The organism is Variovorax sp. GW531-E2, from assembly GCF_059423125.1.
Window position 1 is genome coordinate 1 of the sequence record NZ_JBWKXQ010000032.1, and the last position, 53,742, is coordinate 53,742.

Genomic DNA, 53,742 nt, shown 5'->3' on the forward strand with positions numbered 1-53,742 from the left:
CCACCACCCCCTCCGCCGCCGCAACCTGACAACCCCAGCAGCAGGGCGCAGCCCGCTGTGAACATGAGCCGGCGAAGAATCCCTCTTGTCTGCATGTGACGTTCCTTGTTGTGATGACCGTGGTGGCGGAAGCCGGGGCGATCTTAGGGGCGATGGGGTGCGGCTGTCGCGGCCGTTTTCTGCATGAACACGCTCAACGGATCGTCCGGATAGTCGCCGAAGCGCTCGCGCCGCGCATACCCCGCGCGTGCATAGAAGGCCAGCGCCTCGGGCTGGCTCACGCCTGTCTCCAGCCGGAACATCGCGCATCCGCGCGCCGTCGCTTCGGCTTCGAGAAAGCCCAGCACCTTGGCCGCCACGCCTTGTCCGCGGTTCTGCGGGCGCACGTACATGCGCTTGAGTTCGCCATAGCCGGGGTTCATGACGACCGCGCCGCAGCCGATCGCCGTGCCGGCCGCGTCGCGCGCGACGGCGAACAGCACATGCGCCGCCGACAGCGCGTCGATGTCGATGCCGTAATGGCTCTCGGGTGGGTACAGCGGCTTCTGGTACGCGTCGAGGTCGTCGATGAGCTGGATGACGTCGGGCTGGTTCGGGTTTTCGATCGAGATCTGCATCGGTCGATCGTAGCGAGCCGAAGCACCGCAAAGCCCGACGCGCGACGGGGTTCTGCGCGGCGGCCAACAATGGCCGCGTCATTCATCTGGTTCGTCTGTTCGTTCGATTCAAGGAGTAGAACTTTGGAATACCGTCATCTGGGCAAATCAGGCCTCAAGGTCCCCGTGTTGAGCTTCGGCACCGGCACCTTCGGTGGCAAGGGCGAGTTTTTCAGCGCGTGGGGCAGCACCGACGTGGCCGAGGCGCGCACGCTCATCGACATCTGCATGGACGCTGGCGTGAACATGTTCGACAGCGCCGACATCTACTCGGGCGGCGCCGCCGAATCGGTGCTCGGCGAAGCGATCAAGGGCCGGCCGCGCGACCGGCTGCTGATCTCGACCAAGGCCACCTTCCGCAGCGGCGAGGGGCCGAACGACGTGGGCTCGTCGCGCCATCACCTCGTGCAGGCGGTCGATGCGTCGCTGAAGCGGCTGGGCACCGACTACATCGACCTGTTCCAGCTGCACGGTTTCGACGCCAGCACGCCGGTGGAAGAAACGCTGTCCACGCTCGACGACCTCGTGCGCGCGGGCAAGCTGCGCTATGTGGGCGCGTCGAACTTCTCGGGCTGGCACCTCATGAAGTCGCTGGCGGTGTCGGAGCAGCGCGGCTATGCGCGCTACGTGGCGCACCAGGCGTACTACTCGCTGGTGGGCCGCGAGTACGAGTGGGAGCTGATGCCGCTGGCGCAAGACCAGGGCGTGGGCGCGGTGGTCTGGAGCCCGCTGGGCTGGGGCCGGCTCACGGGCAAGATCCGCCGCGGCCAGCCGTTGCCGGCCAACAGCCGCCTGCACGTGACGGCCGACATGGGCCCGCCCGTGCCCGACGAGCTGCTGTATCGCGTGGTCGAGGCATTGGAAAAAGTCGGCGCCGAGGTCGGCAAGACGGTGCCGCAGGTTGCCCTCAACTGGCTGCTGCAACGCCCGACAGTGTCCAGCGTGGTGGTCGGCGCGCGCGACGAGGCGCAGCTGCGCCAGAACCTCGGCGCGGTGGGCTGGAACCTCACGCCGGCGCAGGTGGCCGAGCTCGACGCGGCCAGCGCGACCACACGCACCTACCCGTACTGGCACCAGCAGGGCTTCAAGGAGCGCAACCCGAACCCCGTCTGACCGGGTTCAGTCGGGTGTCAGCCCCAGCACCCACTGCTTGAACTGCTCCAGCGCCCCGGAGGCCGGCCGGCCTTCGGGGTACGCGAAGTAGTAGCCCTGGTGCACGTCCAGGTGCCGGTCCACCGGGATCACGAGTTCGCCGGTGCGCAGCTCCTGCTCGACCAGGATGCGCGGCGCCAGCCCCACGCCCATGCCCGCCGCCGCGGCGGCCACCACCATGGTGAACAGCTCGTAGCGCGGCCCGCGCGAGGCATGCACCGTGTACTCCCATTCCTGCTGCGCGTACCAGTCGCGCCAGGCGTGGGCGCGCGTGCTCAGGTGCACGTGGCGGCAGCGTTCGAAGCCGGCCTCGTCCCACCGGGCGTGCGCGTCGCGGAACGCGGGGCTGCAGATGGGCACCATCTCGCCTTCGGAAAAGATCAGCCCGCCGCGCGTGTTCGGCCAGAACTGGTCGCCGAAGTAGATCGCCGCGTCGTACGCGTTTTCCTGGAACGAGAAGGGCTGCGAGCGCGCCGACAGGTTCACCGTGATGTTCGGGTGCAGCCGGCTGAAGTCGGGCAACCGCGGAATGAGCCATTGCGTGGCGAAGGTCGGCACCACGGCCAGTTCGAGCACGAAGCCCATCTCGTGGCCGGCGCTGATCTCCAGCGTGTCGCGGCGGATCTGGTCGAGGTGGCGGCGGATGCGTGCGGCGTACTCGCGGCCCACGTCGGTGAGCGTGAGCCGCTTGCGCACGCGCGAGAACAGCGGCACGCCCAGGCGCTGCTCCAGCATCGCCACCTGGCGCCCGACCGCGCTTTGCGTGAGCGCCAGCTCGGTCGCCGCGCGGGTGAAGCTCCCCAGGCGCGCCGAGGCCTCGAAGGCCTGCAGCGCGCCGAGGTTGGGAATGTCTTTTCTCATCGCGCTATTCTGGCGGGAGCTTGCGCGGCCCGGGCAACGGCCCGGGCCCGCACACCGAAGACACGGAAAGGCATCACATGCGGCGTGTGGCGATCATCGGCGGCGGGGCCATCGGCTCGGCCATCGCGTACTTCCTGGGCGCCGACCCGGCGGGCGAGGCCTTCGACATCACGGTGGTGGAGCGCGACTTCTCGTACCGGCAGGCCTCGTCGGCGCTGTCGGCCAGCTCGATCCGGCAGCAGTTTTCCACCGCCATCAACATCGAGATGTCGCTCTATGGCATCGAGTTTTTTCGCGCGCTGGGCGAAACGCTGCGCGTGGGCGACGACGTGCCGGACATTGGACTGGTCGAGCCGGGCTACCTGTACCTGGCCTCGCCGGCGGGTGTCGAGGTGCTGCGCGAAAACCACGCGATGCAGAAGGCGCATGCGGTGGACGTGGCGCTGCTGACGCCCGAGGAACTGAAGGCGCGCTTCCCGTGGATCTCGATCGAGGGCATCGAACTCGCATCCCTCGGCCTTTCGGGCGAGGGCTGGTACGACGGCTACAGCCTGCTGCAGGCTTTTCGCAAGAAGGCGGTGTCGCAAGGCGTGCACTATGTGCAGGCGCAGGCGACGGGTCTGCAGCGCGAGGGCCGCCGCATCACCGGCGTGCAGATCGATGGCGGCGACACGCTGCAGGCGGACATCGTCGTCAACGCGGCGGGCGCGTGGGCGGCGCCGGTCGCGCAGTGGGCCGGCATCGCGCTGCCCGTGCACGGGCGACGGCGCAGCGTGTTCAGCTTTTCATGCCCGAGCACCTTGCCCGGTTGCCCGCTGGTCATCGACACCTCCGGCATCTGGCTGCGGCCCGAAGGCCGCCAGTTCATCTGCGGCTTTGCGCCGCCCGAAGACCGGGACCCCGACGACGCGCCGCTCGAAGTCGACCACGAGGCCTTCGAGAATTTCATCTGGCCGGTGCTGGCCGAACGCATCCCGGCCTTCGAAGCCGTCCGCATGACGGGCGCCTGGGCCGGCTACTACGAGATGAACGTGTTCGACCACAACGCGATCCTCGGCCAGCATCCCGACTGCGACAACCTCTACTTCGCGAACGGCTTCTCGGGCCACGGGCTGCAGCAGTGCCCGGCGGCGGGGCGCGGCATCGCGGAGCTGATCCGCTTCGGCGGCTACCGCAGCCTCGACCTGTCGCCGCTGTCGTTCGCACGCATCCTCGAGAACCGGCCGCTGCTTGAGAAGAACGTGATCTAGTCGGCGACCTGCCCAAGGTCTGTGGCGGACTCACGCGTCACGTCACCTCGACGCTGATCATCGCCGGCCCGGGTCGTTGAGAGGAGGGCGACGAAAAGCAGATGGCGCAAGCACATCACGTCAGCGCGAACTCGGAGCCATTCGAGGCCACCATGACGCTGGGCGTGGTGTCGGAAATCTCGATGGGCACACCCATGTGGTTTGTCGGGTCGATGCGCGTCGTGACCATTTGACGCAGCTGCACCCAGTCTCGCAAGTACTGCCTGTGCAGCACGGTGCTCAAGATGAACTTTTCCGGGTAGGCCCGCGCTGTACTGAGGTGGTCCGAGAACATCTCAGTCATCTTCATGTAGAGGAACATCGGCTTGTCGGTCATTGCAAATCTCCTTCAGGCCGATGTGCTGTAGATCGGCTCGCCGGTTTTCGGTTTGGTGACCGTCCAGCGCTTGTGGGGATCAGCGTAAACGGCTGCGGATCGAGCCGCTCAGGCCGGCGGGTGTCAGCTTCCTGTCCATGCACTTTTCGACGATCGCCGACTGCACTGTCTCGTGGATGCAGGCCAGATTCGATGACGTCTTGTAGCAGGGCCGCCCATCGGCGCATGCCTTGTCGAAACCTGAGAGCGCCTGCTGCATGCTGTCGACGGGACTCTTCGTGTACTGCATCATGTTGGTGACGGCGGTGAAGGAGCCAAAACCTCCACCCGTTGTATCCATGACGTAGTAGCTCTTGCCATTCCAAGAGTTGCTGCCGCTCAGTGCCAGTGCGATGGACGGGCCATAAGCCCCCGGTCGTTCCTTCGCCGAATAGTCGCAGCCCAGGCCGCGAGGGTCTTCCTGCCGGCAACCGGAAAAAGCCCCCTCGATGGCCGCAGCCGGAGTCTTGGCGCAAGCGGCGCCCCAGACGTGGCCGTCGTTGGTGACCACGGCGCCCCAGGCCGGGCCGATGCATTCACGGCCTGCCACAAGCTGGAAGGTAGCGGGGGCCTGCAACTTGACGTTTGCCCACGCGGTTTGCACACGAGCCACGGCTTCTTGTCCGCTGAGGGCTGAAACCATGAGGGGAGCCGACCGCTCGCCCGAGTCGCTTCGAACGACGAAATAAATATTGCCGGGCTCCATGTCCGAAGGCCAGATGGGGCGCAGGCCTGTGCCGGTACTTGCCGCTGGGTTCGCGGTCTTGCGGCTGCTTCCGCCGCTATCAGGAGGCGTGGAATTTGCGCCCGATGCGCCAGCCACTTGGCGAGCCGCCGTGGATGGCAGTGGTGCCCCTGCTTGCGAGATGCCTGCGAGCGTCGGGAGTCGATCGGCTAGGCTCTGGTTCTGCGTGATCACCTTTTCGATCACGTCGAGCGACAGTGCCGGTCCCATGGACTTGATCGCCTGAAGTTCCGCCAGCAACTCGGCTGTGGTGAGCTTGTTGGTGAAGTCCATTGCCCCATTGGGACGCTGTTTCGCCCATTGCTCAGGCGGTGTACGAGCGCGATAGGTATGGGTTTTCGTCGTGCCCATGAACCTGTAGGCGCCTTTGCTGGTGTTGGTGACGATGAGATAGCTCATCGCGTGCGCCACCTCGTTGGATCCCACGTCTGTGGGGGAGATGGCGATGAACGACGCCAGTTTGCGGCCGTTCGTCACCTGCGGGACCAGAAGCTTTCTACCCCGTTTTCCCCAGTGTTCGGCGTCATAGATCACGACGGTCTGGGTTACGTCGTCGATAGAGCACTCGCCCGACCGCTTCGAGGACTCTGAATTCTCGACGAGGTCCACCGTGCAGTTGACGGCATGCACAGGGGCCACACAGCCGAGCATCGCTGCGAAAAGAAGGGCGCGTACTGATCGCATGGTGCATTCGCTATTCATGGTGTTTCCTCAACATGCAGCATTCGAATCTAGTCGCTCGATTTGTGAACCAGATACCGTATTTGTGGGAGTCCACCGAAACCGGTGGCTCGTTTCGCCTGCGGGGCGGCATGTGGCTCGGCACCTCTGGGCGTTCGAGGTCAAAGACCGCACTGGCTAGCTTCGCTGCGCCTGCAGCAAGTGCTGCTCCCCCGGCTTGATGTCTCCCACCGGCGACAACAGCGCCGGGTCGAAGGCGGCAAGCGCGCGGCCTTCCTTCAACCGCTTCGGCCAGTCGGGGTTCGACAGCGCGCCGCGTCCCAGCGCCACGAAGTCGGCGCCGTCCGCGAGCGCTGCTTCGGCGCGCCCCGGGTCGTGCAGGCTGCCGTTGGCGACGATCGCAAGCCCGGGCGCGTGGCGGCGCGCGAGCTGCAGCAGGCTCGGCCCCGCATCGCCGAAGGCCGGGCGCCAGGCCTCGAACTCGGTGACGTGCAGGTAGTCGATGCCGCTGTGCGCCAGCGCCCCGAACACCGTCGCCGCGCCGGCTTCGGCTTCCGGCCACTTGTGGCCGAAGTCGTTGACCTTGCCTTGCGAGATGCGTACGCCGACCGGCGCCGATGCGCCCAGCATCTGCCGCACGGCACGCACCACCTCGGCCGTCAGCTGCACGCGCTGCGCGAGGGCGCCGCCCCAGCGGTCGGTGCGCGTGTTGGTGTGGCCGCTCAGGAACTGGTCGAGCAGGTAGCCGTTCGCGCCGTGGATCTCCACGCCGTCGAAGCCCGCCACTTCCATGGCCAGCAGCGCGGCCCGGGCGAAGCCGCGAAGGGCTTCGGCAATGTCGGCGTCGGTCATCGCACGCGGTACCGGGTACTCGCCTTCGCCGCGGTAGGCCGTCATCTGCGTGCCCAGCGGGCGAACGGCCGACGGCCCCGCCGTGTGGTCGCGAAAGCGGTTGAACTGCGACAGCGCGCCCGCATGCATGAGCTGCGCGATGGCGCGCCCGCCCGCGTCCTGGATCGCCTTCACGACCGGGCGCCATGCGCGGGCCTGTTCGCCATCGCTCAGGCCGGGCTGGCGGGCATAGCCTTGCGCGTACGCCGTGTCGGTGTAGATGCCTTCGGTGATGACGAGCCCGAAGCCGCCCCGTGCAAAGCGCTCGTAGTAGCGGGCCATGGTGCCGTTGGCGTGGCCTTCGGGCGAGGCGCTGACGCGCGTCATCGGCGCCACGGCGAGCCGGTTGGGCAGCTGCAGGCCGTGCAGCGTCGCCGGCGCGAGCAGCGGCGTGCTCATCGCGCGTCTCCGGGCGCGACGGCGATGGCCTCGATCTCGATCATCGCGTCGGGCGAGTACAGGCCCGAGACCTCGACGATGGTGTCGGCCGGGTAGGGCGCCGAGAACCACTGGCGGCGCAACTCGACGATCTTCGGAAAGTTCGTCATGGAGGTCAGGAAGATCGTCACCTTGACCACGCTGCCCAGGGTTGTGCCGGCGGCCCGCAGCACGCGGTCCAGGTTCTTGAAGGCTTGCTCGGCCTGGCGGTCGAAGTCGCCCTTGCCGACGATCTCGCCGTCGTCGCCGATCGCGGCCTGGCCGGACACGAACACGAGGTTGCCGAGCTGGATGGCCTGCGACAGCAGGAAGGGCGCGTAGGGGTCGGGTTGCGTGTGGATCTGCTTGGGTTGGAGTTGCATGACAGGTGCCTTTGATGGTGAATTTCAGATCAGCCGTGGAAGTTATTTCTTCCTGCGACCCCTAAAATTTAGGGGCGAAGAGGGCGCCCGACAAAGGCTGATTTTTCAGCCGATGGATGAGTTGAGCTAATCTGTCTGCATGCGAAGACTTCCTCCCCTGGGCGCATTGCGTGTGTTCGAGGCCGCGGCCCGCCGGCTGAGCTTCAAGGCCGCCGCCGACGAACTGCACGTCACGCCCACCGCCGTCAGCCACCAGATCAAGCAGCTCGAGGAAACGCTCGAGGTGCGCCTGTTCGAACGCGGCACGCGGCAGGTGCACCTGACGGCCGCCGGCCACCAGCTGTTTCCCGCGCTGCGCGACGGCTTCGACAGCTTCGAGCGCGCCGTCGACGGCGTGCGCCGGTTGAAGGGCACGCGCATTGCCACGCTGTCGTCCACGGTCGGGTTCATGGCCCGGCGGCTGGCGCCGCGCGCGGGCACCTTCCGCGACCTGCACCCCGAATGGACGCTGCGGCTGGACGCCACCAACCAGATCGTCGACCTCGACACCGAGGCCGACGCGGCCATTCGCTACGGCAACGGCCGCTACGCCGACCTGGTCGTCGAGCCGCTGTTCCAGGACCACTACGCGCCGGTCTGCAGCCCCGCGCTGGCGGTCGCGGCGCGGCAAGACCTGACGGCCGTCTCGCTGATCCATTTCGAATGGGGGCGTGCGGGGCGCGACGAAACGCTGGCGCCCGTGTGGCGCACCTGGCTCGCGCGCGCGGGCCGCACCGACGTCGATGCGCAGGCCGGCCTGTCGTTCACCGAAGAGATCCACGCAGTGCAGGCCACGGTCGCGGGGCAGGGAGTCGGCCTGCTGAGCCTGGCGCTCGTGGCCGACGAGCTGGCGTCGGGCCTCTTGGTGCAGCCCTTCGAGTTGTCGGTGGAGAGCTACCGCTACGACCTGGTCTACAGCCCGCGCGCCGCCACCCGGCCCGCCACGGCCGTGCTGCGCGACTGGGTTCACCGCGAGTTCGGCGGCGGCGAAAAGAAGGCATAGTGGCATGCATGAATGCCCAGACCCTGTACGCGCAAAAGCGCGTTTCCGCCGCCGATGCCGTGCGCCAGGTGCGCAACGGCGACATGATCATCGTGCCCACGGGCGTCGGCGAGCCGCCCTCGCTGCTCACGGCGCTGTCCGAGCAGCGCCGCGACTTCCGCGACGTGAAGGTGGCGCAGATCCTGGCGATGCGCAAGTACGCCTACATCGACCCCGAGACGGTCGATCACGTGCGCCACGTCGCGCTGTTCTTCGGCGGCGCCACGCGCGCCGGCGGGCAGGCGGGCTGGATCGACTTCATTCCGAACTACTTCTCCGAGATCCCGGCGCAGATCGAGCGCGGGCAGATCGCGGCCGACGTGGTGTTCAGCATGGCTTCGCCGATGGACGCGCACGGCTACTTCGCGCTGAGCCTGGGCCCCGACTACACGATGGCCGCCGTGGCGAAGGCCCGCGCGGTCGTGCTCGAGGTGAACCCCAACGTGCCCTACGCACATGGCAACTGCCACGTGCACATCTCGCAGGTGGCGGCATTGGTGGAAAGCAGCGAGCCCGTGATGGAAGTCGGCTTGCCCAAGATCGGCCCGGTGCAGGAAGCCATCGGCAAGCACGTGGCCGACCTGATCGACGACGGCGCCACCTTGCAGATCGGCTACGGCGGCATTCCCGATGCGGTGGTGATGCAGCTCACGGGCAAGCGCGACCTGGGCATCCACACCGAGATGATCGGCGACGGCATCCTCACGCTGGTGGAAAGCGGCGCGGTCACCAACCGCCGCAAGAACTACCTGCCGGGCAAGTCGGTCGCGACCTTCGCGCTGGGCTCCAGCAAGCTGTACCGCTTCATGGACCGCAACCCGGGGCTGGAGATGCACCCGGTGAACTTCACCAACGATCCGGCGCTGGCGGGGCTGAACGACAACCTCATCGCCATCAACGCCACCATGCAGATCGACCTGCTGGGCCAGTGCGGTTCCGAGAGCCTGGGCCACGCGCCGTACTCGGGCACGGGCGGGCAGTCGGACTTCGTGCGCGCGGCCAACCGCTCGCGCGGCGGCAAGGCGTTCATCGTGCTGCCTTCGACGGCCAAGGACGACACCATCTCGCGCATCGTGCCCTCGCTGTCGCCGGGCACGCACGTGAGCACGAGCAAGAACGACATCAACTACGTCGTCACCGAGCATGGCGTGGCGCAGCTGCGCGGCAAGTCGGCCAAGCAGCGCGCGCAGGAGCTGATCGCGATTGCGCACCCGAACTTCCGGGCGGAGCTGACGGAGCAGGCGAAGCAGGCCAAACTGCTGTGAGTTTTGCAGGGCGCAGGGCGTGACTTAGGGCACTCCTGCGCGGCCCGGGCGACGGCTACATTCGCTGCGATGAGCACCTCCTTGCGACATCTTTTCCTGCTGGGCGCGGCCTGCGTGCTGTCCGGCCAGGCGTTCGCTTGCAGCGGACCGGGCCAGCCGGGATGCCCGCCACCGAACGCGCCGGGCTGGCCCCACAACAGCCGGCCGCCACCCCGGGACACCGTGCCTGTGATGCCCGGCGGCACGGGCCGCTACAGCGACCCCGACGAGTACCTGGCGCCGCCGCCGCCCGACCCCACCTTCTCGTACAAGTGGGGCGCGTACGTCATCGACAAGTCGAAGGGCGCCTTCGGCGGGGTCGACAACCGGGCGACCCAGGCTGACGCAGAGAACAACGCCATCGCCCAGTGCGTAGGCAACGGCGGCACCGCCACCGGCTGCCGAAGCATGACGCTGACCTGGCAGGAAGGCTGCGGCGTGGTCGTGATGGGCCGCAACGTGCTGTCGATGAAAGCCAACAAGCTGCAAAGCGCGGCGCAGGCGGAAGCGATGGCGGAGTGCTCCGCGCATGCGAAGGACTGCAAGGTCGTTACCGCGCGCTGCAACGCGCTGGTCGTCAATCGCTGATCAGCTGGCCTTGGTCGCGCGCACCAGCGATGGCGTGGCCTTGTAGCTCTCGGGGAACAGCTTCTTCAGGTCGTCGATCTTCGGCAGATCGTGGATCGCGATGTAGGGCTGGTTCGGGTGCAGCGTGAGGTAGTCCTGGTGGTAGTCCTCTGCCGCATAGAAGGGCTTGGACACCTCGACCGTGGTCGCCAGCGGCTTGTTGCCGAAGGTCTTGGCCTGGTTCAACTGGGCGATGTAGGCGGTGGCGATGCAGGCCTGTTCGGCGTTTTCGGCGAACACGGTGGAGCGGTACTGCGGGCCGGTGTCGGGGCCCTGGCGGTTGAGTTGGGTCGGGTCGTGCGCCACCGAGAAGTAGATCTGCAGCAGCTTGCCGTAGCTGACCTTGCGCGGGTCGTAGCTGATGCGCACGGCTTCGGCATGGCCGGTGCGGCCCGAGCCGACCTCGTTGTAGCGTGCGGTGCGGGCCTCGCCGCCCGCGTAGCCAGAGAGCGCATTGCTCACGCCTTCGACGCGCTGGAACACGCCCTGCACGCCCCAGAAGCAGCCGCCTGCGAACACGGCGGTGGCGGTGGTGGCGCCTGCGGGTGCGGTGAGGTCGACCGTGGGCGCGGGCACGCGGCGCGCGGTCTCGGCGAAGGAGGGGGCCGCGTGCCAGGCGAAGGCGGCGGCGGCGAGCGCGCCGGCGGCGATGGCGAAGGATTTCATGGCGGTCTTTCGTAGGGAGCGCAGGAAAGGGACAGTGATCCCGATCCCGCCGGCCGTCAATGGCGGCGGGGCCGGGCAGACGGCGGCTTACTTCTTCATCTCGTCCTTGCCCATCGCGTCCTTCTTCATTTCGTCTTTGCCCATGGCATCTTTCTTCATGCCATCTTTGGCCATGCCGTCCTTCTTCATGGCGTCCTTGCCCATGGCGTCTTTCTTCATCCCGTCCTTGGCCATGCTGTCCTTCTTCATGCCGTCCTTGGCCATGTCGTCCGCGGCCAAGGCCGAGGCGCCGGCGAAGGCCATGCAGGTGGCGAGGAGGGTGGCGGTGAGCTTGTTCATGTCGGTCTTCCTGAGTTGAGGTTGGGTCTTGTTGTCGAGATCGGCCTGGTTCCCTGTCGGAATTCGGCCTCGCGCTTTCTTCGGCAGTCGAGCGGCTGTGGCAGCCCCTCAGCTCCCTCCGAACCAGTTGTAGCCCTGGTCTTCCCAGTAGCCACCGGGATAGGTGTTGGTCACGTACATCGCCTGGATGTGCTTGGGGTTCTTGTAGCCAAGCTTGGTCGGCATGCGCAGCTTCATCGGGAAGCCGTACTTCGGCGGCAGCGGCTGGCCGTCGTAGCTCAGCGTCAGCAGGGTCTGCGGGTGCAGCGCGGTCGGCATGTCGATGCTGGTGTGGTAGTCGTCCGCGCACTGGAAGCCGACGTACTTCGCGCTCAGGTCCGCGCCGATGTGACGCAGGAAATCGGCAAAGCGCACGCCGCCCCATTTGCCGATGGCGCTCCAGCCTTCGACGCAGATGTGGCGCGTGATCTGGTCCTGCTGCGGCAGGGCGCGCAGCTCGGCGAGCGTCCAGCGGCGCTTGTCGGCGACCATGCCGCTCACTTCGAGGCGGTAGGTGGCTTCGTCGACCTCGCGGACCTCGTCCTCGCCGTAGTAGGCGTTGAACGGGAAGGGGCGCGTGATCTCGGCTTCGGTGTAGGTCGGCGCCAGCCGCGTCGGGCTGAAGAGCCAGCCCTGCACCTCGTCGTTGAAGCGCGAGACCTTCGAGAGCGCCGCTTCCACGTGGCTGTCGTCGCTGATGCTGCAGCCGGTGAGCATCGACAGGCCGCCCAGCGTCAGCGAACGGCGCAGGAACAGGCGGCGCGAGGGGGCGTCGAGTTGGCGCTCGATGAGGGCGCGGGCTTCGCGCACCACGGCGTCGCCGTCGACACCGACCAGGGGAGGGCGTTTGAAAAAGAGGCTCATGGGGTGTGGGGCGCGCGACCGCGCAGCATGGTGAGCAGGGTGCGGGGCACGAGCGCCACCATCACGAGGTGCACGGCAACGAAAGCCACCAGGGCGGCCATCGCCACGAAGTGGACGCGGCGCGCGGCTTCGTAGCCGCCCAGCAGCTCGCGCAGCAGCGGAAACTGCACCGACTTCCACAGCACCAGCCCCGACAGCACGATCGCGACCAGGTCGACGATCACGAACAGGTAGGCGAGCTTCTGCACATGGTTGTAGTGGCGCGGGTCCGCGTGCGAGAGCCTGCCGCCGAGCGCGGCCCGCGCATCGCGCCAGAGACCGGCCGGCGAGAGCGGGAAGAACTTGCGCGCGAAGCGCCCGCTGGCGAGGTTCAGCACCAGGTAGACCAGCCCGTTGAACACCAGCAGCCACATCGCCGCGAAGTGCCATTGCAGCGCGCCGCCGAGCCAGCCGCCCAGCGTGATCGAGGCCGGGAAGCGAAAGGCAAAGAAGGGCGCCGCGTTGTAGATGCGCCAGCCGCTGGTCACCAGCACCAGCACGGCCAGCGCGTTGAGCCAGTGCGTGACGCGCATCCACAGCGGGTGGATCGGTCGGTGGTCGGGGGCGGAGCGTGTCTGCATGGCCCGGATTGTTGGGCGCACCCCCTCGCCGATTCATCACGCAAAGTTCAAGGATTCGTGATAACTCCGGGGGGCGTCTCGCGGGACAATCGCGGTCATGGACACCGCCAAACGCGTGCTGATCGTCGAAGACGACGCCCACATTGCCGAGCTGCTGCGCATGCACCTGCGCGACGAGGGCTACGCGGTCGAGCACGCCGCCGACGGCAACGCCGGCCTGCGCGCGCTGGAGCGCGGCCAGTGGGACGCGCTGGTGCTCGACCTCATGCTGCCCGGCATCGACGGCCTCGAGATCTGCCGCCGCGCCCGCGCCATGGCGCGCTACACGCCCATCATCATCGTGAGCGCACGCTCGAGCGAAGTGCACCGCATCCTTGGGCTGGAGCTGGGCGCCGACGACTACCTGGCCAAGCCCTTCTCGGTGCTGGAGCTGGTGGCGCGCGTGAAGGCGCTGCTGCGGCGCACCGACGCGCTGGCGCGCAACGCGCGGCTGGAGTCGGGCAGCCTCACGCTGGGCAACCTCGACATCGAGCCGCTGGCGCGTGAGGTGCGCGTCGACGGCAAGCCCATCGAGCTCACGCCGCGCGAGTTCGACCTGCTGTATTTCTTTGCACGCCATCCCGGCAAGGTGTTCTCGCGGCTCGACCTGCTCAACCAGGTCTGGGGCTACCAGCACGACGGCTACGAGCACACGGTCAACACGCACATCAACCGGCTGCGCACCAAGGTCGAGGCCGACCCGGCCGCGCCGCGGCGCATCCTCACGGTGTGGGGGCGCGGTTACAAGCTCGCGGCGGACGACGCGGCGCCGAAGGGCGACCTTCCATGATGGCCTGGGCCACGCTGTCGCGGCGCCTGTCGATCGCCTTCGCGGTGCTGCTGCTGGCCTGCTGCGGCGCCTCGGCGTGGCTGCAGATGCGCGCCGGCGCGCAGCACGCGCAAGAGGTGACGCAGCGCCTGTCGCTGGGGCTCGCGGCCCACATCGCGCAGAACACCGAACTCATGAAGCCGGGCGGCCTCGACCCGGTGGCGGTGAAAGACCTGTTCGACAAGCTCATGACCGTCAACCCCAGTGTCGAGGTCTACGTGCTGGGGCCCGACGGCCACATCGAGGCCCAGGCCGCGCCGCCCGGCCACCTCAAGCGCGACAAGGTGGCGCTCGGCCCCATCCGCCGGCTGCTGGCCGGCGAGCGGCTGCCCATCGCGGGCGACGACCCGCGCAGCCCCGACGGCGCCAAGGTCTTCAGCGCCGCGCCGCTGCGCATGGGTGGGCGCGACGCCGGCTATGTGTACGTGGTGCTGCAAGGCGAGGACCACGACGCGCTGGCCGCCAACCTCTCGGCCGACACCGTGCTGCGCACCACGCTGTGGTCGATGGCCTTGGTGGCGCTGCTGGGGCTCATCGCCGGGCTGGTGGCGTTCCGCCTCATCACCCGGCCGCTGCGCGAGCTGACGGCGGCGGTGCGCCGCTTCGAGGCCGAGGGCATCGCGGCGCTGGAGCGCGAGGCGCCCATGCCCGCGCCGCCGCGCCACGCCGACGACGAGATCGCGCAGCTGCAGCAGGCCTTTGCGCAGATGACGCGCCGCATCGCCGAGCAGTGGCGCGAACTCAGCCTGCAGGACCGCCAGCGCCGTGAACTCTTCGCCAACATCTCGCACGACCTGCGCACGCCGCTCACTTCGCTGCACGGCTACCTCGAGACGCTGCTGCTCAAGGCCGGCACGCTCAGCGAGGAAGAGCGCCGCCGCTACCTGGAGATCGCGCTCGGCCAGAGCCGCAAGGTGGGCCGGCTCGCGCAGGAGGTGTTCGAGCTGGCGCGGCTCGAGTACGGCGTGGTCAAGCCCGAGAAAGAAAACTTCGCGCTCGCCGACCTCGTGCAGGACGTGTTCCAGAAGTTCGAGCTCGCGGCCGAGGCGCGGCGCCAGCAGCTCAAACCCGACATCGCGCCGAACCTGCCCGTGGTGTCGGCCGACCTCGGCATGATCGAGCGCGTGCTGACCAACCTGTTGGACAACGCCATCCGTCACACGCCGGCCGGCGGCGAGATCGAGGTGCGCTTGCGCCCGTCCGACGCCGGCGTGGCGGTGCAGGTGAGCGACACCGGCCCCGGCATTCCGGGCGAGCTGCAGAAGGGCCTGTTCACGCGGCCGGCCTTTGCCGACGGCGGTGCGCGCGGCGGTGGGCTGGGGCTGATGATCGTGCAGCGCATCCTGCAGCTGCACGGCAGCGACATCCGGCTCGTGCCGCAGCCGGGCAAGGGCGCGGTGTTCCTGTTCCGGCTTGGGGGCGCCACAGCGCGCTGAAGGCGTTGAAACCGGCGGTCGGCGGGTTTGCCAGCGGGCGGCGGGCGATGCTACAAGCGAAGCGGCATCACCCCCCAAGAACAGAAGGAGACCACCGACCATGCCCGCTTTCGAGACTGTCCTGATCGACAAGGACCCGCAGCACCCGCGCATCGCGCGCCTCGTGCTCAACCGCCCCGAGAAGCTCAATGCCATCGGCGACAGCACGCCGACCGACATCCGCCGCGCGGTCGAATGGGCCGAGGCCGATGACGAGGTGCATGTGATCGTGGTCGAGGGCGCGGGCCGCGCCTTCTGCGCCGGCTACGACCTGGGCGACTATGCCGAAGGCCACGGCCGCGAAGGCCAGGGCGACCATCCCTGCCGGCAGGAGAAAACGCCGTGGGACCCGATGCTCGACTACGCCGCCATGAAGCGCAACACCGAAGACTTCATGTCGCTGTGGCGCTGCCGCAAGCCGACCATCGCCAAGGTGCACGGCTACGCGGTGGCCGGCGGCAGCGACATCGCGCTGTGCTGCGACCTGCTCACCATGGCCGACGACGCACGCATCGGCTACATGCCCACGCGCGTGTGGGGCTGCCCGACCACCGCGATGTGGACCTACCGCCTCGGCGCCTTGCGCGCCAAGCAGCTCATGTTCACCGGCGATACCATCACCGGCACGCAGGCGGCCGACTGGGGCCTGGCCAACTTCGCGGTGCCCGCGGCGCAGCTCGACGAGGCCACGCTGGCGCTCGCGCAGCGCATCGCGGGCGTGCCCAGTTCGCACCTCATGATGCACAAGATGGTCGTCAACCAGGTCTGGCATTCGATGGGGCTGGAGCAGACGCAGATGTTCGCCACCGTGTTCGACGGCATCACGCGCCACAACCCCGAAGGCATGTGGTTCCGTCGCCAGGCGGAGGCCGAAGGCTTCAAGAGCGCGGTGCAGTGGCGCGACAGCGGCCGGCCGATTCCCGAAGGCGACGAGGCGAGGGCGCGCATCGCCGAGCTCGAAGCGAAGCTGGCTGCGCGCGGCTGAGCACACGGTCGCGTGGCGCCATGCTGGCGCCCATGTCACGCGACCGACATATCTCCCCTCGATGATCCGCCGCGCCTGCCGTTTGTCGCGTTGACGGCGGAAAGATGGCGCATCCATTTCGATGGATACAAAAGGGGAGGATTTCAATGCAAATGTTCAATTTCTCGCGCACGGCCCTCGCGGCCTGCGCCTGCGCATTCATGGCTGCGTGCGGTGGTGGCAATGGTGGCGGTGGCGTGCCGATGTGGCCCATCGCGCCGGTCTCGCCACCGGCACCAGCACCTGCGCCCGCCCCGGCGCCCGCACCGGCCGAGGCAGCCCCCGTGCTCGTCATCGGCCACCGTGGCGCGCCCGCGCTGCGGCCCGAGCACACGCTGGCCTCGTACCAGCAGGCCATCGACGACGGCGCCGACTTCATTGAGCCCGATCTCGTGCCCACCAAGGACGGCGAGCTGGTCGCGCGCCACGAGAACGCCATCGCCATCGTCGATGCCGCGGGCAAGGTGCTCGAAGCCACGACGAACGTGGTCGACGTGCCGAAGTTCGCCGACCGCAAGGCCACCAAGGTCATCGACGGCCGCTCGATCACCGGCTGGTTCACCGAAGACTTCACGCTGGCCGAGCTCAAGGAGCTGAAGGCGCGCGAGCGCATCCCGGCGCTGCGCCCGGCCAACGTATCGTTCAACGACCAGTTCCAGGTGCCCACGCTCGACGAGGTGATCCAGCTCGCCAAGGCGCAGTCGGTCATCAAGGGCCGCGTGATCGGCATCTACCCCGAGACCAAGCACCCGACGTACTTCCGTTCGATCGGCCTGCCGCTCGAGAAGAAGCTGCTCGACACGCTGCACAAGTACGACCTCGACAAGGCCGACGCGCCGGTGTTCGTGCAGTCCTTTGAAACCGGCAACCTGAAGGACATCCGCCTGAAGAGCACGGTGAAGATCGTCCAGCTCATCGACGGGCAGGGCGCGCCGTATGACTTGGTGGCGTTGAACGACAAGCGCACCTACGCCGACCTCGTGAAGCCCGAAGGCCTGGCCGAGATCGCGACCTACGCGAACGGCATCGGCCCGGCCAAGGCGCGCGTGATCCCGGTGGTCGACGGCAAGCTCGGCGCGCCGACCACGCTCGTGAAGGACGCGCACGACAAGAAGCTGCTGGTCCACATCTTCACGGTGCGGCCCGAGAACAACTTCCTGCCCGACAGCCTGAAGAAGGCGCCCAAGACCGACCCGACCGTGTACGGTGACACCGCCGGCGAGATCAAGGCGTTCCTGGATGCGGGCATCGACGGCTTCTTTGCCGACAGCGCGGCCACGGCCGTGCCGGCGGTGAAGGCGTACCGCGCGGCGCAGCCGAAGTAAGCGAGTCGAATCCGGAAAGGAAGAGGGCGCTCAGCCGCCCTTGCGGCGCTTCACCACCACCGTGGCCTCGAGGCCTTCGTAGGCCTCGGCGTCGCCGTACCAGCTGCCCGAGATGGGCGCCGCCAGCGCGGGGTCGCGCGCCACGCCCACGCGGATCAGCTGGCCGCTGCCCATGAGGTTGTTGGTGGGGTCGAAGGCCAGCCAGCCCGCGCCCGGCAGGTAGGCCTGCAGCCAGGCGTGCGTGCTGCCGGCGCCGGTGACCGATTCGCCGGGCGCCTGCCCGGTGGCGTCGTTGTCGAGCGACGCGTCGTAGAGGTAGCCCGAGACGAAGCGCGTCGCGATGCCGAGACGGCGCGTGGCTTCCATCATCAGCAGCGCGTAGTCGCGGCAGCTGCCGCTGCCCAGCGCCAGCGTTTCGAGCGGCGTCTGCGTGCCTTCCTCGTCGCGCGCCTTGTATTCGAAGCTCTGGCCGATGTGCGCGTTCATGCGCGTGAGCACGTCGCGCGTGCTGTTGGGCTGGTCGGTGTGCAGGAACTGGTGCGCCCAGCGGATCAGCGTGCCGTTGGCGTCGTCGTTGTGGTGCGGGCGCAGGTAGTGCTCCAGGTCCAGGCGCTCCTGCACCGAATAGGCAAAGGGCAGGAACTCGGCCGACGGGTCGAGCGTGAGCAGGTCGCGCTGCGATGGCGGCACGTGCTCGATGGTGAAGGAGCAGACGATGCGCAGCTCGGTCGCTTCGCCCAGCGGCTGCACCAGCGCGACGGAGTTCGAGTACGGGTCCTGGATCAGCCGCGTGAGGGCCTGCGGGCTCACCTGCAGGTCGGTGGCGAGCACCCGCAGGTCGTGGCTATCGCGCGGACGGAACATCACGCGGTGCAAGCCGAAGGTCACCGGCTTGTTGTAGCGGTAGACGGTGGTGTGGGTGATGTCGTACTGGATGGCCATGGCGCGCATTGTGCGGTGCGCGCGTGACCTCGGGTGGCGGGAAAGCCAGAACGCGTCGATTCAGTCCGATCCGGGCCAGAGCCGCTGCGTGCCCAGCGCCTTGGCGAGCGTCGCGGGCAAGGGCAGTGGCTCGCCGTGCCACTGCGCCGCCAGCAGCTCGGCGCACAGCGTGGCAAAGCTCAGGCCGCGCGAGCCCAGCGCGGTGCAGGCCCACAGGCTCTCGTCGGCGCCCGGGGCCAGCGGGCCGACGAGCGGCCGGCGGTCGCCCGAGGCGCAGCGCACGCCGACCCAGGCGTGGATGTCTCCGCGTTCGAAGGCGGGCGCGAGCGCGGCGGCGGCGCCGGGGTGCAGGCGCGCGAGCCGTTCGCGGTTGGCGAGGCTGTCTGCGTCAGTGGGGGCGAGGTCGGTGCTGTCGCGGTCGAAGGTGGCGCCGATCAGCCACAGCGGCTGCGGCGCCTGGCCGTCGGGCACGCCGGCGATCAGGTGGCCGTCGCCGTTGATGGGGGTGGCGGGCAGGGCGGTGGGGTCCGCGCGGCCCCAGGCGACCTGGCCGCGCACGGGTTGCAGCGGCAGGTCGGGTGCGAAGTGGTGGGATGCGAAGCCTGCGGCCACGACGACGCGGTCGGCCTCGGCAAGCAGGGCGCCGGCATCGTCGAGCAGTTGCCAGCCGCCGTCCGTGCGTGCGAGGCGCGCCACATGGCAGTTGCCGCGGAATTCGACGCCTGGTCGGCCCAGCCACGCGGCGATCAGGCGGTGCGGCCGCACCCAGGCCGCGCGCGCATGCCACAGCGCCGGCGTGTCGGGCGGCAGGCCGGCCGCGGCGAGCTGGTCGGGCTGTGCGGGCCAGGATTCGTTCGGGCCTTGAGCGCTCCAGCCGGGCGGCACGCGCACGTCGCCATCGGGCCGGCGTTCGAGCGAGCCGTGTGCGCCCCAGTCGCGGCCGGAGTCGAGCCGCAGTGCCAGTTCGGCCCATGTCGCGCGGATGCCGGCGCGCGTGAGCCGCGACAGCAAGGCGTCGTCGGACGACACATGCGGTGCCAGCAGCCCGACCGGCAGGCCCGACGCGCCCGAGGCCGGCGTGTCGGCCGCGTCGAGCACCGTGACCTGCCAACCGCGCCGCGCGAGGCTGGCCGCGACCGCCGCACCCGCGAGCCCGGCGCCGATCACTGCGCAATGGCCGGGCGCGTCGACGCCTTCGCGCACCGGCTGGCGGCGCCGCACCGTCCAGGCGGGCGCGAACACGCCGTGCAGGCTGCCGGGGCCCGGGTGGAGCTGGAAGCCGTTCTGCGCCAGCGCATGGCGAACCCCATCGTCGTCGGTGCGGGCCGCGAGGCCGGTGCCCTGGCGGGCGAAGCGCGACACCGCCTTGAGCGTGTCGGGCGAGGCCATCGCCGGGCCGAAACCGTCGAGGAAGAGGCTGTCGGCCTCGAAGCGTTGCGCGCGCAGCATCGGCTGCAGCTCGCCCGCGCACAACGTGAGCAGCACGCGGCCGTCGTCGAAGGCCAGCCGGTGAAAGCCCGGCAGCAGCCCGGTCCATTGGTCGGCCAGTTCCGCAGCGAGCGGCGCCAGGGCCGGATCGGTCTCAGCCGCGCGCAGCAGATCGCCGGCCGGCGCCGGATGGGCGTCGACCGCGACGTAATGCAGCAGGCGCGGCCGGTGCGGGTCGGCGCGCCAGGCCTGCCAGGTTGTCAGGAAATGAAGGCCCGGCCCGAAGCCGGTTTCGAGAATCCGCCATTGCGGGCGCCCGGACCACGCGGCGGGCAGGCCGCAGCCGTCCAAAAACACACGGCGCGAAAGCGCCGGTGTGTCGTTGTCGAGGGGAGGGGGGTCGCCGGAGCGCGCGCCGAGCGGGGTGCCGTCGGCGGCCACGCCGGACTCAGGCCGCAGGAGGGGGAACGTAGCCTTGCGCCACGTCGGCGCCTTCGCCGAAGAAGTGCTTTTCCATCTGGCGCGCCAGGTACTGGCGGGCGCGCAGGTCGGCCAGGTTCAGCCGGTTTTCATTGACCAGCATGGTCTGTTGCTTGAGCCAGGCGGCCCAGGCTTCCTTGCTGACGTTTTCCCACAGGCGCTTGCCCAGGTCGCCGGGGTACGGCGGAAAGTCGAGTCCTTCGGCCTCTTTGCCGAGCTTGATGCACTGAACCATGCGTGCCATTTGATTGCCTCTTGTGGGGGAAAGCGGTTGCTTAGTTGATTTGGCTATTAAGAACTGAAAACTTGGTCGTTCCAGTTCCTATATGTCGTATTCAGAATACGTGGCTTCATTGATATGCCTTTTTAAGAGCAAGACACCATGAGCCTTCGCCGCGACTTTATCAAGCTTTCCCTGGGTGCCGGCGTGGCCGGTGCCTTGGCCCTGTCGGCATTGCCGTCGTTTTCGCAGGGCGCGGCGGGGGCCAAGGGCCCCGTGACGCTGCTGAACGTGTCGTACGACCCGACCCGCGAGCTGTACGTGGACTACAACCAGGCCTTCGCCAAGTACTGGAAGGCCAAGACCGGCCAGGACGTGAGCGTCAAGCAGTCGCACGGCGGCTCGGGCAAGCAGGCCCGTTCGATCATCGACGGCATCGATTCCGACGTGGCCACGCTGGCGCTGGGCGGCGACATCGACGCGCTGGCCACGCACGGCGGCCTCGTCAAGGCCGACTGGCAAAAGCGCCTGCCGCACAACTCTGCCCCCTACACCTCGACCATCGTGTTCCTAGTGAAGAAGGGCAACCCCAAGGGCCTGAAGGACTGGGACGACCTGGTCAAGCCCGGCGTGCAGGTGATCACCCCCAACCCCAAGACCTCGGGCGGCGCCCGCTGGAACTACCTGGCCGCCTGGGAATTCGCCAAGCGCAAGTACGGCGGTGAAGCGAAGGCCAAGGAATTCGTCGGCAACCTGTACAAGAACGTGCCCGTGCTCGACACCGGCGCGCGCGGCTCGACCATCACCTTCGTGCAGCGCGGCGTGGGCGACGTGCTGCTGGCCTGGGAAAACGAAGCCTTCCTGGCGCTGAAGGAATTCGGCCCCGAGAAGTTCGAGATCGTCGTGCCGTCGATCTCCATCCTGGCCGAGCCCAGCGTGGCGGTGGTCGACAAGGTGGTCGACAAGAAGGGCACGCGCGCCGTGGCCGAGGAGTACCTGAAGTACCTGTACTCCGACGAAGGCCAGGACATCGCGGGCCGCAACTTCTACCGCCCGACCTCGGACAAGGCCAAGGCCAAGTACGACAAGCAGTTCCCCAAGCTCACGCTGGTGACCATCGACCAGGCCTTCGGCGGCTGGGCGAAGGCGGACAAGGAGCACTTCGCCGATGGCGGCTCCTTCGACCAGATCTACGCGCCCAAGCAGAAGTAAGCGCAGCTGTTCCGGAATCGATCGCTGGTGGCACCCCGTGGGAGGGCGCCGGGGATCGCTTCGCCCTGAATTTCTCCTGAAGCCCAACGAAAGTTTCTCGTGTCCGTTCTCCTGATTGCTGGCAGCCCCTCGGCCCCGTCCCGCTCCACCGCCTTGCTCGACGCGGTGGGCGAGCGGCTGGCCCAACGCCATGCGCGCATCGAGCGGCTCGCGATCCGCGACCTGCCGGCGCAAGCGCTGCTGCTGGCCGAGTGGGCGCATCCGGCCATCGAGCGTGCCATTGCCCAGGTGGCGGCGGCCCGCGTGATCGTGGTGGCCACGCCGGTCTACAAGGCGGCCTACAGCGGCGTGCTGAAGGTCTTTCTCGACCTGCTCTCGCAGAACGCGCTCAAGGGCAAGACGGTGCTGCCCCTGGCCACCGGCGGCAGCCCGCACCACATGCTCGCGCTCGACTACGCACTGCGGCCTGTGCTGCAGTCGCTGTCGGCGCGCCACATCCTGCCGGGCGTCTACGCGAGCGATTCGCAGATCGCGCTGACGCCCGAGAACGCCTACCAGGTGCACCACGACTTGGCGGAGCGCCTGAACGAGGCCGTCGAGGTGCTCGCGACCGAAGGCCTGAAGCTGCCGGCGACCCATGGCTTCGAGCCGGTTCCCTTTTCCCGTGTGCGATGTAGCGTCTGACGACCGGGTTCCCCGCTGAACCCGGCCCCGGCCAGACCTCATTCCGTTCCCCGTTTTTCGAAGCCGCCAGCGCGCGGCCGGGGGATCGCTTTGCCTCACGTTTTTGCACCAAGGAATTCCGCATGAACCCCGTCGCTCCCGAAGACTCCGTGTTCGAAGTCGCGCCGCGCTCCTTCTGGCAGGCGCTGCGCGACCTGGCCATCAGCGCCATCGTCGTCACCGCCATCGCGCTCATCGTGAGCTTCATCTCCGCCGCCTCGGCGCACGCCCAGACGCAGACGAAGGCCAGGGGCGAGCTGCGCATCGGCTACCAGAAGTCGGCCAGCCTGTTCGTGCTGCAGAAGGCGCAGGGCACGCTCGAGAAGAAGCTCTCGCCGCTGGGCTTCGGCGTGAAGTGGGTCGAGTTTCCGGCCGGCCCGCAATTGCTCGAAGGGCTGAACGTGGGTGCGGTCGACGTGGGCTACGTCGGCGAGGCGCCGCCCATCTTCGCGCAGGCCGCGGGGGCGAAGTTCGTCTACTTCGGTTACGACCCGGCCGCACCGCGCGCCGAGGCCATCCTCGTCACCAAGGATTCGCCCATCCGCTCCGTGGCCGACCTCAAGGGCAAGAAGGTCGCGCTCAACAAGGGCAGCAACGTGCACTACCTGCTCGTGAAGCAGCTCGAGAAGAACGGCCTGAAGCTCTCCGACATCCAGCCCGTGTACCTCGCGCCCGCCGATGGCCGCGCCGCTTTCGAGAGCAAGAACGTCGACGCTTGGGTGATCTGGGACCCGTTCCAGGCCGCCGCCGAGAAAGCCACCGGCGCTCGCGTGCTGGCCGATGGCGCGCCGGACGTGGTCAACAACTACCAGTACTACCTGGGCGAGCGCGGCTTCGTGAAGAAGCACCCGCAGGTGATCGACGCGCTGTTCGCCGATTCGGTGGAGCAGGGCATCTGGCTCAAGAAGAACCTGCGCCAGGCCGCCGAGCTGATCGCGCCGCTGCAGGGCCTGCCCGTCGATGTGGTCGAGCTGGCGCTGCGCCGCTACGAGTTCAACGTGAAGCCGATCACCGCGGCCGTCGCGGCCGACCAGCAGCAGATCGCCGACACCTTCTTCGCGCTGAAGCTCATTCCCAAGCCCATCAAGGTCAGCGACGCGGTCGTCACGGCCCAGCCCTGAACAGTTTCGAAGGACCCCATTCCATGACCCGCATTGCCATTCCCCGCCGCCGCCTGCTCCAGGGCGCAGCCGCCGCCCTCGCGCTGCCATCGTCGTTCGCCGCGCTGGCGCAGAGCCCCGCGCGTCAGTTGCGCATCGGCCACCAGAAGGGCTACCTGAGCGTGCTCAAGGCCCGCGGCACGCTCGAGAAGCGGCTCGCACCGCTGGGCGCCACCGTGAAGTGGACCGAGTTCACGGCCGGCCCGGTGCAGCTCGAGGCGCTGAACGTCGGCTCGATCGACTTCGGCGACGTGGGCGAAGCGCCGCCCATCTTCGCGCAGGCCGCCGGCGCGCCGCTGGCCTACGTGGGCGCCACGGTGCCGCGCCCGAAGACCGAGGCGGTGCTGGTGCCCAAGGGCTCCGCCATCCAGACCGTGGCCGACCTCAAGGGCAAGAAGATCGCGCTCAACAAGGGCTCGAACGTCCACTACTTCATCGTCAAGCTGTTCGAGAAGCACGGCCTGGCGTACAGCGACCTGAACCTGGTCTACCTGCCGCCGGCCGACGCGCGCGCCGCCTTCGAAAAAGGCTCGGTCGACGCCTGGGTGATCTGGGACCCGTTCCTGGCCGCCGCGCAGCAGTCACTCGACGCGCGCATCCTGGCCGACGCCGTGGGCGTGGTCGGCAACCGCGCCTATTACTTCTCGTCGCTCGACTACGTGGCGAAGAACGCCGACGTGCTGGCCATCGCGATCGAAGAGGTCAACAAGATCGACCAATGGGGCGCCGCCCATCGCAACGAACTGGCGACCGAGCTGTCGGCCATCTGGGGCCTGCCCAAGGCCGTGGCCGACCTGTCGCAGGGCCGCACGGCCTACGGCACCGGCCCGATCACCAAGGCCATCCTGGCCGAGCAGCAGCAGATCGCCGACACCTTCTTCGCGCTCAAGCTGATCCCCAGAAAGATCAACGTGCTCGAAGCCGCCGGCGCGGGGATCGCGTGATGGCTGCCGTGTTGTCGACTGCGCTGCACGAACGCGCCGGCCACGTGCTGGCCATCACGGCGCGCGCCTGGGGCGTCGTGTCTGCGGCGCGCCGCCTTCCTTTCCTGCTTGCCGTCTGAACGGGCAAGCCAACGAACGATCGAGAGTTTCCGATGCAGATCTTCTGGTTCCTCCCCACGCACGGCGACAGCCGTTACCTCGGCACGAGCGAAGGCGCGCGCGCCGTCGACCTGCCGTACCTGCAACAGATCGCCGGCGCGGCCGACCACCTCGGCTACGAAGGCGTGCTGATTCCCACCGGCCGCTCCTGCGAAGACCCGTGGGTGATCGCGTCCAGCCTCATCGGTGCGACGAAGAAGCTCAAGTTCCTGGTGGCCGTGCGCCCCGGCCTGCACCAGCCCAGCCTGGCCGCGCGCATGGCCGCGACCTTCGACCGGCTCTCGGGCGGGCGCCTGCTTGTGAACCTCGTCACCGGCGGCGACCAGGCCGAGCTGGAAGGCGACGGCGTGTACCTCGACCATGCGGCGCGCTACGAGCAGTCGGCCGAGTTCATCCGCATCTGGCGCGAGATCATTGCGCGCAGCCACGAGACCGGCACCTACGACTACGAAGGCAAGCACCTGAGCGTGAAGGGGGCGCGGCTGCTGTTTCCGCCGGTGCAGAAGCCGCACCCGCCCGTGTGGTTCGGCGGCTCTTCTGCGGCGGCGCATGACCTCGCGGCCGAGCAGGTCGATGCCTACCTGACCTGGGGCGAGCCGCCCGCGGAAGTGTCCAAGAAGATCGCCGACGTGCGCGCCCGCGCCGAGCGCCAGGGCCGCAGCGTGCAGTTCGGCATCCGCCTGCACGTGATCGTGCGCGAGACCGAAGACGCCGCCTGGAAGGCCGCCGAAGAACTCATCAGCCGCGTTGATGACGAGACCGTCGCGCGCGCCCAGGCCGCCTTTGCGCGCATGGATTCCGAAGGCCAGCGCCGCATGGCCGCGCTGCACGCCGGCGGCGCCAAGCGTGGGCGCGCCGACCTGGAGATCGCGCCCAACCTCTGGGCCGGCGTGGGCCTGGTGCGCGGTGGCGCGGGCACGGCGCTGGTCGGCGACGCCAAGACCGTGGCGGCGCGCATCGAGGAGTACGCGGCGCTGGGCATCGACAAGTTCATCTTCTCGGGCTACCCGCACCTCGAAGAGGCCTACCGCTTCGCCGAGCTGGTGTTCCCGCTGCTCTCGCGCAAGGCGAAGACGCAACTCGCGGGCGGTTCGCTGAGCGGCCCCTTCGGCGAAGTCGTCGCCAACCTCGACGCGCCCTCGCGCCTCGTCTCCCAAAGCTGAGGACACGCATGACCGAACAAGTACAGGACCTGCCGGCGGTGGCGCCGGCATCGAACACCGCAGGGGACGCGGGCAGCGCGCTGCGAGGCTTCGGCCTCAACGTCGCGAAGCGGCTCATCCCGTGGCTGGTGCCCGTGGGGCTGATCGTCGTCTGGCAGATCGCCTCGTCGCTGGGCTGGCTCTCGACGCGGGTGCTGCCGGCACCGCTGGACGTGGTCAAGGCCGCATGGTCGCTCACCGTGTCCGGCGAGCTCTGGACGCACGTGAAGGTGAGCGCGGGCCGTGCGCTTGCGGGCCTCGCCATTGGCGGCGGCGCGGGGCTCGCGCTGGGCCTGCTCACGGGCTCGGTGAAGTTCTTCGAGACGCTGCTCGACTCCACCATCCAGATGGTGCGCAACATCCCGGCACTGGCGCTGATTCCGCTGGTGATTTTGTGGTTCGGCATCGACGAGTCGGCCAAGCTCTTTTTGATCTCGGTGTCGGTGTTCTTCCCGATCTACCTGAACACCTTCCACGGCATCCGCAACGTCGACCCGCAGCTCATCGAGATGGGGCGCACCTACGGCCTGTCGCGCTGGCAGCTGTACCGCGAGGTGATCCTGCCGGGCGCGCTGTCGTCGATCCTCGTGGGCCTGCGCTTCTCGCTGGGCCTGATGTGGGTGATCCTCATCGTGGCGGAGACCATCTCGGCGCAGGCCGGCATCGGCTACCTCACGATGAACGCTCGCGAGTTCCTGCAGACCGACATCGTGCTCGTGGGCATCCTGCTGTACGCGCTGCTCGGTAAGCTGGCCGATCTGTTTGCACGCGGCCTGGAGCAGTGGTGGCTGCGCTGGCACCCTGGCTACCAGAAGAAGCCGGCGAAGTGAGGGCAGGGGACATGAACCATCTCATCAATCGACGTACCGCCTTGGCGACGCTGGGTGCGCTGAGTGCGGGTGCCGTGCTGGCGCAGCAACAACGGCCTGCCACGGTGCGCTTCGGCTACCAGAAGTCGTCCACGCTGATCGCGCTGCTGAAGGTGCAGGGCACGCTCGAGAAACAGCTCGCACCGCTCAATGTTTCGCTGAGCTGGCACGAGTTCACCAGCGGCCTGCCGCTGCTCGAGGCGCTGAACCTCGACAACCTCGACATCAGCGCCGACGTGGCCGACACCGTGCCCGTGTTCGCACAAGCGGCCGGCGCCGACCTGACCTTTCTGGCGCAGGAAGCGCCATCGCCAGCCGCGCAGGCCATCGTCGTGCGCGACGAGTCGCCGCTCAAGACCGTGGCCGATCTCAAGGGCAGGAAGGTCGGTTTCGCGAAGGCGGCCGGCGCGCACTACCTGCTGATCGCCGCGCTCGAAAAGGCCGGCCTGTCGTTCAAGGACATCGAGCCCGCCTACCTCACGCCGGCCGACGGCCGCGCCGCCTTCGAGCGCGGCGCCATCGACGCCTGGGTGGTGTGGGACCCGTTCCTGGCCGCCGCGCAGCGCCAGTCGAAGGTGCGCATCCTGGCCGACGGCGCGGGCATCGCGTCGTACCAGCGCTACTACCTGGCGAGCACCAAGTTCGCGAAGGCGCGGCCCGACGTGCTGCGCGTGGTCTACGCCGAGCTGGAAAAAACCGGCAAGTGGGTGAAGCAGCACCCCAAGGAAGCCGCGGCCCTGCTCGCGCCCGTGTGGGGGCTCGACGCCCCGACCATCGAGCAGGCCAACAGCCGCCGCAGCTACGCCGTGCGGCCGGTGGTGGCCGGCGGGCTGGCCGAACAGCAGCGCATCGCCGATGCCTTCTTCGCCGAGAAGCTGCTGCCCAGAAAAATCGATGCGCTGAACGTGGCGCTGTTCAACCCCGGGGCCTGAATTCATGAGTGCCGTTCTGAAAGACATCCAACCCCAAGCCATTGCCGGCGGCGTGCGCCTCGAGGCGCGCGGCCTGCACAAGCGCTATGGCGCGCGCGAGGTGCTGCGCAACACGCAGCTGACCATCGAGCCGGGCCAGTTCATCGCCATCGTGGGGCGCAGCGGCTGCGGCAAGAGCACGCTGCTGCGGCTCATCGCGGGCCTCGAGGAAGCCACTTCCGGCGGTCTGTACACCGACGGCAAGGCCGTGAGCGGCCTGCACGACGACACGCGCATCATGTTCCAGGAGGCGCGCCTGCTGCCCTGGCGCCGCGTGCTCGACAACGTGACGCTGGGCCTGCCCAACGACGCCAAGGCGCGCGGCAAGGAAGTGCTCGCGCAGGTGGGCCTGGCCGACCGCGAGAACGAATGGCCGGCGCGCCTGTCGGGCGGGCAGCGCCAGCGCGTGGCCCTGGCGCGCGCGCTGGTGCACCACCCGCGCCTGCTGCTGCTCGACGAGCCGCTGGGCGCGCTCGACGCGCTCACGCGCATCGAGATGCACCGCCTCATCGAGAACCTGTGGCAACGCCACCGCTTCACCGCGCTGCTGGTGACGCACGACGTGCAGGAAGCCGTGGCGCTGGCTGACCGCGTGATCCTCATCGAGGACGGTCGCATCGCGCTCGACGAGAACATCGCGCTGGCGCGCCCGCGCTCGCAGGGCGACCCGGCCTTTGCCGCGATCGAAAAACGAATCCTCGACCGGGTGCTGCAGAAGTCCGAAGAGACCGATGTGGAAAGCACCGATGCCAGCTGGCTCACGCCCCAGGCCCACGCCCTGCGCTGGGCGATCTGAGTCGTTTCATCCATTCCCCTTTGAAAGGCAGTCGCATGTCGCAGAACTGGAAATTCGAAACCCTGTCGGTCCACGCCGGCTACTCGCCCGAGCCCACCACCCGTGCGGTCGCGCCGCCGATCTACCAGACCGTCGCCTACGCCTTCGACAGCGCGCAGCACGGCGCGGACCTGTTCGACCTGAAGGTGCCGGGCAACATCTACACCCGCATCAACAACCCGACGCAGGACGTGCTGGAGCAGCGCGTGGCCGCGCTCGAAGGCGGCATTGCCGCGCTGGCACTGGCCTCGGGGCAGGCGGCGGTGACCTACGCGATCCAGACCATCGCCGAGGCCGGTGACAACATCATCAGCAGCACGGCGCTGTACGGCGGCACCTACAACCTGTTCGCCCACACGCTGCCGCAGTTCGGCATCACGACGCGCTTCGCGGACCACCGCGACCCGAGCAGTTTCGAGAAGCTGTTCGACGAGCGCACCAAGGCGGTGTTCGTCGAGTCGCTGGGCAACCCGGCGGGCAACGTGACCGACATTGCAGCCATTGCTGAAATTGCGCACCGCCACGGCGTGCCGCTCATCGTCGACAACACCGTGCCCTCGCCGTACCTGAGCCGGCCCATCGAGCACGGCGCCGACATCGTGGTGCACTCGCTCACCAAGTACCTGGGCGGCCACGGCACCAGCATCGGTGGCGCCATCGTCGATTCGGGCAAGTTCCCGTGGGCCGAGCACAAGGAGCGCTTCAAGCGCCTGAACGAGCCCGACGTGAGCTACCACGGCGTGGTCTACACCGAGGCGCTCGGCCCGGCCGCCTACATCGGCCGTGCACGCGTGGTGCCGCTGCGCAACACAGGCGCGGCCATCTCGCCGTTCAACGCCTTCCTGATCCTGCAGGGCATCGAGACGCTGGCGCTGCGCATGGACCGCATCAGCAGCAATGCGCTGGCGGTGGCGCAGCACCTGAAGCAGAGCAAGGCCGTCAACTGGGTGAACTACGCCGCGCTCGAGGACCATGCCGACTACCCGTTGGCGAAGAAGTACTTCGGCGGCAAGTCCAGCGGCGTGCTGACCTTCGGCATCGGCGCGGGTCGCGAGGGCGGGGCGAAGTTCCTCGATGCGCTGAAGCTCTTCACGCGCCTCGTGAACATCGGCGACGTGCGCTCGCTGGCCACGCACCCCGCATCGACCACGCACCGGCAGCTGTCGCCCGAAGAACTGGCCCGCGCCGGCGTCACGGAAGACACCGTGCGCCTGTCGGTGGGCATCGAGCACATCGACGACCTGATCGCCGACCTCGACCAGGCCCTGGCCGCCGCATCGAACTGAGACAACGTTCCAAGTCATGACCACACTGCAAGCCATCCCCGACGCCGCGCTGGACCAGCTGTTTCGCAAGGCGCGCACCGTGCACGCCTTCAAGCCGGTGCCCGTGACCGACGCGCTGATCCACCAGCTCTACGACCTCGTGAAGTGGGGCCCGACCGCCTACAACGCCCAGCCTGCGCGCTACGTGTTCGTGCGCAGCGAGGAGGCCAAGGCGAAGCTGAAGCCGGCCGTGTCGGCGGGCAACACCGCGCAGACGCTGCAGGCCGGCGTGACGGTGATCGTGGCGCACGACACGCGTTTCTACGAGCACCTGCCCACGCAGTTCCCGGCCTACGACGCCAAGCCCTTCTTCGAGAAGAGCGCCGAAGCCGCGCAGGCCACGGCCTTTCGCAACAGCAGCCTGCAGGGCGCCTACCTGATCCTGGCGGCGCGCGCGCTCGGGCTCGACGCGGGGCCGCAGTCGGGCTTCAACGCCGATCTGGTCGACAAGGCCTTCTTCCCCGACGGCCGCTATCGCGCGAACTTCCTCGTCAACCTCGGCGTGGCCGACCACGCCGGCACCTTCGAACGCGGCCCCCGGCTGGCGTTCGACGACGTGGCCGAGATCGTCTGAGCGTCGGCCGTTTTCACCCACAACCCCTGTCAACCCTGAAAGAGAAATCACCATGTCCATCCAAGCCATCAACGTCCGCAACCAGTTCAAGGGCAAGGTCCGCGAGATCATCCGCGGCGACGTCGTCTCCGAAGTCGATGTCGAAACTGCCTGGGGCATCGTCACCTCCGTCATCACCACGCGCTCGGTCGACGAGCTGCAGCTGAAGGTGGGTTCCGACGTGGTCGCACTCGTGAAGTCGACCGAAGTTTCGATCGCCAAGCTCTGACGGACCCTCGGGCTTTGCGATTCCCCGGTGCTGTCTTTGGTGCCGGGGTTTTTCGTTTGAGGTCGCTGGTTCGGGGCGTGTGCCCAGGCCACCGGGTACTTCCCTCCGCGAATGTCCTCCGGCCTGCGGCCTCCCCCTTAATTTCGCTGCGGGAAGCACCCAGTGTCCTGAGCACACCGGGCGCTGTCGTTGTGCTCGCCGATCAACGACCGCTGCGCATGACGCTCACGTCGATGGGGTGCCTTGCGCAGCGAAATCAAGGAGGAGGGGCGAAGCCCCGGGGGACATTCGCGGAGCAAGGTACCCCGTCGGCGGGAGCGCGCCCTGAAGCACCCAGGCCCAGCACCCCATAGATCACAAGGTTGTTAAGAATCGACTTTTGAGTCGTTTGACCTTGGCCTTCGCACTCCTACAGTGGTGGTTATCGCCATCAAGGAAGATGGAATGACCAACGTACAACAGGAGCCGAACCGCATGTCCGTGGAAGTTGAAGATGTCATCGCCTTGCCGCCCGCTCTCGAACAGGCGCGCGCGCAAGCCATCGAAAAGAACTGGCCCTACGCCGGCGGCGTGACGCCCCCCGTGGCCTGGCAGTTGGTACAGGACGGCCACGCCCTGCTCGTGGACGTGCGCTCCGGCGAAGAACGCAAGTTCGTCGGCCACGTGCCCGACAGCCTGCACGTGGCCTGGGCCACAGGCACCGCGCTCACCCGCAACCCGCGCTTCGTGCGCGAGCTCGAAGCCAAGGTGGCGAAGGACGGCGGCAAGGAGGCCGTGGTGCTGCTGTTGTGCCGCAGCGGCAAGCGCTCCGCACTGGCGGCCGAAGCTGCGGCCAAGGCCGGCTTCACGCAGGTGTTCAACGTGCTCGAAGGCTTCGAGGGCGAGATCGATGCGCGGCAGCATCGCGGCGGGTCCGACGGCTGGCGTTTCCATGGCCTGCCGTGGGTGCAGGACTGAACCCACACCGATAGAAACACACGGGAGGAAAACACACATGGCTCAATTCGAAGTGAGTGACATCGTGCGCGCCCTGCACGAGGTGCGTGACGAGTGGCGCGATTCGCAGCGCCGTTCGCGCGAGCCCGGGGCGCGCGAGTTTCCGTCGCGCGATGCGCTGGCGCAGATCGTCGAATCGCTCAAGGGCGCGCTCTTTCCGATGCGGCTGGGCCCGCCGGATCTGCGCCACGAGAGCGAGGATTTCTACGTGGGCCACACGCTCGACGCCGCCTTGCAGGCGCTGCTGGTGCAGGCCCGGCTCGAGCTGAACTTCAACGCACGGCTGGCACCGCGCCCCGCGAGCGAGATCGATGCCGCGGCCACCGAAGCGGTGCGCCAGTTCGCGAACGCGCTGCCGGGCCTGCGCCGGCTGCTCGACAGCGACGTGCTCGCGGCCTACCAGGGCGACCCCGCGGCGCGCAGCGTCGACGAGGTGCTGCTGTGCTATCCGGGCGTGCTGGCGATGATTCATCACCGCCTCGCGCACCGGCTCTACGAGCTCGGCCTGCCGCTGCTCGCGCGCATCGTCGCCGAGCTGGCGCATGCGCAGACCGGCATCGACATCCACCCGGGCGCGACCATCGACGCGGGCTTCTTCATGGACCACGGCACGGGCGTCGTGATCGGCGAGACGGCCGTCATCGGCAAGCGCGTGCGGTTGTACCAGGCCGTCACGCTCGGCGCCAAGCGCTTCCCCACCGACGCCGAAGGCAACCTGCAGAAGGGCCTGCCGCGCCACCCGGTGGTGGAGGACGACGTGGTCATCTACGCGGGCGCCACCATCCTGGGCCGCGTGACGCTGGGCAAGGGCGCAGTCATCGGCGGCAACGTGTGGATCACCGACGACGTGAAGCCCGGTGCCAGCGTCACGCAGGCCAGCCTGCAGAACAACAGCGCACCGAAGGCGGGCAGCGTATGAAAGCCTTCGTCGAAGACTTCGGCGTCACCGTGCGCCAGCTGCGCGAAGGGCAGGGCTGGTCGCAGGAAGAGCTGGCCGAGCGTTCCGATCTGAACCGCTCGTACGTGGGCGAGATCGAGCGCGGGCGCGTGATCCCGTCGATCGTCACGGCGCAGAAGCTGGCCACCGCGCTGGGCATCAACATCGTCAACCTGCTCGCGCGTTGCGAGCAACTGGAGCAGTCGCGCCTTGCACGGCGGATCAACTTGGCGGCTATAGCCTGTTGAGGGGAAACCCGTGGTCGCCAGACACTGGCGATCACTTTTTCCTCAACCCACGGAGCCTTGATCCATGAGTGCAACAGTCGGTGGTACCACCGCCCTTGGCGACAACGCCGCCCGCCAGCTAGCCAACGCCACCAAGACCGTTCCCCAACTCGAGACCATCAGCCCGCGCTGGCTGACGCACCTGCTGCAGTGGGTGCCGGTGGAAGCGGGCATCTACCGCGTCAACAAGGTCAAGAACCCCGAGTCGATCAAGGTCACCTGCACCTCGCGCGAAGAAGAGAACCAGCTGCCGCGCACCTTCGTCGACTACGAAGAGAACCCGCGCGAGCACTACCTCAATGCCGTGAGCACCGTGCTCGACGTGCACACCCGCATCTCCGACCTGTACAGCAGTCCGCACGACCAGATCAAGGAGCAGCTGCGCCTGACGATCGAGACGATCAAGGAGAACCAGGAGAGCGAGCTCATCAACAACCCCGACTACGGCCTGCTGGCGCAGGTGAGCGAAGAGCAGCGCATCTTCCCGCTGACCGGCGCGCCCACGCCCGACGACCTGGACGAGCTGCTGACCAAGGTGTGGAAGGAGCCCGCGTTCTTCCTCACGCACCCGCTGGCCATTGCCGCGTTCGGGCGTGAAGCCACGCGCCGTGGCACACCGCCGCCCACGGTGAGCCTGTTCGGTTCGCAGTTCATCACCTGGCGCGGCATTCCGCTGATTCCGTCGAACAAGGTGCCGGTGGCCGATGGCAAGAGCAAGATCCTCTTGCTGCGCGTGGGCGACAAGCGCCAGGGTGTGGTGGGCCTGTTCCAGCCGGGCCTGTCGGGTGAGCAGAGCCCGGGGCTGTCGGTGCGCTTCATGGGCATCAACAACCACGCGATCGCGTCGTACCTGATCTCGCTGTACTGCTCGCTCGCGGTGCTGACCACCGACGCGCTGGCCGTGCTCGACGACGTCGAGATCGGCAAGTACCACGACTATCCCGACACCTACAAGTAAGCCGCGGTGAGCAGCACACCCACGTTCCCGGGCGAGGCGCCGTTCGATCCGGCCGTTCTCGCGCGCATGGCCAGCGCCATGTTCTCCGCGCCGCCGGGCGCGCAGTTTCCCGCCAACATCGCACCGCCGGGCTCGCCGCTGGTGAGCCCCGCCGGCTTCGGGCCGAGCGTGCCGGGCACGCCGATCCCGCAGGGGCAGATTCCGGGCGCCAATGTGCTGCCGGCATCGCCCACGCAGCTGCCGTCGCTCGCGAACCGCGCGCCGGCCTTGCTGCCGCATGCGGTGGCGGGCAACGGCGTGCCTGACACGGTGCTGTCGGTGGCGCCGGCCTTCGAGCCGCGTTCGGGCGGCGTGGTGCAGGGCGTGCCGCAGCAGGTGGGGGCGCCTGCGTCGCCGCAGGCCGCCTCCGCATCGCCGTTCTACTTCCTGAACCACAGCTACGGACATCCGACGGCAGGCACCGCCAGCGATGGCTTTGCGATCCACGATCCGTTCGCGGGCCTTGCCGCGCCGACGGCGCAGCCCGCATTACCGCCGAGCCCACCTGCGGCACCGGCCGGACGCGATGCGCAGTTCTACTTCGTCGATGTGGTGCGCCTGCCCAGCGGCTTCGTCACGCCGGCCAAGCCCGATCCACGTGGCTCCGACGCAGTGCCGCAGGCCGGCAGCGGCCAACATCCGCCGTTCGACGTGCACGCCGTGCGCCGCGATTTCCCGATCCTGCAGGAGCGCGTGAACGGCAAGCAGCTCGTGTGGTTCGACAACGCCGCCACCACGCACAAGCCGCAGTCGGTCATCGACCGCATCGCGTACTTCTACGAGCACGAGAACTCGAACATCCACCGCGCGGCGCATGAACTGGCCGCGCGCGCGACCGATGCCTACGAAGGCGCACGCGAGCGCGTCCGCAAGTTCATCAATGCGCCGGAAGTCGAAGAGGTGATCTTCGTGCGCGGCACCACCGAGGCCATCAACCTCGTGGCCAAGAGCTGGGGCGGCCAGCACGTGGGCGAGGGCGACGAGATCATCGTGTCGAACCTCGAGCACCACGCCAACATCGTGCCGTGGCAGCAGCTCGCCGCCGCCAAGGGCGCGAAGCTGCGCGTGATTCCGGTGGACGACTCGGGCCAGGTGCTGCTCGACGAATACCGCAAGCTGCTGAACGACCGCACGAAGATCGTCGCCGTCACGCAGGTCTCGAACGCGCTGGGCACCGTGGTGCCGGTGAAGGAGATCGTCGAGCTGGCCCATCGTGCGGGTGCCAAGGCGCTGGTCGACGGCGCGCAATCGGTCTCGCACATGCGCGTGGACGTGCAGGACATCGGCGCCGACTTCTTCGTGTTCTCCGGCCACAAGGTGTTCGGCCCGACCGGCATCGGCGTGGTCTGGGGCAAGCGCGAGGTGCTCGAGGACATGCCCCCGTGGCAGGGCGGTGGCAACATGATTGCCGACGTGACCTTCGAGAAGACCGTGTTCCAGCCGATCCCGAACAAGTTCGAGGCCGGCACCGGCAACATCGCCGATGCCGTGGGCCTGGGCGCGGCCATCGACTACGTGAACAAGGTCGGCATCGAGAACATCGCGCGCTACGAGCACGACCTGCTGGTGTACGGCATGGCGCAACTGGGCGCGATTCCCGGCGTGCGGCTGATCGGCACGGCGGCCGACAAGGCGAGCGTGATGTCCTTCGTGCTCGACGGCTACACCACCGAAGAGGTGGGCCACGCGCTCAACGACGAGGGCGTCGCCGTGCGCACGGGGCACCACTGCGCGCAGCCGATCCTGCGGCGCTTCGGCGTCGAGACCACGGTGCGGCCGTCGCTGGCGTTCTACAACACCTTCGACGAGATCGACCGGCTGGTGACGGTGGTGCGGCGGCTCGCAGGCCAGCGGCGCACGCGCTGAGCCGGCTCAGGGCTTCGATGCCAGGTGCTGCCTGAAGAAGGCGAGCACCTTGGCATTGAAGTCGGCGTGGAAGGCGACGCGGTCGAAGCCGCCGGCATCGCTGCAGATCTCCGGCAAGGCCTTGGCCATGGCCGGCGCGCAGGGCGCCAGGAAGGCGAAGTGCGCGGTGTTTGCGGGCACGTACCAGTCCGGCGCGGAAGGCAGGTTGCGGCGAACCGCTTCGACGTCGTCCAGCGTCACCCCGTCGCCGCCGCGCGCGGAAGCCCAGAGCTGGACGGGCACCGTGACCTGCTTCAGCCTCTCGGCATCGAAAAAGCTCAACGGATCGACGATCACCGCCGCCTTGATGCGCGCATCGCGCACCGGCGGCGCGGGCAGTTCCTGACGCTGGATCTGGCCGCAGAACGGAATCTTCGAGGCCGGCGTGCAAAAGCGCAGGCCCAGCTTGAAGTCGGGCACCGCGCCCGTCGCCACGAGGCCGGTGTAGCCGCCGCGCGAGAAGCCGAAGAAGCCGACCCGGTCGGCGGCGATCTTCGTGTGGCCGGGCCACGTCTTGAGCATGTGATCCGCCAGCCGGCGCATGTCGACGGGCCGCGCGGCAAATGTCGAGAGATGGCCCCGGCGCTCCATGTCCTGGAAGTTGTCGTTCGGATGGTTGATGGCGGCGACCACGAAACCCGCGTCGGCCAGCGCCACCGCCGTGTCGTGGTGGCCGAGGAACGAGCCGCCCGAGCCGTGCGACATCAGCACCAGCGGCAGCCCCGTGCCGGCGACAGGGCAGTCCTTGGTGGCCGAGATGGCGATCAGGCCGAACGCGATCTCGCCGGGCGCCGCCTCGCAAGGCGTCCACACCGCGCCGCGCAAGGCCGGTCCGTCCTTGTCGGCCGGCACCTCGATGAAGCTGAAGCCCGCGGCATGGCTCCATGCGGCAGACAGGCAGAGGGCGGCGAGCAGGGCAAGGCGATGCAAGGTCATGGCGCGCAAGGATTCGAGGGCTGAACGGGCCGCCAGTGTGCCGCCTCCGGCCCCGCGCCGCCAGCCCGTTTTGCGTCGTGCGATGCGGGCGCGCTATGCTCTGTCGCTGTCCATCACGCTGCTTGTCTTCGCATGTCCCAGCCTCAGGTTTCTTCTTCCGGTGCTCCTTCTTCTGTCAGCGATTCCTGCGATGTGTTCGTGATCGGCGGCGGCCCCGCGGGTTCGACCGTCGCGGCGCTGCTGGCGCAGCAGGGGCGCAGGGTGGTGCTGGTCGAGAAAGAGCACCACCCGCGTTTTCACATCGGCGAGTCGCTGCTGCCCGCGAACGTCGAGCTGTTCGACAGGCTCGGCGTGCGTGACCAGGTCGAGAAGATCGGCATGCCGAAGTTCGGCATCGAGTTCGTCTCGCCCGAACATGAGCACCGCAGCTATGTGGAGTTCGCCGAAGGCTGGGACAAGTCGCTCGACTCCGCCTGGCAGGTGCGCCGCTCCGAGCTCGACGAGCTGCTGTTTCGCAACGCCGCCACGCGCGGCGCCCAGGCCTTCGAGGGTTGCAAGGTGCGCGACGTGGCCTTCGACGCCGACGGCGCCACCGTGCAGGCCGTGATGGACGACGGTGCCAAGCGCAGCTGGCGCGCGCGCTTCGTGATCGACGCCACGGGCCGCGACACGCTGCTGGCCAACAAATTCCGCTGCAAGCAGAAGAACCCCGACCACAACAGCACCGCGCTGTTCGGCCACTTCACGAACGCCGAGCGGCTCGAGGGCAAGAAGGAAGGCAACATCAGCATCTGCTGGTTTCCGCATGGCTGGTTCTGGTTCATTCCGCTGGCCGACGGCACGACCAGCGTGGGCGCGGTGTGCTGGCCCTACTACCTGAAGACGCGCGAAAAATCGCTGAAGGAATTCTTCTACGACACCATCGCGCTGTGCCCGGTGCTGGCCGACCGCCTGAAGAACGCCACCCTGGTCGACGACGCGGTGCACGCCACGGGCAACTTCTCGTACTCGAGCACGCACGCCACGGGCGACAACTACCTGCTGCTGGGCGACGCTTTCACCTTCATCGACCCGATGTTCTCCTCGGGCGTGTACCTGGCGATGCACAGCGCCTTCGACGGCGCCGAGCTGGTGGCCACCGCGCTCGACCAGCCGGCCGAGTTGGCCCGCGCCCGCGAAGGCTTCGAGGCCATGATGCGCAAGGGTCCGCGCGAGTACTCGTGGTTCATCTACCGCGTGACCAACCCGACCATCCGCGACATGTTCATGTACCCCGGCAACCCGTTCCGGGTGAAGGAAGCGCTGATGTCGCTGCTGGCCGGCGACATCTACAAGGGCACGCCGATGTGGGGCGCGCTGCGCATGTTCAAGGTGCTGTACTACGGCATCTCCCTGGCCAACTTCCGCCGCACCTGGGCGGGGTGGAAGCGCCACCGCTTCAACATCCGCGACATGGGGGCGTTGAAGGGGGAGACGATCCTGAAGTCGGACTAGGCGCGCCCAGAGGCGGGTTCGCGTCGCGGGGCTACCAGCCCGTCAGGCCGGTACGGGCAGACGCCCACGCGGTGTTCGATGCGCGCAACGTCGCCACCGCATGCGCCACCCCCAGCTGCGGGCTGCTGAGCACATCGACCCCGAGGTCCGCCAACAACCCCGTCACCGGCGCCATCGACGCCTGCGCCAGCACGATCACGTCGGTCCCGTCGGCTGCGGCGCGGATCGATTCGGCCAGCGTGGTCACGTAGCGGGCGATGTCGCCGGACTGGAAATGCACCCAGGCATCGTCGACCAGCAGCGTGCTGGCACGGATGCCGACGCCGGCTTGCCGCGCGGCTGAAAGCACGAGCGACAGGGTCGGGTCGATGGTGCTTTCGACGGCGCCGACGATCAGCACGCGTGGGCCGTTGCGCACGGCGCGGTCGGCCATGGCGCGGTCGATGCGCAGGGCGGCGAAGGCGCCGCCGGTGGCGGTCTTTTCGGCGATGCCGCCGATGGTCGAGCAGGTGCACACGACCACCGAGGCGCCGTCCGAGGCGGCGTCGCGCATGGCTTCGTGGACGCGCGCCACCAGGCCGGCGTGGTCGACGCCCAGGGTGCGCGCATCGGCGAGCAGCTCTTCCATCACCAGGTGCTGCACGCGCAGCTCGGGCGCGATCTCGCGGGCCAGGCTGCCGAAGGTCTGCACATGCACCTGCGCGGTATGGAGGAAGGCGAGCGTGTCGGCCATGACGTGGCTGCCGTTCAACCGGCTTCGCGGGCGCGCCGGAACTCGTAGGCCTTCAGGTGCACGTACGCCGTGCGCAGCACCGACGGTGTGGCCGATGCGGTGCGCGGCGCGCGGGCCAGCAGGTCGCCCAGGATGTGGTCGGCCTCGACGCGCGCGCCGCGGGCCATGTCCTTGTACATGGAGGCGGTCATGGGCGAGCCGGCGGTCGTGACCACCGCGCGGCCGCGCGTGATGGCGCCGGGCCGTGGGGCAAAGCCGTTGTGGGCGGCGATGGCGCAGCACTCGTCGAAGATCGCAAGCGCCACGTCTTCGCCGCCGGCGGCCACGATGTCGCCGATGGAGGCGTGCATGAGGCTGGTGAGGCCTGCGGCCGAGGCGATGAAGACCCACTTCTCCCACATGTCCTGCGCGATGGTCTCGCTCGCGGTGGCCGTGAAGTTCGCGCCGGCGAACTGGGCCGCGATGGCGTCGATGCGCGGCGAGCGCCCGCCCGCGCGTTCGCCGTAGCTCAGGCTGTGCATGTCGTTCAGGTGCTGCACGCGGCCCTCGTCGTCGAGCGTGGCGGAGATCATGCACAGGCCGCCGAGCACGCGCGCCTCGCCGAAGCGCGCGACCAGCCGGTCGATGTGGCCCAGGCCGTTGAGCAGCGGGAGGATGACGGTGTCGGGCCCGACGGCGGGCGCGAACGAATCCATGGTGGCGTCGAGGTCGTAGGCCTTGCAGCCGACCACGACCACGTCGTACGGCCCGGCGATCTGCGGGGCCAGCACGTGCTTCGGCGTGGGCAGGTCGAGGTCGCCGAAGGGGCTGCGCACCACGAGCCCGGTCGTGGCCAGCTGGGCCGCGCGGCCGGGACGCAGTAGAAAGGTCACATCGCGGCCTGCCGCGAGCAGGCGTGCGCCGAAGTAACCACCGAGTGCTCCCGCACCCACCATCAGGAATCGCATCGCGCGCTGCCTCCGAAGAAACTGAAGATCGGAAGCGATGATGCCCCGGATCGCGCGCGGCCGCCTCAGGGGTGTTGCGAGGTCGCCAGTCGCTCGCGGGCAAAGGGCCGCAGGTCGAGGCCGTGTGCGTTCTCGCGGCCCAGCACGCGGTCGGCGATGGCGTCGCCCAGCCCGGCCGAGTGCTTGAAGCCGTGGCCCGAGCAGGCCGAGACGATCAGCACATTCGGCAGGCCGTCGAGCGCGTCGATCACGAAGCGGCGGTCGGGCGTGACGGTGTACATGCAGGCGCGGGCCTTGAGCGCGTGCCCCGCGATCTGCGGAAAGCGCCCGGCCACGCGGTGGCGGTACATGGCGGCGCTTTCTTCGGCGCTCACCTCGCGGTCGAGCGCGTCGGGCGTGGTGGCGTCGACGTACTGCTCGGTGGCGACCTTCAGCGCGGGCTGCGACGCGTCGGAGGCCGGAAAGCCGTACATGTAGTCTTCCTGCGCGTCGCCGAACATCCAGATGAAGATCGGGAAGCGCCCAGGCGCGAAGTCGGCCGCGGCGGCGGGGCCGGTGTCGAACCAGTGCATCACCTGGCGGTGCACCGAGAAGTGCGCCTGCCAGTCGGTGCGCGCCTGCCGGCCGAGGAACTCGGGCAGCCAGGCGCCGGCTGCGACCACCACCTGGTCGGCGGTGAAGCTCGCGGTCTCGGTGCGCACGCGCACGGTGTCGCCGTTGCCCACGGGCTCGACGCCCAGCACGCGCTCGCCGGTGCGGGTCTGTGCGCCGTCGGCGCGGGCCACGGCGAGCTGGGCGGCGATGGCGTCTTCGGGGCGCACGAAGCCGGCGTCGCGTTCGAGGTAGCCGATCTCGTCGCCCTGCAGGTGGAACTGCGGGTAGCGCGCGCGGATGCCGGCCGCGTCGAGCACCTCGTGCGCGATGTCGAAGCGCTCGGCGCAGGCGATGGTGCGGCGCACGAAGTCGGACTTGCCGTGGTGTTCGGCCACGCGGTCGCGCGGCGCGAGGATGAGGCCACCGGTGGTGGTCATCAACGGGCGGCCGGTGCGCGCCTCGAGCTCGCGCCAGATGGCGTGCGAGCGGTGCACCAGCGGCACGTATTCGTCGCCTTCGCCGACGGCCAGCCGCGTGATGCGCGAGTCGCCGTGCGAGGAGCCGCGGTCGTGCGGCGGCGCGAACTGGTCGATGCCGAGCACGCGCGCGCCGCGTTGCGAGAGCCGGTAGAGGGTGGCCGCGCCGAGGGCGCCCAGGCCGATGACGATCGCGTCGTAGTGGGTAGGAGAACGGGTCACGGGGCGAGAGGTTTCGTCGTCACACAAGGTTCAGGTCGAGAAACGCATCCTTCACCGCGATGGGCTGGGGAATGAGCTTCAGCTGCGCGAACACGTCGGCCAGGCCCTGCTGTTCGCGGGCGATGGCGGGCGTGGGCGCCACGACGCCATAGTGCCGCCGTTCGGTCGCCAGCGCCAGCACCTTGGGCTCGACCTTCAGCTGCGGCGCGAGCGTGGCCACCACCTCGCCGGGGTGGGCCTGGGCCCAGTCGTTGGCCTTGCGCAGCTCGGCGAACACGGTGCGCAGCGTGTCGGCGTTGGCGCGCGCGAAGGCGGGCTGCGCGAAGTGGTAGGTGCGGTTGCCGCTCAGGCCGGTGCCGTCGAACAGCAGGCGCGACTCGGTCGCCACCTGCGCGCCGGCCAGGAACGGGTCCCACAGGCCGATGGCCGCGACGCTGCCCGACTGGTAGGCGGCCACGGTGTCGGAGGCCGTGACGATGTAGACCGGCTCGATGTCTTCGTAGCGCAGGCCCGCGGCTTCGAGTGCGCGGATCAGCACGTACTGCGTGTTGTAGCCGCGGCCGGTGACGACCTTCTTGCCCTTGAGGTCGCGCACGTTGCGGATCGGCGAGTCGCGCGGCACCAGGAAGCCGACGCCGCCGGGGTAGGGGCTTTCGGCCGCGAGGTAGGCCAGGCCCTTGCCGCTGGCCTGCTGGAACACGCCGATGCCGTCGGAGGCGTGGCCGAAGTCGATGGCGCCGGCCGCCAGCGCTTCCGACAGCTGGCTGCCGCCGAGGAACTCGCGCCACTCGACGTTCACGCCGGCCGGCGCGAGCGCCTTCTCGAGCTGGCCCGTGCCCTTGAGGATGTTGAGCGTGTTGAACTTCTGGTAGCCGATGCGCAGCGTGCGGGCGCGCGTCTGCGCGAACAGCGGGGCCGACGCGGCCACGGCGGCAGCGCCGACGCCGGCGCGAAGCAGAAGGCGCCGGGAGACGGCGGGCGAGGAAGAGCGTGGGAAGTGCATGAGAAGAGCGGGGCCGCGTCGCGCGGCCGAAGAAGAAAAAAGCAGTCAGTCGGAAGGCAGAGGCTGGCCACTCTAGGGATCGATGCCTTCGCGCGCCACGAAGCTTTTGTCATTTGTTCATGCGCAACTCATCGCTGCATATGCAAGCGGAAATTGCTTCGTTGGCGCCGCACGCGGCGCTGCCTAGAGTCGCGCTCTCTTTTTCCACTTCCAGCGAAGCGCAGGCATGACCCGCAACACCCACTCTTTCACCGTTTCCAGCCTGGCCCTGGCAATCGGCGCTCTCACCACCCTGGGCAACATCGCCTGGGCCGACAAGCTCGACGACATCCGCAAGGCCGGCGTGCTGCGCGTGGCCGCGTTCGACGGCAACCCGCCCTTCGGCTACATCGATCCGGCCAGCAAGAAGCAGGTGGGCCACGACATCGACCTGGCGACCGAGTTCGCGAAAAGCCTGGGCGTGAAGATCGAACTGGTGCCGACCAACCCGGCCAACCGCATTCCACTGCTCACCTCGGGCAAGGCCGACGTGGTGTTCGCCAGCTTCACCATCACCGACGAGCGCGCCAAGGCGGTGGACTTCACCACGCCGTACTTCCTGGTCGGCCAGCAGTTCCTGGCGAAGAAGGGCGTGCTGAAGGAGGCCGCGCAGATCAAGGACATCCGTATCGGCACCGAGAAGGGCACGACGATGGAGTCGAACCTGCGCAAGAACTACCCCGACGCCAAGGTCGTGCTCTACGACGATTCGCCCTTTGCGCTGGCTGCGCTGCGCAACGGCAACGTGCAGGCCATCACCAACGACGGCGTGAAGCTCACGGCGCAGTGGAATGCGATTCCCGACAAGGAGAAGTACGAGATCCCGGCGATCACGGTGTCGAAGGAATACCTCGGCGCGGCCGTGGCCAAGGGCGAGACGCGCCTGCTCGAGACGCTCAACGCCTGGCTGGTCGACAGCGAGAAGAACGGCCGCGCCGTGGCGATCTATGACACCTGGTTCGGCCCGAACAGCAAGGCGCCGCTGCCGCGCCTGCTGAAGATCGGCGACCAGCGCGTGGCTGCCAATTGATGGGGCACGCAACGACCGGATCGATGCGGCCTTGAGCGATTTCCTGCGCGAGCACCTGCTCGCGCCCCATTACCTCGGCTGGCTGCTCGACGGCTGGCTCGTGACCGTGGGCGCTTCGCTGCTGGTGGCGGCGGGCGCCACGCTGCTGGGTGTCGTCGTGGCGGCGGGGCGCTCGTCGAGCCGGCCCGCGTGGCTGCGCGTGAGCGGCGCGTACGTCTCGCTGTTTCGCAACACGCCGCTGCTGGTGCAGCTCTTCTTCTGGTACTTCGGCGCGCCCAGTTTGTTGCCCGAGGCGCTGCGCGAAGGGCTGCTGGCGGGACGTTTCATTTCATTCGAGCTGTTGTCGGCGCTGTTCGGGCTCACGCTGTATGCGGCGGCCTACGTGGGGGAGGACATCCGCTCGGGCATCCGCGGCGTGCCCGAGGGGCAGACGCTGGCGGCGCAGGCGCTGGGCTTCACGCGCGCGCAGGTGCTGGCGCAGGTGGTGCTGCCGCAGGCGCTGCGCATCGCGTTGCCGCCGCTGCTGGGGCAGTACATGAACATCGTCAAGAACACCTCGCTCGCGATGGCCGTGGGGCTGGTCGAGCTGTCGTACGCCTCGCGCCAGGTCGAGGCGGAAACCTTCAAGACCTTCCAGGCCTTCGGGGTGGCGACGCTGCTCTACATCGTGACCATCGGCGCGATCGAGCTGCTGGCGGCGTGGGCTGCGCGTCGGCAATCGGCGGTGCCGGGGAGGGCGGCAGCATGAGCGACGCGCTGCACATGCTGTGGGACAGCCTGCCGTACCTGCTGTGGGGCGCCTTTCCGCAGGGCGAGCTGGGCGGTGCGGCGCTCACGGTGCTGCTCAGTGCCGGCTCGGGCATCGCGTCGGCGGTGCTGGGACTGGCGTGGGGCATCGGGCTGGCCATGGCGCGGGGGCCGCTCAAGCGCGTGCTGATGCTGGGGCTGGCGTTCCTGCGCGCGATCCCGGTGCTGATGCTGATCTTCTGGACCTACTTCCTGCTGCCGTTCGCGCTGGGTGTGAGCGTGCCGGGCGTGCTGTCGGTGATGTGTGCGTTGTCGCTGGTGGGCGGCGCTTACCTGGCGCACGCGGTGCATGCGGGCATCCGCGGCATTGGGGCGGGGCAGTGGGCAGCGGGGCTGTCGCTCGGGCTCACGCGCTGGGGCACGCTGCGCCACGTCGTGCTGCCGCAGGCGCTGCGGATGATGCTGCCGTCGTTCGTCAACCAGTGGGTCACGCTCGTGAAAGACAGTTCGCTGGCCTACGTGGTGGGCGTGGGCGAGCTGTCGTTCGTGGCTTCGCAGGTGAACGCGCGCACCATGGTCTATCCGGCGGAGATCTTCGTGCTGGTGGGCGCGATCTACTGGTTGCTGTGCACCGGGCTGGACCGGCTGGCCCACGGGGTCGTGCGCCGCGCGCAGGCGGGTGCGCCGGTTGTCATGAACTTTTCTGGAAAAGGTCTTGAGCGCTTCGCATAATCGTCCCGGTCATTCCGACAGCCTTTTCCATTTCAAGGAGTTCCACCCATGGCACAGACCCGGATCGCCGTCATCGTCGGCAGCCTGCGCAAGGATTCGTTCAACCACAAGCTGGCCCTGGCGCTGGCGCATCTCGCGCCGTCGGACTTCACGTTCGAGACCCTGCGCATCGACGACCTGCCGCTGTACAACCAGGACGACGACGGCAACCAGGCCGCGCAGGTGAAGCGCCTCAAGAGCGAAGTGGCCGCCGCGCAGGGCGTGCTGTTCGTCACGCCCGAATACAACCGCTCGATCCCCGGCGTGCTGAAGAACGCCATCGACCACGCCTCGCGCCCCTATGGCCAGAGCGTCTGGGCCGGCAAGCCGACCGGCGTGCTCGGCATCTCGGTGGGCGCCATCGGCACCGCGCTGGCGCAGCAGCACCTGCGCAACATCCTGGCGTATCTCGACGCACCCACGATGGGCGGCCCCGAGGTCTTCCTGCAGGCCAAGGAAGGCCTGTTCGACGACAAGGGCCACATCGGCAACGAAGGCACGCAGAAATTCCTGCAGGGCTGGATGGACAAGTACGTGGCGTGGGTCAAGGCCCATTCCGCGGCCTGATCGCAAGGCAATCGCCCATGAAAAAGCCGCCCCAAGGGCGGCTTTTTCATTCCGGTGTCGGAGCCATCTAGCTGTTGCACAAGATTCCTCGCCCCTCAGAACGAGGGGTTTCTTCGGGACCGCTAGTGGAGCGATTTAAGCCCGACCACGCCCATGACAATAAGCCCAATGCAAAGTAGCCGGAGTGCCGAAGCCGACTCTCCCAAGAGAGCCATGCCCACAATCGCTGTTCCGACCGCACCGATGCCTGTCCACACGGCGTAGGCAGAACCGACTGGCAAATGCCTCAGCGAGAAGGTGAGCAGTGACAGGCTGCCGAGAAGCGAAGCGATCGTGCCTGCCAACACCCAAGGGCGGTCGAATCTTGTGGCCGATTTCAGCCCGACGGCAAATAGGATTTCGAGTCCCCCAGCAGCGAAAAGCGCTAACCATGCGGTCGCCGCATTCATGATTGGGCCCATTCGGCTGCGAGTCGCATGCGCAAGATCAAGGGCACAGAAGCAACACGGTGCTTTGAGCGACCAACGTGAAAGGACACTTTGCTGCTGAACAGGCAGAAGTGAGCGGCCTGTTGGTCCGTCAAGTGAAATCCGACATACAAGACGAGCACAGATGCTGTGCCGTGCTCAAACGCGCGCTTACTGAGTTGGCCTCTTACTGCATGCCCACAGAAAACCAGATCCGTTGCCTGCTCGGCATCGGTTTGTTGGGCACGTCGAGAAGCTGAGGAAACTTCTTGTTGACCAGTCGTGGGATCGAATGTGATGCGCGCCATCAGTTCGTTGCGTGCAGGAGCCATCGCAACGTAGTTGCTGATTTCATTCTCAATCGCTGCTTCTCGGAGTCCTTGTGCACGCAAGGCCTCCTGGCCCTGCAGCCAAAGCGACTCCTTGGTTTCGAAGCTGACGGCGTATGGAGGCCTTGTCGGCAAGCTGCGAGCGGCTCGGAGATCAAGAAGCCGTTGGCTGTGCGTACCGCGTGCCTGCTCAAACTGCCTCCGTGACAGGGGCTGTGACCCTCTCGGTGAGCGCTGAGTTTCGGTCACTTCAGTTCGCAAGGAGCTTGCCATTGAAGACGATACGGAAGGTCCGCACAGTCAGTAGCGACAGAGCCGCGGTGAGCAGGATCAGCAAGCCCCAGGCAAGCCACGTCAGGGGCTGTGATGACTGCACGGACGCATATTTGAGTGCAGCGTTGACGAGCGCGGCAAGGGGGAAGCTGATCGCCCACCAAGCGGGACCGAATGCAATGCCCGGCCGAAACACTTTGGGCGCCAGAACCAGGAACAGGAAGAGGCCGAAATAAAAGAGCATTGCGGCGAAGGCGTCGACTTCGCCTGTGAGATTGGTGTAGGCGAGGAAGCCAACCTCAAACGGAGCCACGAGAATCATCAGAGAAGGCGTCATGGCCGCAGCGAGCGGCTCTCGCTGCACGAGTCTCACAACGATCATCGTGAACATCACCAAGGCGAGGGCCGTGCCAATGCCGGCAGCGACACGCAAAGTCTCGGCGGAGCCCGGTAGATCGGTGTAGGCGAAGGTCACGGCAATGTCCAGCGCGGCAACACCGGGAATCAACCAGGCAGGCACGGCGTGCGAGGGGTCACCCCCGCCGGATAGCAGCCGGGAAACGACGACGTAGCTCACCAGGAGTGTCGTGACGGTGCCAACGATCCACAACACCAGTCCCACCTGCCCGAAGTAGTGGCCCAGTACGGCCGACTGCAGCAACAGCGAGATGGTGATTGTTCCGAAGAAGTTGCCAGCGATGGGGTGGCGGAACTCGGCCAGGACAGCGTCGGGATGCTTCACCAGCTTGAAAAGATACGCGACCGTGATGGCCAGAAAAACGAGGCTGGAAAAGATGCTCAGGGCATCCGCGACTTGCGGGCCAAAGCCAAGAGACTGGGTGGCCAGGCGCCAACCCAGTGCAAGGCCTGAGAGGCCCATGACAGCTCCGAAAAGGTTGACAGGAAGATTTCGGATGGAACCAGTTACTGCAGGGCGGGACTGCTGTTCAGCAGAGAGGAGATCGGCGGTCATTTGTTGCTCCGTATGTTGGCGGAAAGTGCCATGTACGAAAGTTTCCGCCAACAGGCGAGGGCGCGGGCTGCAGTCCTCCGCTCTTTTCTGCCAATGTTCAAGCAGATACAGCCGACCTCGTTACAGCATGGTCAAACCCCGTGGCTTGAATTGCCAATCCCGTGAGATCCCGCCAAACTTCCGGCACGGCGCGCCCATGGCGTGCATGACGGAGCCACCCCGATGCGTATCGCCATCCTTGCTTTCCCACGTGTTCAGCTGCTTGATGTTGTCGGCCCGGCTGACATCTTTGCCGAGGCTTCGAGGCAGCTGGGAGATCCGCGCGCGTACCGTGTGCAGGTCATCGCCCCAGATGAAGGGGCACTCAAGAGCAGCAGCGGGCTGCGTCTGATGATCGATGCCACGATTGCCAGCCATCGAGGTGCGATCGACACGTTGCTGGTTGCGGGGAGTCCAGATGTGCACAGCGTGACGGGCAACGAAGCGCTCAAGACGTGGCTTCGCCAGCAATGTGGGAGGGTGCGACGCATCGGGTCGGTTTGCAGCGGTGCCTTTGTGTTGGCGGCAGCCGGTCTTCTGAGCGGAAAGAAGGTGGCCACGCACTGGAATGCAGCAGACCGACTTGCCGCGGACTATCCAACTACAGACGTTGACGCTGACGCAATATTCGTGAGAGATGGGAATCTCTACACATCGGCGGGCGTATCTGCTGGAATGGATCTCGCGCTCGCTCTGGTCGAGGAAGATCATGGGCGCGATCTCGCACTTCGCGTGGCTCGCGAGATGGTGATGTTTCTGAAGCGCCCCGGGGGCCAGTCCCAGTTCAGTGCGCACCTCGCGGCCCAGACCGCCGAGCGTTCCGCAATTCGTGAGATTCAAGACTTCGTCCTGGGCAACCTCCGGGCCGACCTCAGCGTGCCTGCGCTCGCCCTGCAAGCAAAGATGAGTGAGCGGAACTTTGCGCGGATTTTTCGACTTGAGGCTGGCATGACGCCTGCAGACTATGTCGAGAGCGTTCGAATCGACGCAGCGCGCAGGCGCATCGAGGAGTCAAACGTTTCGTTGAAGGGTTTGGCCGACGAAGTAGGCTATGCCAATGGGGACGGCCTTCGCCGCGCGTTTCACCGGCGGCTCGGGGTCGGACCTGCGGACTACCGCAAAAGATTCTCCAGCTGAAGCTCTTGGGTCTGCAGAAGGTAGCGCACCGTGAACGCTCGATTGGCCCAGACAGCTCTACGCTGCATGGGCTCAACCAAGCGGCAATGACATCCAGCTTCTTAAGCGACTGGTTCTGTTGGCTTTTGCATCAGCCAGACAAGTCCGTTCCGGCCGTGGAAGCTTCAGGCGGCTTGCGCGACGTTCTTCTGGTTCGCAGCTTCGGTCGTGGCCACGAGGATGTCGGCGCGGGCGGCGGCCAGTGCGGCGGCCTTGGGCGCGTCACCCATCGCGATGCCTTCGGCGCGCACGAAGCGCACGTCGGTGATGCCGAAGAAGCCGAAGATCACCTTCAGGTAGCTCTCCTGGTGTTCCGCGGCCTGGCCACCTTCGGAGGTCGAGTAGATGCCGCCGCGGCTCGAGGCCACGATCACGGTCTTGCCACCGGCCAGGCCGACGGGGCCCTTCTCGGTGTACTTGAAGGTGCGGCCGGCTTGCGCGAGGCGGTCGATCCAGGCCTTGAGCTGGGTCGGGATGGTGAAGTTGTACAGCGGCGCGCCGAGCACGACGACGTCGGCGGCCAGGAACTGGCTCACCAGCTTTTCCGACAGGGCGTTCTCGCGCAGCTGCGCTTCGGTCGGCTGGGCCTGCACGCCGGTCTTGATGCCGAGGGCGTCGACGCCGAAGTGCGAGGGCGCGTCCACGGCGAGGTCCAGGTACTCGACCTGGGTGTCGGGGTGGGCGGCGCGCCATGCGGCGACGGTTTCGGCGGTCAGCTGGCGCGAGGTGGAGCCGGCGGCCAGGATGCTGGAGTCGATGTGGAGCAGCTTCATGTCAGTCAATCACTTTCTGTGCAAGGTGTCGGCGCTGAGAAGTGGCCGGCGTTGGGAGAATTCTATTTTTGATGTGAGTGACTGATAAGTAGCCAAAATTTGATCAGATCGTTCTGTTGGTAGGACAATAAAGCCATGCAAGACCTCAACGACATGGTGTTCTTCGCCGAGGTGGCCGAGCGGGGCGGCTTTGCCGCCGCCAGCCGGGCGCTGGGCATTCCCAAATCGCGGCTGTCTCGGCGCGTGGCCGAGCTCGAGGAACGGCTGGGCGTGCAGCTGATGCAGCGCAGCACGCGGCGCCTGTCGCTCACGCCGGCCGGCGAGATCTACTTGCGGCATGCCTCGGCCATGCGCGACGCGGCCCAGGCGGCGGCCGAGGCGGTGGCGCAGGTGCAGACCGAGCCGAGCGGGCTGGTGCGGCTGACCTGCCCGGTCACCATCTCGCACAGCGGGCTGGCGCAGCTGATGCCGGTGTTCATGGCGCGCCACCCGGCGGTGCGCGTCGACATGCGCGTCATCAACCGACCGGTGGACCTGATCGAGGAGGGCATCGACATCGCGCTGCGCGTGCGCCCCACCATCGAGGACAGCACGGTGCTGGTGGCCAAGACCTTCGGCCACAGCCGCGGCGTGCTGGTCGCGAGCCCGGCGCTGCTGGCCAGCCAGGGCCCGGTCGACACGCCCGCCGACCTCGCGAAGCTGCCGACGGCGGCCATGTCGGTCAACGGGGAGGGGCGCTCGGAGTGGCGCCTCGAAGGCCCGGAAGGCCGCAGCCACGTGCATGTGCACACGCCGCGCTACGTGGCGGACGACCTGGCCACGCTGCAGTTCGGCGCGCTGGGCGGCGTCGGCGTGACCCTGCTGCCCGACTACATGTGCAGTGCCGACATCGAGGCGGGCCGGCTGGTGCGGGTGCTGCCCGGCTGGGGGCCGTCGCCGGTGGTGGCGCACATGGTGTTTCCGGCGCGGCGGGCGCTGGTGCCGGCGGTGCGGCGGCTGATCGACTTCCTGTCCGAACACCTGCAAAGCGAGCAGATGCGGATGTTCTGAGGCAGATTGCTATCTAAAAGATAGCGTCATAGTGGGCCTGCGCAGGTTCTATATGCGAAAAACGTCATATCCAAACAAACAGATATTCGTTTGCCATTGAAGCAGCGGTTCGCACAATCCAGGGCTTCACCCCCTCCTTGGAGCGACCATGGCAACCCTGCGACTCGGCGACACCGCCCCCAATTTCACCCAGGACTCCAGCGAAGGCCCGATCGACTTCTACCAGTGGGCCGGCGATTCGTGGATCGTGTTCTTCTCGCACCCGGCCGATTTCACGCCCGTGTGCACCACCGAACTCGGCAAGACGGCGGCGCTGTCGGGCGAGTTCGCCAAGCGCGGCGTGAAGCCCATCGCGCTGAGCGTCGACCCGGCCACCAAGCACAAGGAGTGGATCGGCGACATCAACGAGACGCAGAACACCACCGTCAACTTCCCGATCATTGCGGACGCCGACCGCAAGGTGGCCGACCTGTACGACCTGATCCACCCGAACGCCTCGACCACGGCCACGGTGCGCAGCGTCTACATCATCGACCCCAAGAAGGTCATCCGCACCACCATCACCTACCCGGCGTCGACCGGCCGCAACTTCGACGAGATCCTGCGCGTGATCGACTCGCTGCAGCTCACCGACAGCCACAAGGTCGCCACGCCCGTGAACTGGAAGGACGGCGATGACGTCGTCATCGTGCCGAGCATCCAGGACCCGGCCGAGCTGGCCGAGCGCTTCCCCAAGGGCTTCAAGGCCGTCAAGCCTTACCTGCGCATCACGCCGCAGCCCAACAAGTAAGAAGCCGCAGGACCGCGCCGTCATGCAGACTCGTGTCGTCATCGTGCCCGGTTGGCGCGACTCCGGGCCCGGCCATTGGCAGAGCCTGTGGGAAGAACGCATTCCGGGCGCGGCGCGGGTGGCGCAGGACGACTGGGCCTCGCCCAAGCGCGACGCCTGGGTGCCTGCGCTGGCCAAGCTCGTGCTCGAAAGCGAAGGTCCCGTGGTCATCGCGGCGCATAGCCTGGGCTGCATCGCCACGGCGCACCTGCCGCCCGAGGCCGCCGCCCGCATCCAGGGCGCGCTGCTGGTGGCGCCGGCCGACCCCGAGCGCCGCGCGGTGCTGTCCGACTTCGCGCCCGTGCCCTACGCGGCGCTGCCGTACCGCAGCATCGTGGTGGCGAGCAGCAACGATCCTTATTGCCCCATCCGCCTTGCCGGCGCCTACTCGCGCGCCTGGGGCAGCGAGTTCGTGCGCATGCAGAATGCGGGGCACATCAACATCGATTCGGGGCACGGAGACTGGCCGCTCGGCCTGGCCCTGCTGCAATCGTTGACCGACGAACCCGCCGCCTGGTCGGCCGGTCGTGAATTTTCAGACAACCTGGCAACCACATGACTTCCAGAATCAAGACCTTCGCTGCCGTGCTCGCGCTGGCGTCCTCCGCACTCGCCGGCAACACGGCCTTTGCCCAAGGCACGGGCCTGCTGAACGCCTCGTACGACGTGGCGCGCGAGTTCTACAAGGACTACAACGCGGCCTTCGTGGCGAACTACAAGAAGACCACGGGCAAGGACGTCAAGATCGACCAGTCGCACGGCGGCTCCAGCGCCCAGGCGCGCGCCGTGGCCGACGGCCTCGATGCCGACGTGGTCACCATGAACACCTCGACCGACATCGACTTCCTGGCCAACGCCGGCGTGGTCGCCAAGGACTGGAACAAGAAGTTTCCCGAGAACGCATCGCCCACCACCTCGACCATGCTGCTGCTGGTGCGCAACGGCAACCCCAAGGGCATCAAGGATTGGGACGACCTGGTCAAGCCGGGCGTGCAGGTCGTGATCGTCAACCCCAAGACCGGCGGCAACGGCCGCTACGCCTACCTGGCCGCCTGGGGCTACATCAAGAAGAAGGGCGGCACCGACGCCCAGGCCGCCGAGTTCGTCGGCAAGCTGTTCAAGAACGTGCCGGTGCTGGCACGCGGCGGCCGCGACGCGACCACCGCCTTCCTGCAACGCAACATCGGCGACGCGCTGATCACCTTCGAATCCGAAGTGGTCTCGATCGACCGCGAATTCGGCACCGGCAAGGTCGACTCGGTCTACCCGTCGATCTCCATCGTGGCCGAGAACCCGGTCGCCATCGTCGAGCGCACCGTCAAGAAGAAGGGCACGGGCGAGCTGGCCAAGGCCTACCTCGACTGGCTGTACTCCGAAGAAGCGCAGGAAATCGCCGCCAAGCATGCGCTGCGCCCGCGTTCGCAGACCGTGCTCAAGAAGTACGCCTCGACCTTCAAGCCGCTGCAGCTGTTCACGGTGCAGGAACTGTTCGGCAGCCTGAGCGAAGCGCAGAAGGTGCACTTCAATGACGGCGGCCAGTTCGACAAGCTCTACACGCCCGGCGCGAAGTAAATGAGCGGCGCTGCTTCTTCGGCGCTCCCGGCAGCGGGAGCGCCTTTTTCACGTGCCAACCGGGCAGGGGGCGCCAAGCGCGTGCTGCCCGGTTTCCACATCACGCTCGGCTTCACGGTCTTCTATCTGTGCCTGATCGTGTTGATCCCGTTGTCGGCGCTGGTCTTCAAGACCTTCACGATGACCTGGGAGCACTTCTGGGTGTCGGTGACCGCGCCGCGCGTGATGGCCTCGTACCGCCTGACCTTCGGCGCTTCGCTGATTGCCGCCATGGTGAACGCGGTGTTCGGCCTGCTGGTGGCCTGGGTGCTGGTGCGCTACAAGTTCCCGGGCAAGCGCATCGTCGATGCGCTGGTCGACCTGCCGTTCGCGCTGCCCACGGCCGTGGCCGGCATCTCGCTCACGGCGCTGCTCGCGGGCAACGGCTGGATCGGGCAACTGCTCGAGCCGCACGGTATCAAGCTGGCGTTCACGCCGGCGGGCATCGTGATCGCGCTGATCTTCATCGGGCTGCCCTTCGTGGTGCGCACGGTGCAGCCGGTGCTCGAAGACGCCGAGAAGGAACTCGAAGAAGCCGCCACCTCG

General features: G+C 67.7%; 58 protein-coding genes (1 of these 58 only partly in view). 36 read left to right on the forward strand and 22 right to left on the reverse strand.

All coding sequences use genetic code 11. From position 1 onward, the window contains the following. Positions 1-143: 143 nt before the first annotated feature. Entirely contained in the window at positions 144-617 is a 474-nt protein-coding gene (locus AC07XP_RS18745; RefSeq protein WP_495265530.1) for a GNAT family N-acetyltransferase, read from the reverse strand. Positions 618-740: 123 nt separating this feature from the next. Here AC07XP_RS18745 and AC07XP_RS18750 point away from each other — a divergent pair, with 123 nt between their 5' ends. Next, positions 741-1,769, forward strand: coding sequence for an aldo/keto reductase (locus AC07XP_RS18750; protein ID WP_070060858.1), 1,029 nt, complete (start codon positions 741-743; stop codon positions 1,767-1,769). 6 nt (positions 1,770-1,775) lie between these two features. Here AC07XP_RS18750 and AC07XP_RS18755 read toward each other — a convergent pair whose 3' ends face one another. Beyond that, positions 1,776-2,669: a LysR substrate-binding domain-containing protein gene (locus AC07XP_RS18755; protein WP_062472543.1), complete on the reverse strand. Its 894-nt coding sequence runs from the start codon at positions 2,667-2,669 to the stop codon at positions 1,776-1,778. Between the two features lie 77 nt (positions 2,670-2,746). Between AC07XP_RS18755 and AC07XP_RS18760 the strand changes: the two genes are divergently transcribed. Next, positions 2,747-3,919 carry an NAD(P)/FAD-dependent oxidoreductase gene (locus tag AC07XP_RS18760; RefSeq protein WP_495265531.1) on the forward strand — a complete coding sequence of 391 codons (1,173 nt, stop codon included), beginning with the start codon at positions 2,747-2,749 and terminating at the stop codon, positions 3,917-3,919. Positions 3,920-4,034: 115 nt separating this feature from the next. Here the strand turns inward: AC07XP_RS18760 and AC07XP_RS18765 are convergent, their stop codons facing one another. From AC07XP_RS18765 to AC07XP_RS18780, 4 genes are all read right to left on the reverse strand, one after another. Continuing rightward, entirely contained in the window at positions 4,035-4,295 is a 261-nt protein-coding gene (locus AC07XP_RS18765) for a hypothetical protein (protein WP_495265532.1), read from the reverse strand. A 79-nt stretch (positions 4,296-4,374) separates the two neighbouring features. Further along, positions 4,375-5,781, reverse strand: coding sequence for a hypothetical protein (locus tag AC07XP_RS18770; RefSeq protein ID WP_495265533.1), 1,407 nt, complete (start codon positions 5,779-5,781; stop codon positions 4,375-4,377). A 156-nt stretch (positions 5,782-5,937) separates the two neighbouring features. Further along, on the reverse strand, positions 5,938-7,050 hold the full coding sequence (locus tag AC07XP_RS18775; protein WP_495265534.1) for an oxidoreductase: 1,113 nt from the start codon (positions 7,048-7,050) through the stop codon (positions 5,938-5,940). Next, positions 7,047-7,451, reverse strand: coding sequence for a RidA family protein (locus AC07XP_RS18780; RefSeq protein ID WP_495265535.1), 405 nt, complete (start codon positions 7,449-7,451; stop codon positions 7,047-7,049). The genes AC07XP_RS18775 and AC07XP_RS18780 overlap by 4 nt, the downstream gene beginning before the upstream one ends. A gap of 139 nt (positions 7,452-7,590) precedes the next feature. Here AC07XP_RS18780 and AC07XP_RS18785 point away from each other — a divergent pair, with 139 nt between their 5' ends. The 3 genes from AC07XP_RS18785 (at position 7,591) to AC07XP_RS18795 (ending at position 10,424) form a co-directional block, all read left to right on the forward strand. Further along, positions 7,591-8,493: a LysR substrate-binding domain-containing protein gene (locus AC07XP_RS18785; RefSeq protein WP_495265536.1), complete on the forward strand. Its 903-nt coding sequence runs from the start codon at positions 7,591-7,593 to the stop codon at positions 8,491-8,493. An 8-nt stretch (positions 8,494-8,501) separates the two neighbouring features. Continuing rightward, on the forward strand, positions 8,502-9,797 hold the full coding sequence (locus AC07XP_RS18790; RefSeq protein WP_495265537.1) for an acetyl-CoA hydrolase/transferase family protein: 1,296 nt from the start codon (positions 8,502-8,504) through the stop codon (positions 9,795-9,797). A 69-nt stretch (positions 9,798-9,866) separates the two neighbouring features. Beyond that, positions 9,867-10,424: a DUF4189 domain-containing protein gene (locus AC07XP_RS18795; protein WP_492743542.1), complete on the forward strand. Its 558-nt coding sequence runs from the start codon at positions 9,867-9,869 to the stop codon at positions 10,422-10,424. Here the strand turns inward: AC07XP_RS18795 and msrA are convergent, their stop codons facing one another. The 4 genes from msrA to AC07XP_RS18815 form a co-directional block, all read right to left on the reverse strand. Further along, positions 10,425-11,129 (reverse strand): peptide-methionine (S)-S-oxide reductase MsrA, encoded by a 705-nt coding sequence (gene msrA / locus AC07XP_RS18800; protein WP_495265538.1) that lies wholly within the window; start codon positions 11,127-11,129, stop codon positions 10,425-10,427. An 87-nt stretch (positions 11,130-11,216) separates the two neighbouring features. After that, on the reverse strand, positions 11,217-11,468 hold the full coding sequence (locus AC07XP_RS18805; RefSeq protein ID WP_159271664.1) for a pentapeptide MXKDX repeat protein: 252 nt from the start codon (positions 11,466-11,468) through the stop codon (positions 11,217-11,219). A gap of 108 nt (positions 11,469-11,576) precedes the next feature. Next, complete coding sequence (locus tag AC07XP_RS18810) at positions 11,577-12,371, reverse strand: molybdopterin-dependent oxidoreductase (protein WP_495265539.1); 795 nt, start codon at positions 12,369-12,371, stop codon at positions 11,577-11,579. Continuing rightward, complete coding sequence (locus tag AC07XP_RS18815) at positions 12,368-12,991, reverse strand: cytochrome b/b6 domain-containing protein (protein ID WP_495265540.1); 624 nt, start codon at positions 12,989-12,991, stop codon at positions 12,368-12,370. Before AC07XP_RS18815 ends, AC07XP_RS18810 begins: the two co-directional genes overlap by 4 nt. A 97-nt stretch (positions 12,992-13,088) precedes the next feature. On the opposite strand from AC07XP_RS18815, the gene AC07XP_RS18820 reads away from it, so the two are divergent. The 4 genes from AC07XP_RS18820 (at position 13,089) to AC07XP_RS18835 (ending at position 17,683) form a co-directional block, all read left to right on the forward strand. Then, positions 13,089-13,820, forward strand: a complete 732-nt coding sequence (locus AC07XP_RS18820) for a response regulator transcription factor (RefSeq protein ID WP_062472563.1) — start codon at positions 13,089-13,091, stop codon at positions 13,818-13,820. Next, on the forward strand, positions 13,820-15,295 hold the full coding sequence (locus tag AC07XP_RS18825) for a sensor histidine kinase (protein WP_062472575.1): 1,476 nt from the start codon (positions 13,820-13,822) through the stop codon (positions 15,293-15,295). The genes AC07XP_RS18820 and AC07XP_RS18825 overlap by 1 nt, the downstream gene beginning before the upstream one ends. A 100-nt stretch (positions 15,296-15,395) precedes the next feature. Beyond that, positions 15,396-16,319, forward strand: coding sequence for a crotonase/enoyl-CoA hydratase family protein (locus AC07XP_RS18830; protein WP_095948677.1), 924 nt, complete (start codon positions 15,396-15,398; stop codon positions 16,317-16,319). Positions 16,320-16,465: 146 nt separating this feature from the next. After that, positions 16,466-17,683 (forward strand): glycerophosphodiester phosphodiesterase, encoded by a 1,218-nt coding sequence (locus AC07XP_RS18835; protein ID WP_495265541.1) that lies wholly within the window; start codon positions 16,466-16,468, stop codon positions 17,681-17,683. Between the two features lie 30 nt (positions 17,684-17,713). On the opposite strand, the gene AC07XP_RS18840 is transcribed toward AC07XP_RS18835, so the two are convergent. The 3 genes from AC07XP_RS18840 to AC07XP_RS18850 are packed head-to-tail and all read right to left on the reverse strand — an operon-like array spanning position 17,714 to position 20,777. After that, positions 17,714-18,625 carry a transglutaminase family protein gene (locus AC07XP_RS18840; RefSeq protein ID WP_223301327.1) on the reverse strand — a complete coding sequence of 304 codons (912 nt, stop codon included), beginning with the start codon at positions 18,623-18,625 and terminating at the stop codon, positions 17,714-17,716. A gap of 60 nt (positions 18,626-18,685) precedes the next feature. Continuing rightward, positions 18,686-20,494, reverse strand: coding sequence for an FAD-dependent 5-carboxymethylaminomethyl-2-thiouridine(34) oxidoreductase MnmC1 (gene mnmC1, locus AC07XP_RS18845; RefSeq protein ID WP_495265542.1), 1,809 nt, complete (start codon positions 20,492-20,494; stop codon positions 18,686-18,688). A gap of 7 nt (positions 20,495-20,501) precedes the next feature. Beyond that, on the reverse strand, positions 20,502-20,777 hold the full coding sequence (locus AC07XP_RS18850) for an oxidative damage protection protein (protein WP_013541095.1): 276 nt from the start codon (positions 20,775-20,777) through the stop codon (positions 20,502-20,504). 138 nt (positions 20,778-20,915) lie between these two features. Here AC07XP_RS18850 and AC07XP_RS18855 point away from each other — a divergent pair, with 138 nt between their 5' ends. The 16 genes from AC07XP_RS18855 to AC07XP_RS18930 all read left to right on the forward strand — a co-directional run bounded on the left by AC07XP_RS18855 (position 20,916) and on the right by AC07XP_RS18930 (position 36,078). Continuing rightward, positions 20,916-21,965: a sulfate ABC transporter substrate-binding protein gene (locus AC07XP_RS18855; protein WP_095948675.1), complete on the forward strand. Its 1,050-nt coding sequence runs from the start codon at positions 20,916-20,918 to the stop codon at positions 21,963-21,965. A 99-nt stretch (positions 21,966-22,064) separates the two neighbouring features. Further along, on the forward strand, positions 22,065-22,649 hold the full coding sequence (gene ssuE / locus AC07XP_RS18860; RefSeq protein ID WP_070060842.1) for an NADPH-dependent FMN reductase: 585 nt from the start codon (positions 22,065-22,067) through the stop codon (positions 22,647-22,649). Between the two features lie 122 nt (positions 22,650-22,771). Continuing rightward, positions 22,772-23,809, forward strand: coding sequence for a sulfonate ABC transporter substrate-binding protein (locus tag AC07XP_RS18865; protein ID WP_159271669.1), 1,038 nt, complete (start codon positions 22,772-22,774; stop codon positions 23,807-23,809). 23 nt (positions 23,810-23,832) lie between these two features. Beyond that, positions 23,833-24,792, forward strand: coding sequence for a sulfonate ABC transporter substrate-binding protein (locus AC07XP_RS18870; RefSeq protein WP_369629007.1), 960 nt, complete (start codon positions 23,833-23,835; stop codon positions 24,790-24,792). 152 nt (positions 24,793-24,944) lie between these two features. Next, a complete protein-coding gene (gene ssuD / locus AC07XP_RS18875) occupies positions 24,945-26,114 on the forward strand; it encodes an FMNH2-dependent alkanesulfonate monooxygenase (RefSeq protein WP_307692931.1) in 1,170 nt (389 codons plus the stop codon). A gap of 8 nt (positions 26,115-26,122) precedes the next feature. Further along, positions 26,123-26,983, forward strand: a complete 861-nt coding sequence (gene ssuC / locus AC07XP_RS18880; protein ID WP_495265543.1) for an aliphatic sulfonate ABC transporter permease SsuC — start codon at positions 26,123-26,125, stop codon at positions 26,981-26,983. Between the two features lie 11 nt (positions 26,984-26,994). Beyond that, on the forward strand, positions 26,995-27,954 hold the full coding sequence (locus tag AC07XP_RS18885) for an aliphatic sulfonate ABC transporter substrate-binding protein (protein ID WP_495265544.1): 960 nt from the start codon (positions 26,995-26,997) through the stop codon (positions 27,952-27,954). A gap of 4 nt (positions 27,955-27,958) precedes the next feature. Beyond that, positions 27,959-28,789 (forward strand): ATP-binding cassette domain-containing protein, encoded by an 831-nt coding sequence (locus tag AC07XP_RS18890; protein ID WP_095745458.1) that lies wholly within the window; start codon positions 27,959-27,961, stop codon positions 28,787-28,789. Between the two features lie 35 nt (positions 28,790-28,824). Next, positions 28,825-30,114 (forward strand): O-acetylhomoserine aminocarboxypropyltransferase/cysteine synthase family protein, encoded by a 1,290-nt coding sequence (locus AC07XP_RS18895; protein ID WP_062470023.1) that lies wholly within the window; start codon positions 28,825-28,827, stop codon positions 30,112-30,114. Between the two features lie 16 nt (positions 30,115-30,130). Further along, positions 30,131-30,727 carry a malonic semialdehyde reductase gene (locus tag AC07XP_RS18900; protein WP_307635720.1) on the forward strand — a complete coding sequence of 199 codons (597 nt, stop codon included), beginning with the start codon at positions 30,131-30,133 and terminating at the stop codon, positions 30,725-30,727. Between the two features lie 52 nt (positions 30,728-30,779). Beyond that, positions 30,780-30,995, forward strand: a complete 216-nt coding sequence (locus tag AC07XP_RS18905) for a TOBE domain-containing protein (RefSeq protein WP_007829250.1) — start codon at positions 30,780-30,782, stop codon at positions 30,993-30,995. A gap of 474 nt (positions 30,996-31,469) precedes the next feature. Next, on the forward strand, positions 31,470-31,952 hold the full coding sequence (locus tag AC07XP_RS18910; RefSeq protein ID WP_062470259.1) for a rhodanese-like domain-containing protein: 483 nt from the start codon (positions 31,470-31,472) through the stop codon (positions 31,950-31,952). 37 nt (positions 31,953-31,989) lie between these two features. Beyond that, positions 31,990-32,910, forward strand: coding sequence for a serine O-acetyltransferase EpsC (gene epsC, locus AC07XP_RS18915; RefSeq protein ID WP_062470029.1), 921 nt, complete (start codon positions 31,990-31,992; stop codon positions 32,908-32,910). Further along, positions 32,907-33,176 (forward strand): helix-turn-helix domain-containing protein, encoded by a 270-nt coding sequence (locus AC07XP_RS18920; protein ID WP_062470032.1) that lies wholly within the window; start codon positions 32,907-32,909, stop codon positions 33,174-33,176. Before epsC ends, AC07XP_RS18920 begins: the two co-directional genes overlap by 4 nt. 64 nt (positions 33,177-33,240) lie before the next feature. Beyond that, the gene (locus AC07XP_RS18925) at positions 33,241-34,173 is read left to right on the forward strand and encodes a family 2A encapsulin nanocompartment shell protein (RefSeq protein ID WP_042579703.1); all 933 of its coding nucleotides are present in this window, start codon (positions 33,241-33,243) and stop codon (positions 34,171-34,173) included. Positions 34,174-34,239: 66 nt separating this feature from the next. Next, entirely contained in the window at positions 34,240-36,078 is a 1,839-nt protein-coding gene (locus AC07XP_RS18930) for a family 2A encapsulin nanocompartment cargo protein cysteine desulfurase (protein WP_495265565.1), read from the forward strand. Between the two features lie 6 nt (positions 36,079-36,084). Here the strand turns inward: AC07XP_RS18930 and AC07XP_RS18935 are convergent, their stop codons facing one another. Further along, a complete protein-coding gene (locus tag AC07XP_RS18935) occupies positions 36,085-37,053 on the reverse strand; it encodes an alpha/beta hydrolase family protein (protein ID WP_307635723.1) in 969 nt (322 codons plus the stop codon). A 132-nt stretch (positions 37,054-37,185) separates the two neighbouring features. On the opposite strand from AC07XP_RS18935, the gene AC07XP_RS18940 reads away from it, so the two are divergent. Further along, a complete protein-coding gene (locus AC07XP_RS18940) occupies positions 37,186-38,547 on the forward strand; it encodes an NAD(P)/FAD-dependent oxidoreductase (RefSeq protein WP_307635724.1) in 1,362 nt (453 codons plus the stop codon). A gap of 31 nt (positions 38,548-38,578) precedes the next feature. Here the strand turns inward: AC07XP_RS18940 and AC07XP_RS18945 are convergent, their stop codons facing one another. The 4 genes from AC07XP_RS18945 to AC07XP_RS18960 form a co-directional block, all read right to left on the reverse strand. Beyond that, the gene (locus AC07XP_RS18945) at positions 38,579-39,280 is read right to left on the reverse strand and encodes an aspartate/glutamate racemase family protein (RefSeq protein WP_307635725.1); all 702 of its coding nucleotides are present in this window, start codon (positions 39,278-39,280) and stop codon (positions 38,579-38,581) included. Between the two features lie 14 nt (positions 39,281-39,294). Beyond that, positions 39,295-40,227: a 2-dehydropantoate 2-reductase gene (gene panE / locus AC07XP_RS18950; protein WP_495265545.1), complete on the reverse strand. Its 933-nt coding sequence runs from the start codon at positions 40,225-40,227 to the stop codon at positions 39,295-39,297. Between the two features lie 65 nt (positions 40,228-40,292). Next, positions 40,293-41,519: an N-methyl-L-tryptophan oxidase gene (gene solA / locus AC07XP_RS18955; RefSeq protein WP_495265546.1), complete on the reverse strand. Its 1,227-nt coding sequence runs from the start codon at positions 41,517-41,519 to the stop codon at positions 40,293-40,295. A 19-nt stretch (positions 41,520-41,538) separates the two neighbouring features. After that, complete coding sequence (locus AC07XP_RS18960; RefSeq protein ID WP_495265547.1) at positions 41,539-42,522, reverse strand: aliphatic sulfonate ABC transporter substrate-binding protein; 984 nt, start codon at positions 42,520-42,522, stop codon at positions 41,539-41,541. 226 nt (positions 42,523-42,748) lie between these two features. Between AC07XP_RS18960 and AC07XP_RS18965 the strand changes: the two genes are divergently transcribed. Genes AC07XP_RS18965 through AC07XP_RS18980 form a run of 4 tightly spaced genes read left to right on the forward strand, consistent with a single transcriptional unit; the run spans position 42,749 to position 45,676 of the window. Further along, the gene (locus AC07XP_RS18965) at positions 42,749-43,591 is read left to right on the forward strand and encodes a transporter substrate-binding domain-containing protein (protein ID WP_062470056.1); all 843 of its coding nucleotides are present in this window, start codon (positions 42,749-42,751) and stop codon (positions 43,589-43,591) included. Between the two features lie 31 nt (positions 43,592-43,622). Next, positions 43,623-44,339, forward strand: coding sequence for an amino acid ABC transporter permease (locus AC07XP_RS18970; protein WP_495265548.1), 717 nt, complete (start codon positions 43,623-43,625; stop codon positions 44,337-44,339). Continuing rightward, positions 44,336-45,070: an amino acid ABC transporter permease gene (locus AC07XP_RS18975; protein ID WP_495265549.1), complete on the forward strand. Its 735-nt coding sequence runs from the start codon at positions 44,336-44,338 to the stop codon at positions 45,068-45,070. Before AC07XP_RS18970 ends, AC07XP_RS18975 begins: the two co-directional genes overlap by 4 nt. Positions 45,071-45,118: 48 nt before the next feature. Next, positions 45,119-45,676, forward strand: coding sequence for an NADPH-dependent FMN reductase (locus AC07XP_RS18980; RefSeq protein ID WP_062470062.1), 558 nt, complete (start codon positions 45,119-45,121; stop codon positions 45,674-45,676). Between the two features lie 122 nt (positions 45,677-45,798). Here the strand turns inward: AC07XP_RS18980 and AC07XP_RS18985 are convergent, their stop codons facing one another. The 3 genes from AC07XP_RS18985 to AC07XP_RS18995 are packed head-to-tail and all read right to left on the reverse strand — an operon-like array spanning position 45,799 to position 47,718. Further along, positions 45,799-46,137, reverse strand: a complete 339-nt coding sequence (locus AC07XP_RS18985; protein ID WP_495265550.1) for a DMT family transporter — start codon at positions 46,135-46,137, stop codon at positions 45,799-45,801. Then, positions 46,122-46,745 (reverse strand): DUF3501 family protein, encoded by a 624-nt coding sequence (locus tag AC07XP_RS18990; RefSeq protein WP_495265551.1) that lies wholly within the window; start codon positions 46,743-46,745, stop codon positions 46,122-46,124. The genes AC07XP_RS18985 and AC07XP_RS18990 overlap by 16 nt, the downstream gene beginning before the upstream one ends. Continuing rightward, positions 46,723-47,718 (reverse strand): SLAC1 anion channel family protein, encoded by a 996-nt coding sequence (locus AC07XP_RS18995; protein ID WP_492727027.1) that lies wholly within the window; start codon positions 47,716-47,718, stop codon positions 46,723-46,725. Before AC07XP_RS18995 ends, AC07XP_RS18990 begins: the two co-directional genes overlap by 23 nt. Before the next feature lie 222 nt (positions 47,719-47,940). On the opposite strand from AC07XP_RS18995, the gene AC07XP_RS19000 reads away from it, so the two are divergent. After that, a complete protein-coding gene (locus AC07XP_RS19000; protein WP_095747618.1) occupies positions 47,941-48,894 on the forward strand; it encodes a GlxA family transcriptional regulator in 954 nt (317 codons plus the stop codon). A gap of 164 nt (positions 48,895-49,058) precedes the next feature. On the opposite strand, the gene AC07XP_RS19005 is transcribed toward AC07XP_RS19000, so the two are convergent. After that, positions 49,059-49,706 carry an FMN-dependent NADH-azoreductase gene (locus tag AC07XP_RS19005; protein WP_095745444.1) on the reverse strand — a complete coding sequence of 216 codons (648 nt, stop codon included), beginning with the start codon at positions 49,704-49,706 and terminating at the stop codon, positions 49,059-49,061. Between the two features lie 135 nt (positions 49,707-49,841). Between AC07XP_RS19005 and AC07XP_RS19010 the strand changes: the two genes are divergently transcribed. The 5 genes from AC07XP_RS19010 to cysT form a co-directional block, all read left to right on the forward strand. Further along, complete coding sequence (locus AC07XP_RS19010) at positions 49,842-50,756, forward strand: LysR family transcriptional regulator (protein WP_070060824.1); 915 nt, start codon at positions 49,842-49,844, stop codon at positions 50,754-50,756. Between the two features lie 148 nt (positions 50,757-50,904). Continuing rightward, complete coding sequence (locus tag AC07XP_RS19015; RefSeq protein WP_062470070.1) at positions 50,905-51,546, forward strand: peroxiredoxin; 642 nt, start codon at positions 50,905-50,907, stop codon at positions 51,544-51,546. A gap of 22 nt (positions 51,547-51,568) precedes the next feature. Further along, positions 51,569-52,144, forward strand: a complete 576-nt coding sequence (locus AC07XP_RS19020; RefSeq protein ID WP_307590554.1) for an RBBP9/YdeN family alpha/beta hydrolase — start codon at positions 51,569-51,571, stop codon at positions 52,142-52,144. After that, the gene (locus tag AC07XP_RS19025; protein ID WP_495265552.1) at positions 52,141-53,157 is read left to right on the forward strand and encodes a sulfate ABC transporter substrate-binding protein; all 1,017 of its coding nucleotides are present in this window, start codon (positions 52,141-52,143) and stop codon (positions 53,155-53,157) included. Before AC07XP_RS19020 ends, AC07XP_RS19025 begins: the two co-directional genes overlap by 4 nt. Next, on the forward strand, positions 53,158-53,742 hold the 5' portion of the coding sequence (cysT, locus tag AC07XP_RS19030; RefSeq protein ID WP_062470075.1) for a sulfate ABC transporter permease subunit CysT. 303 nt of this gene lie beyond the right edge of the window; only the first 585 of its 888 coding nucleotides appear in the window; it begins with the start codon at positions 53,158-53,160; its stop codon lies off the right edge, out of view.

What these genes read in the sequence shown, in the direction of transcription:
- AC07XP_RS18745 (WP_495265530.1), bottom strand. Translation starts at nt 617, where the DNA reads ATGCAGATCTCGATCGAAAACCCGAACCAGCCCGACGTCATCCAGCTC.
- AC07XP_RS18755 (WP_062472543.1), bottom strand. Translation starts at nt 2,669, where the DNA reads ATGAGAAAAGACATTCCCAACCTCGGCGCGCTGCAGGCCTTCGAGGCC.
- AC07XP_RS18760 (WP_495265531.1), top strand. Translation starts at nt 2,747, where the DNA reads ATGCGGCGTGTGGCGATCATCGGCGGCGGGGCCATCGGCTCGGCCATC.
- AC07XP_RS18765 (WP_495265532.1), bottom strand. Translation starts at nt 4,295, where the DNA reads ATGACCGACAAGCCGATGTTCCTCTACATGAAGATGACTGAGATGTTC.
- AC07XP_RS18770 (WP_495265533.1), bottom strand. Translation starts at nt 5,781, where the DNA reads ATGAATAGCGAATGCACCATGCGATCAGTACGCGCCCTTCTTTTCGCA.
- AC07XP_RS18775 (WP_495265534.1), bottom strand. Translation starts at nt 7,050, where the DNA reads ATGAGCACGCCGCTGCTCGCGCCGGCGACGCTGCACGGCCTGCAGCTG.
- AC07XP_RS18780 (WP_495265535.1), bottom strand. Translation starts at nt 7,451, where the DNA reads ATGCAACTCCAACCCAAGCAGATCCACACGCAACCCGACCCCTACGCG.
- AC07XP_RS18785 (WP_495265536.1), top strand. Translation starts at nt 7,591, where the DNA reads ATGCGAAGACTTCCTCCCCTGGGCGCATTGCGTGTGTTCGAGGCCGCG.
- AC07XP_RS18790 (WP_495265537.1), top strand. Translation starts at nt 8,502, where the DNA reads ATGAATGCCCAGACCCTGTACGCGCAAAAGCGCGTTTCCGCCGCCGAT.
- AC07XP_RS18795 (WP_492743542.1), top strand. Translation starts at nt 9,867, where the DNA reads ATGAGCACCTCCTTGCGACATCTTTTCCTGCTGGGCGCGGCCTGCGTG.
- msrA (WP_495265538.1), bottom strand. Translation starts at nt 11,129, where the DNA reads ATGAAATCCTTCGCCATCGCCGCCGGCGCGCTCGCCGCCGCCGCCTTC.
- AC07XP_RS18805 (WP_159271664.1), bottom strand. Translation starts at nt 11,468, where the DNA reads ATGAACAAGCTCACCGCCACCCTCCTCGCCACCTGCATGGCCTTCGCC.
- AC07XP_RS18810 (WP_495265539.1), bottom strand. Translation starts at nt 12,371, where the DNA reads ATGAGCCTCTTTTTCAAACGCCCTCCCCTGGTCGGTGTCGACGGCGAC.
- AC07XP_RS18815 (WP_495265540.1), bottom strand. Translation starts at nt 12,991, where the DNA reads ATGCAGACACGCTCCGCCCCCGACCACCGACCGATCCACCCGCTGTGG.
- AC07XP_RS18820 (WP_062472563.1), top strand. Translation starts at nt 13,089, where the DNA reads ATGGACACCGCCAAACGCGTGCTGATCGTCGAAGACGACGCCCACATT.
- AC07XP_RS18825 (WP_062472575.1), top strand. Translation starts at nt 13,820, where the DNA reads ATGGCCTGGGCCACGCTGTCGCGGCGCCTGTCGATCGCCTTCGCGGTG.
- AC07XP_RS18830 (WP_095948677.1), top strand. Translation starts at nt 15,396, where the DNA reads ATGCCCGCTTTCGAGACTGTCCTGATCGACAAGGACCCGCAGCACCCG.
- AC07XP_RS18835 (WP_495265541.1), top strand. Translation starts at nt 16,466, where the DNA reads ATGCAAATGTTCAATTTCTCGCGCACGGCCCTCGCGGCCTGCGCCTGC.
- AC07XP_RS18840 (WP_223301327.1), bottom strand. Translation starts at nt 18,625, where the DNA reads ATGGCCATCCAGTACGACATCACCCACACCACCGTCTACCGCTACAAC.
- AC07XP_RS18850 (WP_013541095.1), bottom strand. Translation starts at nt 20,777, where the DNA reads ATGGCACGCATGGTTCAGTGCATCAAGCTCGGCAAAGAGGCCGAAGGA.
- AC07XP_RS18855 (WP_095948675.1), top strand. Translation starts at nt 20,916, where the DNA reads ATGAGCCTTCGCCGCGACTTTATCAAGCTTTCCCTGGGTGCCGGCGTG.
- AC07XP_RS18865 (WP_159271669.1), top strand. Translation starts at nt 22,772, where the DNA reads ATGAACCCCGTCGCTCCCGAAGACTCCGTGTTCGAAGTCGCGCCGCGC.
- AC07XP_RS18870 (WP_369629007.1), top strand. Translation starts at nt 23,833, where the DNA reads ATGACCCGCATTGCCATTCCCCGCCGCCGCCTGCTCCAGGGCGCAGCC.
- ssuD (WP_307692931.1), top strand. Translation starts at nt 24,945, where the DNA reads ATGCAGATCTTCTGGTTCCTCCCCACGCACGGCGACAGCCGTTACCTC.
- ssuC (WP_495265543.1), top strand. Translation starts at nt 26,123, where the DNA reads ATGACCGAACAAGTACAGGACCTGCCGGCGGTGGCGCCGGCATCGAAC.
- AC07XP_RS18885 (WP_495265544.1), top strand. Translation starts at nt 26,995, where the DNA reads ATGAACCATCTCATCAATCGACGTACCGCCTTGGCGACGCTGGGTGCG.
- AC07XP_RS18890 (WP_095745458.1), top strand. Translation starts at nt 27,959, where the DNA reads ATGAGTGCCGTTCTGAAAGACATCCAACCCCAAGCCATTGCCGGCGGC.
- AC07XP_RS18895 (WP_062470023.1), top strand. Translation starts at nt 28,825, where the DNA reads ATGTCGCAGAACTGGAAATTCGAAACCCTGTCGGTCCACGCCGGCTAC.
- AC07XP_RS18900 (WP_307635720.1), top strand. Translation starts at nt 30,131, where the DNA reads ATGACCACACTGCAAGCCATCCCCGACGCCGCGCTGGACCAGCTGTTT.
- AC07XP_RS18905 (WP_007829250.1), top strand. Translation starts at nt 30,780, where the DNA reads ATGTCCATCCAAGCCATCAACGTCCGCAACCAGTTCAAGGGCAAGGTC.
- AC07XP_RS18910 (WP_062470259.1), top strand. Translation starts at nt 31,470, where the DNA reads ATGTCCGTGGAAGTTGAAGATGTCATCGCCTTGCCGCCCGCTCTCGAA.
- epsC (WP_062470029.1), top strand. Translation starts at nt 31,990, where the DNA reads ATGGCTCAATTCGAAGTGAGTGACATCGTGCGCGCCCTGCACGAGGTG.
- AC07XP_RS18920 (WP_062470032.1), top strand. Translation starts at nt 32,907, where the DNA reads ATGAAAGCCTTCGTCGAAGACTTCGGCGTCACCGTGCGCCAGCTGCGC.
- AC07XP_RS18925 (WP_042579703.1), top strand. Translation starts at nt 33,241, where the DNA reads ATGAGTGCAACAGTCGGTGGTACCACCGCCCTTGGCGACAACGCCGCC.
- AC07XP_RS18930 (WP_495265565.1), top strand. Translation starts at nt 34,240, where the DNA reads ATGGCCAGCGCCATGTTCTCCGCGCCGCCGGGCGCGCAGTTTCCCGCC.
- AC07XP_RS18935 (WP_307635723.1), bottom strand. Translation starts at nt 37,053, where the DNA reads ATGACCTTGCATCGCCTTGCCCTGCTCGCCGCCCTCTGCCTGTCTGCC.
- AC07XP_RS18940 (WP_307635724.1), top strand. Translation starts at nt 37,186, where the DNA reads ATGTCCCAGCCTCAGGTTTCTTCTTCCGGTGCTCCTTCTTCTGTCAGC.
- AC07XP_RS18945 (WP_307635725.1), bottom strand. Translation starts at nt 39,280, where the DNA reads ATGGCCGACACGCTCGCCTTCCTCCATACCGCGCAGGTGCATGTGCAG.
- panE (WP_495265545.1), bottom strand. Translation starts at nt 40,227, where the DNA reads ATGCGATTCCTGATGGTGGGTGCGGGAGCACTCGGTGGTTACTTCGGC.
- AC07XP_RS18960 (WP_495265547.1), bottom strand. Translation starts at nt 42,522, where the DNA reads ATGCACTTCCCACGCTCTTCCTCGCCCGCCGTCTCCCGGCGCCTTCTG.
- AC07XP_RS18965 (WP_062470056.1), top strand. Translation starts at nt 42,749, where the DNA reads ATGACCCGCAACACCCACTCTTTCACCGTTTCCAGCCTGGCCCTGGCA.
- AC07XP_RS18975 (WP_495265549.1), top strand. Translation starts at nt 44,336, where the DNA reads ATGAGCGACGCGCTGCACATGCTGTGGGACAGCCTGCCGTACCTGCTG.
- AC07XP_RS18980 (WP_062470062.1), top strand. Translation starts at nt 45,119, where the DNA reads ATGGCACAGACCCGGATCGCCGTCATCGTCGGCAGCCTGCGCAAGGAT.
- AC07XP_RS18985 (WP_495265550.1), bottom strand. Translation starts at nt 46,137, where the DNA reads ATGGGCCCAATCATGAATGCGGCGACCGCATGGTTAGCGCTTTTCGCT.
- AC07XP_RS18990 (WP_495265551.1), bottom strand. Translation starts at nt 46,745, where the DNA reads ATGGCAAGCTCCTTGCGAACTGAAGTGACCGAAACTCAGCGCTCACCG.
- AC07XP_RS18995 (WP_492727027.1), bottom strand. Translation starts at nt 47,718, where the DNA reads ATGACCGCCGATCTCCTCTCTGCTGAACAGCAGTCCCGCCCTGCAGTA.
- AC07XP_RS19000 (WP_095747618.1), top strand. Translation starts at nt 47,941, where the DNA reads ATGCGTATCGCCATCCTTGCTTTCCCACGTGTTCAGCTGCTTGATGTT.
- AC07XP_RS19005 (WP_095745444.1), bottom strand. Translation starts at nt 49,706, where the DNA reads ATGAAGCTGCTCCACATCGACTCCAGCATCCTGGCCGCCGGCTCCACC.
- AC07XP_RS19010 (WP_070060824.1), top strand. Translation starts at nt 49,842, where the DNA reads ATGCAAGACCTCAACGACATGGTGTTCTTCGCCGAGGTGGCCGAGCGG.
- AC07XP_RS19015 (WP_062470070.1), top strand. Translation starts at nt 50,905, where the DNA reads ATGGCAACCCTGCGACTCGGCGACACCGCCCCCAATTTCACCCAGGAC.
- AC07XP_RS19020 (WP_307590554.1), top strand. Translation starts at nt 51,569, where the DNA reads ATGCAGACTCGTGTCGTCATCGTGCCCGGTTGGCGCGACTCCGGGCCC.
- AC07XP_RS19025 (WP_495265552.1), top strand. Translation starts at nt 52,141, where the DNA reads ATGACTTCCAGAATCAAGACCTTCGCTGCCGTGCTCGCGCTGGCGTCC.